Origin of the sequence: Mesorhizobium sp. B2-3-6 (assembly GCF_006442305.1) — a bacterium.
Taxonomy (GTDB): Bacteria; Pseudomonadota; Alphaproteobacteria; order Rhizobiales; family Rhizobiaceae; genus Mesorhizobium.
In genome coordinates this window covers 901,915-958,882 of record NZ_VFVW01000001.1, presented here as the reverse complement: position 1 = coordinate 958,882, position 56,968 = coordinate 901,915, and the positions used below count along the sequence as shown (strand labels likewise).

The 56,968-nt window shown below is 64.0% G+C and carries 50 protein-coding genes (1 of these 50 cut by a window edge); 27 read left to right on the top strand and 23 right to left on the bottom strand.

The features are described 5' to 3' along the window. Window positions 1-237: 237 nt before the first annotated feature. On the bottom strand, window positions 238-666 hold the full coding sequence (locus FJ953_RS04640) for a phasin family protein (protein WP_140495715.1): 429 nt from the start codon (window positions 664-666) through the stop codon (window positions 238-240). A gap of 69 nt (window positions 667-735) precedes the next feature. Continuing rightward, window positions 736-2,031 (bottom strand): DUF445 domain-containing protein, encoded by a 1,296-nt coding sequence (locus FJ953_RS04635; protein ID WP_140623310.1) that lies wholly within the window; start codon window positions 2,029-2,031, stop codon window positions 736-738. 397 nt (window positions 2,032-2,428) lie between these two features. On the opposite strand from FJ953_RS04635, the gene rirA reads away from it, so the two are divergent. After that, on the top strand, window positions 2,429-2,890 hold the full coding sequence (gene rirA, locus FJ953_RS04630) for an iron-responsive transcriptional regulator RirA (RefSeq protein ID WP_140495713.1): 462 nt from the start codon (window positions 2,429-2,431) through the stop codon (window positions 2,888-2,890). Window positions 2,891-2,950: 60 nt separating this feature from the next. Here rirA and FJ953_RS04625 read toward each other — a convergent pair whose 3' ends face one another. The 5 genes from FJ953_RS04625 to hemP are packed head-to-tail and all read right to left on the bottom strand — an operon-like array spanning window position 2,951 to window position 7,060. Beyond that, window positions 2,951-3,739: a heme ABC transporter ATP-binding protein gene (locus tag FJ953_RS04625; protein ID WP_140623308.1), complete on the bottom strand. Its 789-nt coding sequence runs from the start codon at window positions 3,737-3,739 to the stop codon at window positions 2,951-2,953. Between the two features lie 9 nt (window positions 3,740-3,748). Next, on the bottom strand, window positions 3,749-4,849 hold the full coding sequence (locus FJ953_RS04620) for an iron ABC transporter permease (protein ID WP_140495711.1): 1,101 nt from the start codon (window positions 4,847-4,849) through the stop codon (window positions 3,749-3,751). A 5-nt stretch (window positions 4,850-4,854) separates the two neighbouring features. Then, window positions 4,855-5,763 (bottom strand): hemin ABC transporter substrate-binding protein, encoded by a 909-nt coding sequence (locus FJ953_RS04615; RefSeq protein WP_140623306.1) that lies wholly within the window; start codon window positions 5,761-5,763, stop codon window positions 4,855-4,857. Between the two features lie 10 nt (window positions 5,764-5,773). Continuing rightward, a complete protein-coding gene (locus FJ953_RS04610) occupies window positions 5,774-6,835 on the bottom strand; it encodes a hemin-degrading factor (RefSeq protein WP_140623304.1) in 1,062 nt (353 codons plus the stop codon). Between the two features lie 18 nt (window positions 6,836-6,853). Then, window positions 6,854-7,060, bottom strand: coding sequence for a hemin uptake protein HemP (hemP, locus tag FJ953_RS04605; RefSeq protein ID WP_140517208.1), 207 nt, complete (start codon window positions 7,058-7,060; stop codon window positions 6,854-6,856). 201 nt (window positions 7,061-7,261) lie between these two features. On the opposite strand from hemP, the gene FJ953_RS04600 reads away from it, so the two are divergent. The 3 genes from FJ953_RS04600 (at window position 7,262) to FJ953_RS04590 (ending at window position 10,283) form a co-directional block, all read left to right on the top strand. Next, complete coding sequence (locus FJ953_RS04600; RefSeq protein WP_140623302.1) at window positions 7,262-9,451, top strand: TonB-dependent hemoglobin/transferrin/lactoferrin family receptor; 2,190 nt, start codon at window positions 7,262-7,264, stop codon at window positions 9,449-9,451. A 2-nt stretch (window positions 9,452-9,453) separates the two neighbouring features. Beyond that, window positions 9,454-9,897 carry a hypothetical protein gene (locus FJ953_RS04595; protein ID WP_140623300.1) on the top strand — a complete coding sequence of 148 codons (444 nt, stop codon included), beginning with the start codon at window positions 9,454-9,456 and terminating at the stop codon, window positions 9,895-9,897. Window positions 9,898-9,968: 71 nt separating this feature from the next. Further along, window positions 9,969-10,283 carry an antibiotic biosynthesis monooxygenase gene (locus FJ953_RS04590; protein WP_023763446.1) on the top strand — a complete coding sequence of 105 codons (315 nt, stop codon included), beginning with the start codon at window positions 9,969-9,971 and terminating at the stop codon, window positions 10,281-10,283. 28 nt (window positions 10,284-10,311) lie between these two features. Here the strand turns inward: FJ953_RS04590 and putA are convergent, their stop codons facing one another. Next, window positions 10,312-13,923: a bifunctional proline dehydrogenase/L-glutamate gamma-semialdehyde dehydrogenase PutA gene (putA, locus tag FJ953_RS04585; protein WP_140623298.1), complete on the bottom strand. Its 3,612-nt coding sequence runs from the start codon at window positions 13,921-13,923 to the stop codon at window positions 10,312-10,314. A gap of 164 nt (window positions 13,924-14,087) precedes the next feature. Between putA and FJ953_RS04580 the strand changes: the two genes are divergently transcribed. Further along, window positions 14,088-14,540: an Lrp/AsnC ligand binding domain-containing protein gene (locus FJ953_RS04580; RefSeq protein WP_140517216.1), complete on the top strand. Its 453-nt coding sequence runs from the start codon at window positions 14,088-14,090 to the stop codon at window positions 14,538-14,540. A 1-nt stretch (window position 14,541) separates the two neighbouring features. Here FJ953_RS04580 and FJ953_RS04575 read toward each other — a convergent pair whose 3' ends face one another. Together FJ953_RS04575 and FJ953_RS04570 are read right to left on the bottom strand one after the other, a co-directional pair. Further along, on the bottom strand, window positions 14,542-15,741 hold the full coding sequence (locus FJ953_RS04575; RefSeq protein WP_140517218.1) for a cytochrome c peroxidase: 1,200 nt from the start codon (window positions 15,739-15,741) through the stop codon (window positions 14,542-14,544). Window positions 15,742-15,748: 7 nt separating this feature from the next. Continuing rightward, window positions 15,749-16,198: a FixH family protein gene (locus tag FJ953_RS04570; RefSeq protein WP_140495703.1), complete on the bottom strand. Its 450-nt coding sequence runs from the start codon at window positions 16,196-16,198 to the stop codon at window positions 15,749-15,751. 152 nt (window positions 16,199-16,350) lie between these two features. Here FJ953_RS04570 and FJ953_RS04565 point away from each other — a divergent pair, with 152 nt between their 5' ends. Further along, window positions 16,351-17,271: a sugar kinase gene (locus tag FJ953_RS04565; protein WP_140495702.1), complete on the top strand. Its 921-nt coding sequence runs from the start codon at window positions 16,351-16,353 to the stop codon at window positions 17,269-17,271. A 3-nt stretch (window positions 17,272-17,274) separates the two neighbouring features. On the opposite strand, the gene FJ953_RS04560 is transcribed toward FJ953_RS04565, so the two are convergent. From FJ953_RS04560 to FJ953_RS04550, 3 genes are all read right to left on the bottom strand, one after another. Next, window positions 17,275-18,297, bottom strand: coding sequence for an aldose epimerase family protein (locus FJ953_RS04560; RefSeq protein WP_140623296.1), 1,023 nt, complete (start codon window positions 18,295-18,297; stop codon window positions 17,275-17,277). Window positions 18,298-18,382: 85 nt separating this feature from the next. Next, the gene (locus FJ953_RS04555) at window positions 18,383-19,840 is read right to left on the bottom strand and encodes an NAD-dependent succinate-semialdehyde dehydrogenase (RefSeq protein ID WP_140517224.1); all 1,458 of its coding nucleotides are present in this window, start codon (window positions 19,838-19,840) and stop codon (window positions 18,383-18,385) included. A gap of 228 nt (window positions 19,841-20,068) precedes the next feature. Then, entirely contained in the window at window positions 20,069-21,019 is a 951-nt protein-coding gene (locus tag FJ953_RS04550; protein WP_140521072.1) for an AEC family transporter, read from the bottom strand. A 263-nt stretch (window positions 21,020-21,282) separates the two neighbouring features. Between FJ953_RS04550 and FJ953_RS04545 the strand changes: the two genes are divergently transcribed. The 6 genes from FJ953_RS04545 (at window position 21,283) to FJ953_RS04520 (ending at window position 26,981) form a co-directional block, all read left to right on the top strand. Next, complete coding sequence (locus FJ953_RS04545) at window positions 21,283-21,831, top strand: histidine phosphatase family protein (protein WP_140517227.1); 549 nt, start codon at window positions 21,283-21,285, stop codon at window positions 21,829-21,831. 303 nt (window positions 21,832-22,134) lie between these two features. Continuing rightward, the gene (locus tag FJ953_RS04540; RefSeq protein WP_010909964.1) at window positions 22,135-22,416 is read left to right on the top strand and encodes an acyl carrier protein; all 282 of its coding nucleotides are present in this window, start codon (window positions 22,135-22,137) and stop codon (window positions 22,414-22,416) included. A gap of 17 nt (window positions 22,417-22,433) precedes the next feature. After that, window positions 22,434-23,621 (top strand): beta-ketoacyl-ACP synthase, encoded by a 1,188-nt coding sequence (locus tag FJ953_RS04535; protein WP_140623294.1) that lies wholly within the window; start codon window positions 22,434-22,436, stop codon window positions 23,619-23,621. Between the two features lie 41 nt (window positions 23,622-23,662). Then, window positions 23,663-24,934 carry a beta-ketoacyl-ACP synthase gene (locus tag FJ953_RS04530; protein WP_140495696.1) on the top strand — a complete coding sequence of 424 codons (1,272 nt, stop codon included), beginning with the start codon at window positions 23,663-23,665 and terminating at the stop codon, window positions 24,932-24,934. A gap of 37 nt (window positions 24,935-24,971) precedes the next feature. Further along, complete coding sequence (locus tag FJ953_RS04525; RefSeq protein WP_140517233.1) at window positions 24,972-26,000, top strand: zinc-binding dehydrogenase; 1,029 nt, start codon at window positions 24,972-24,974, stop codon at window positions 25,998-26,000. Between the two features lie 12 nt (window positions 26,001-26,012). After that, a complete protein-coding gene (locus FJ953_RS04520; RefSeq protein ID WP_246674702.1) occupies window positions 26,013-26,981 on the top strand; it encodes a lipid A biosynthesis lauroyl acyltransferase in 969 nt (322 codons plus the stop codon). A 44-nt stretch (window positions 26,982-27,025) separates the two neighbouring features. On the opposite strand, the gene FJ953_RS04515 is transcribed toward FJ953_RS04520, so the two are convergent. Continuing rightward, window positions 27,026-27,454 carry a L,D-transpeptidase gene (locus FJ953_RS04515; RefSeq protein WP_140555076.1) on the bottom strand — a complete coding sequence of 143 codons (429 nt, stop codon included), beginning with the start codon at window positions 27,452-27,454 and terminating at the stop codon, window positions 27,026-27,028. Between the two features lie 217 nt (window positions 27,455-27,671). Here FJ953_RS04515 and FJ953_RS04510 point away from each other — a divergent pair, with 217 nt between their 5' ends. The 5 genes from FJ953_RS04510 (at window position 27,672) to FJ953_RS04485 (ending at window position 34,317) form a co-directional block, all read left to right on the top strand. Next, on the top strand, window positions 27,672-28,946 hold the full coding sequence (locus FJ953_RS04510; protein ID WP_140521077.1) for an acetylornithine deacetylase/succinyl-diaminopimelate desuccinylase family protein: 1,275 nt from the start codon (window positions 27,672-27,674) through the stop codon (window positions 28,944-28,946). A 158-nt stretch (window positions 28,947-29,104) separates the two neighbouring features. Beyond that, window positions 29,105-30,583, top strand: coding sequence for an ABC transporter substrate-binding protein (locus FJ953_RS04505; RefSeq protein ID WP_140559638.1), 1,479 nt, complete (start codon window positions 29,105-29,107; stop codon window positions 30,581-30,583). Window positions 30,584-30,884: 301 nt separating this feature from the next. Continuing rightward, window positions 30,885-31,832: an ABC transporter permease gene (locus tag FJ953_RS04495; RefSeq protein ID WP_140555073.1), complete on the top strand. Its 948-nt coding sequence runs from the start codon at window positions 30,885-30,887 to the stop codon at window positions 31,830-31,832. Beyond that, entirely contained in the window at window positions 31,829-32,698 is an 870-nt protein-coding gene (locus FJ953_RS04490) for an ABC transporter permease (protein ID WP_140517241.1), read from the top strand. The genes FJ953_RS04495 and FJ953_RS04490 overlap by 4 nt, the downstream gene beginning before the upstream one ends. Next, on the top strand, window positions 32,695-34,317 hold the full coding sequence (locus FJ953_RS04485) for a dipeptide ABC transporter ATP-binding protein (RefSeq protein ID WP_140623290.1): 1,623 nt from the start codon (window positions 32,695-32,697) through the stop codon (window positions 34,315-34,317). The genes FJ953_RS04490 and FJ953_RS04485 overlap by 4 nt, the downstream gene beginning before the upstream one ends. A 95-nt stretch (window positions 34,318-34,412) precedes the next feature. Here FJ953_RS04485 and FJ953_RS04480 read toward each other — a convergent pair whose 3' ends face one another. Beyond that, window positions 34,413-34,844 carry a TerB family tellurite resistance protein gene (locus FJ953_RS04480; RefSeq protein WP_140495687.1) on the bottom strand — a complete coding sequence of 144 codons (432 nt, stop codon included), beginning with the start codon at window positions 34,842-34,844 and terminating at the stop codon, window positions 34,413-34,415. A gap of 185 nt (window positions 34,845-35,029) precedes the next feature. Between FJ953_RS04480 and FJ953_RS04475 the strand changes: the two genes are divergently transcribed. The 4 genes from FJ953_RS04475 to FJ953_RS04460 all read left to right on the top strand — a co-directional run bounded on the left by FJ953_RS04475 (window position 35,030) and on the right by FJ953_RS04460 (window position 37,472). Further along, window positions 35,030-35,815: a TSUP family transporter gene (locus FJ953_RS04475; RefSeq protein WP_140517245.1), complete on the top strand. Its 786-nt coding sequence runs from the start codon at window positions 35,030-35,032 to the stop codon at window positions 35,813-35,815. Between the two features lie 56 nt (window positions 35,816-35,871). After that, a complete protein-coding gene (locus FJ953_RS04470) occupies window positions 35,872-36,042 on the top strand; it encodes a hypothetical protein (RefSeq protein WP_140517247.1) in 171 nt (56 codons plus the stop codon). Window positions 36,043-36,124: 82 nt separating this feature from the next. Next, window positions 36,125-36,964, top strand: coding sequence for an AraC family transcriptional regulator (locus tag FJ953_RS04465; protein ID WP_140623289.1), 840 nt, complete (start codon window positions 36,125-36,127; stop codon window positions 36,962-36,964). Window positions 36,965-37,049: 85 nt separating this feature from the next. Then, window positions 37,050-37,472: a VOC family protein gene (locus FJ953_RS04460; protein WP_140495683.1), complete on the top strand. Its 423-nt coding sequence runs from the start codon at window positions 37,050-37,052 to the stop codon at window positions 37,470-37,472. On the opposite strand, the gene FJ953_RS04455 is transcribed toward FJ953_RS04460, so the two are convergent. Next, on the bottom strand, window positions 37,473-38,948 hold the full coding sequence (locus tag FJ953_RS04455; protein WP_140623287.1) for a cobyric acid synthase: 1,476 nt from the start codon (window positions 38,946-38,948) through the stop codon (window positions 37,473-37,475). A gap of 3 nt (window positions 38,949-38,951) precedes the next feature. Then, entirely contained in the window at window positions 38,952-39,566 is a 615-nt protein-coding gene (locus FJ953_RS04450; RefSeq protein WP_140521085.1) for a dimethylsulfonioproprionate lyase family protein, read from the bottom strand. A 144-nt stretch (window positions 39,567-39,710) separates the two neighbouring features. Here FJ953_RS04450 and FJ953_RS04445 point away from each other — a divergent pair, with 144 nt between their 5' ends. Continuing rightward, window positions 39,711-40,877 carry an isobutyryl-CoA dehydrogenase gene (locus FJ953_RS04445; protein WP_140564135.1) on the top strand — a complete coding sequence of 389 codons (1,167 nt, stop codon included), beginning with the start codon at window positions 39,711-39,713 and terminating at the stop codon, window positions 40,875-40,877. Window positions 40,878-40,903: 26 nt separating this feature from the next. Next, window positions 40,904-41,788, top strand: coding sequence for a 3-hydroxyisobutyrate dehydrogenase (gene mmsB, locus FJ953_RS04440; RefSeq protein ID WP_140623285.1), 885 nt, complete (start codon window positions 40,904-40,906; stop codon window positions 41,786-41,788). A gap of 271 nt (window positions 41,789-42,059) precedes the next feature. On the opposite strand, the gene FJ953_RS04435 is transcribed toward mmsB, so the two are convergent. The 6 genes from FJ953_RS04435 to FJ953_RS04405 all read right to left on the bottom strand — a co-directional run bounded on the left by FJ953_RS04435 (window position 42,060) and on the right by FJ953_RS04405 (window position 51,114). Next, window positions 42,060-42,704, bottom strand: a complete 645-nt coding sequence (locus FJ953_RS04435) for a cytochrome c oxidase assembly factor Coa1 family protein (protein ID WP_140623283.1) — start codon at window positions 42,702-42,704, stop codon at window positions 42,060-42,062. 122 nt (window positions 42,705-42,826) lie between these two features. After that, window positions 42,827-44,206 carry an aspartate aminotransferase family protein gene (locus tag FJ953_RS04430; protein WP_140623281.1) on the bottom strand — a complete coding sequence of 460 codons (1,380 nt, stop codon included), beginning with the start codon at window positions 44,204-44,206 and terminating at the stop codon, window positions 42,827-42,829. Between the two features lie 257 nt (window positions 44,207-44,463). Beyond that, window positions 44,464-46,524, bottom strand: a complete 2,061-nt coding sequence (locus FJ953_RS04420; protein WP_140623279.1) for a prolyl oligopeptidase family protein — start codon at window positions 46,522-46,524, stop codon at window positions 44,464-44,466. A gap of 104 nt (window positions 46,525-46,628) precedes the next feature. Then, window positions 46,629-47,789 (bottom strand): MFS transporter, encoded by a 1,161-nt coding sequence (locus FJ953_RS04415; RefSeq protein ID WP_140623276.1) that lies wholly within the window; start codon window positions 47,787-47,789, stop codon window positions 46,629-46,631. Window positions 47,790-47,883: 94 nt separating this feature from the next. Then, entirely contained in the window at window positions 47,884-49,059 is a 1,176-nt protein-coding gene (locus FJ953_RS04410) for an MFS transporter (RefSeq protein ID WP_140623274.1), read from the bottom strand. Window positions 49,060-49,224: 165 nt separating this feature from the next. After that, window positions 49,225-51,114: a phospholipase D-like domain-containing protein gene (locus FJ953_RS04405; protein ID WP_140623272.1), complete on the bottom strand. Its 1,890-nt coding sequence runs from the start codon at window positions 51,112-51,114 to the stop codon at window positions 49,225-49,227. A 216-nt stretch (window positions 51,115-51,330) separates the two neighbouring features. Between FJ953_RS04405 and FJ953_RS04400 the strand changes: the two genes are divergently transcribed. The 4 genes from FJ953_RS04400 to FJ953_RS04385 all read left to right on the top strand — a co-directional run. Then, on the top strand, window positions 51,331-52,908 hold the full coding sequence (locus tag FJ953_RS04400) for a trimethylamine methyltransferase family protein (protein ID WP_140521093.1): 1,578 nt from the start codon (window positions 51,331-51,333) through the stop codon (window positions 52,906-52,908). A gap of 164 nt (window positions 52,909-53,072) precedes the next feature. After that, on the top strand, window positions 53,073-53,558 hold the full coding sequence (locus FJ953_RS04395) for a DUF559 domain-containing protein (protein ID WP_140521094.1): 486 nt from the start codon (window positions 53,073-53,075) through the stop codon (window positions 53,556-53,558). Further along, on the top strand, window positions 53,555-56,137 hold the full coding sequence (locus FJ953_RS04390) for an FAD-dependent oxidoreductase (RefSeq protein ID WP_140623270.1): 2,583 nt from the start codon (window positions 53,555-53,557) through the stop codon (window positions 56,135-56,137). Before FJ953_RS04395 ends, FJ953_RS04390 begins: the two co-directional genes overlap by 4 nt. A gap of 9 nt (window positions 56,138-56,146) precedes the next feature. Next, a protein-coding gene (locus FJ953_RS04385; protein ID WP_140623268.1) for a Xaa-Pro peptidase family protein crosses the window boundary here: on the top strand, window positions 56,147-56,968 show its 5' portion. 534 nt of this gene lie beyond the right edge of the window; the window shows 822 of its 1,356 coding nt (coding positions 1-822); the start codon lies at window positions 56,147-56,149; its stop codon lies beyond the right edge, outside the window.

Here is a 56,968-nt window from a genome sequence, read left to right as displayed (position 1 = left end):
CCCGATAGCTTCCAACGCTTCCGGACCACGAACCGGCGGCCTCTGTCAATTCGCCCTGCATGATTCGGTCCCCTTGGGATCGATGCGAATCCTGGCATCACTCTACGTCAAGCCGTGTTCGCCCGGCCTTGGCATTTGAGGGTACCCATGGTGTAAAGGCATAGCGGCCGATGAAGAGCATCCGAACAAACTTCGCCTGGCGCAGGGTTGGCAGGCAACCGGTCTTTGTCACGCAAGCTACTTCTTCTCGTAGCCGGCGCGGATTTCCTCCATCGCCTCTTTGATGCGCATGCGCAGGATGTCGACCGATTCGGTGCCGGATTTCCTGACCAGCTCGGCCACTTCGCTGGCATTCTTCAACGTAGTCTCGAAGGATTTCCTGGCGAACTCAGTCTGTTTGGCCATCAGGTCCTGCGGCGTGCCGGGCGCTCTGTAGCCTTGCGTCATGTCGGCAATTTCGCGCAGCGTGTCCTGCAGCATCTCGCGTTGCCTGGAGAACAGCGACGACGCGCCGGCGGCACTTGCCCGCGCCGATTTCTCCAGTGCTTCAAGGTTCTTGCGGTGGTGCGCGAGGATCGCCTCGACATCGACATTGGGCAGTTTCAGGTCACGGCCGAACCGGCCGAACATGTCCGTGAAGGAATCGGAATCCGGTTGTTTGGCCATGCTCATCTGCTCCCCTGTTGCCGCGACTGCTGATGCCCGCCCATGAGAATAGGGCATGGCGTGCGCCCGTCAATTGACGAGAAACAGCCGCTCCGCGGTGTAAAGCGCGATGCCGGCCAGACCGCCGATGATCATGCCGTTGAAGCGGATATATTGCAGGTCCCGGCCGATATTCATCTCGATCAGCCGCGTCAGCTGCGCCAGGTCCCAGCGCTTGACCTGGTCTGCGATGAATTTCGATACGCCGCTCTTCTGGCTCTCGACGAAAGAGGACAGCGCCACCACGAATCCCTGGTTCATGTCGGCCCTGATCTTGGCGTCTCCGGCCAGATGCCGGCCGACCTCGACGAACATGTTGGCAAGATGCGCGCGGATCATCGATCGCGGCGCCTTGGCATCCTGCTCGATGAACAGCCTGAGGCTTTCCCACATGTCGCCGGCCAGCGCCTTGACTTCCGGCCTGGCGAGGAAATCGCGCTTCAGCTTCTCGGCGCGCCTTGCATATTGCTTCGACGTTCTCAGCCGCTCGACGAAGCCCTGTGCGAAACGATCGAATTCTGCGCGCATCGGGTGCTCGGGATCGGCTCTCACCTCGTCGAGCAGCGAACCGGCCGAGGCGACGATCTTCTTCAGGAGATAGGCGTCGGCCCTGAACAGGTTGAACAGCGACGGCAGTTCCTCGCGGATCTTTTCGCGCATGGTCGTCAGCGCCTGTTCATCGTTGAGGAACTGGCCGATCACCTTGATGAACTCATCGAACAGCCTCTGGTGACGGCGATCGTCGGTCAGGGCCGAGAGCAATTCGGCCGCCAACGGCGCCAGCGGCACTTTTTCGATCTGCTCCAGCATCCGGCTGGTGACGAAGCCGCGCAGCCCCGATTGCTCGACGGCGGCAAGCGTCTGCGGAACCAGGCGCACGACGAAACGCGACAGGCCCGCGGCACGTTCGGAATCGGCCAGCCAGTCGGCTACGAGCGCCGAGAAATCGACCTCGGCCAACTTTTCGCGCACCGGCTCGGGGGCAAGGAAATTGGCTTCGATGAAACGGCCGAGATTATCGGCGATACGGTTCTGGTTCTCGGGAATGATCGCGGTGTGCGGGATCGGCAGACCGAGAGGCCGCTTGAACAGCGCGACCACCGCATACCAGTCGGCCAGGCCGCCAATGGTCGCCGCCTCGGCAAAAGCGGCGACGAAGCCGAGCCAGGGATAGGTGCTCTCGAAGGACTTGGCCAGGGCGAACACGGCGACGCAAAGCGCAAGTGCCGCCGTGGCGACGAATTTGGTCCGCCGCAGCATTACAATCTTGGCATGCGCGTCGGCATCATATCCGCCGGAAGCCAGGGCCGTGGCTGATTGTGACATGTCAGAGCCGCTCCTCGTCGATCTCTGATCTATTTAGAGCATTCCAGGAAAGGTGTGTAACGCTGTTCCCTGGAAAAGCGCCTAGCGCTTTCCCCAGGGAATTGCGTGAAAACAAAGAGTTAGGGCGGTCGGCCATTCTGCCGATCACTGGACCGCTCTGGTGTTTCGCCGAGAAAATGCGCGTGACAGCCGATTCGGCCCGCGTCTTGCCGCCTTGCGCACACAAAGTTGACGGGAATATTCAGCTATTAGGCGAAGCTAGTCTGGAATTATTCCAAGGTATAGGCCATATTCCGCCGAGGCCAGTGTGGCGAATCCGAAAGCTCGGAGCAAAGCCGCACCAGCAAAGTTCAAAATCTGGCGTGATCGCAGCTCGCCGGCGCTTTGTGAGGACAAGATGCGACTTACCCGCCAGACCAATTACGCCATGCGCATCCTGATGTATTGCGCGGCCAATACCGATCGGCTGAGCCGCATCCCCGAGATCGCCGCCGCCTATTCGGTGTCGGAGCTTTTCCTGTTCAAGATCCTCCAGCCACTGGTCGAGAATGGCCTTGTCGAGACGGTGCGTGGCCGCAATGGCGGCGTCAGGCTTGGCCGTGCCGCGGAATCGATCAACCTGTTCGACGTCGTGCGCGTGACGGAGGAAAGCTTCGCCATGGCCGAGTGCTTCGAGAACGACGCCGCGGAATGCCCTCTGGTCGACAGTTGCGCGCTGAATTCCGCGTTGCGCGAGGCGCTCAACGCCTTCTTCGCGGTCCTTGCCCGCTATACGATCGCCGATCTCGTGGCGGCGCGTCCGAACGTGCGCAACCTGCTCGGCATTGACCTGCTGGAGCGCCGCGCACCGGCGGCCTGATCCGGTTTGCCGCAGGCTGGACCTGCGGCGAACGTCCAGAATCTAGGCCGCTGCCAGAATCTAGGCCGCTGATTGAGGCAGCACGAACGGCATATTGCCGGCTGGCAGGACTCCAACCCTTAAGCGGCAACCGAATACCCTTTCGATCAGATCGTCGCTCAGCACATCCTGCGGCGAACCGGTGGCGGCAAGCCGGCCGCGGTGCATGACGAAAATCCGGTCGGCATACATCGCCGTCAGGTTGAGGTCGTGCAGGATGGCAACCACGCCGCCGCCCGTTCTGGCGAAGTCGCGGGCAATGTTCATGATGATCAGCTGGTGCTTGATGTCGAGGCTGGACACCGGCTCGTCCAGGAACAGATAGCGCGGCTTGCCGTCGAGCACCGGTGCCCAGATTTGGCACAGCACGCGGGCGAGTTGAACGCGCTGCTGCTCGCCGCCGGAAAGCTCCTGATAGAAGCGGCCGGCGAAACCGTCGAGGTCGACACGCGCCAGCGCCCGTTCCGGCAGGCGTTCGTCCTCGCCCGGCAGCACACCTGAGCGGCCTCCGACAAGGCCGAGCCTGACAATCTCGCGCACAGTAAAGGGAAACGACAAGGTCGTCGCCTGCGGCAGCACCGCGCGCAGCGTCGCCGCCTCGACTGGCGTTATCGTCGAGAGCTCGCGGCCGTTGATGGCAATCCGGCCGGTATGCGCGAGTTCCCCCGACAGCGCCTTGAGGAAGGTCGTCTTGCCCGACCCATTGGGGCCGACAATGGCCGAAATCTCACCCGGCCTGACCTCGAAATCGACGCCGGCGACAATGCCTTTCCTGCCGATCGCCACCGAAACATCGCGCGCTTCGATCATGAAACACCCCTACAGGTCGATGACGCCGCGCTTGCGCAGCAGGATCCAGAGGAAGAACGGCGCTCCGGCGATCGCCGTGACGATGCCGATCGGCAGTTCGGCGGGCGCCACGATGGTGCGCGCGACCGCGTCCGCCAAAAGCAGCAGCGAGGCGCCGAGCAGCGCCGAGGCCGGCAGCAGATAGCGATTGTCGGGGCCGATCAGCAGGCGCAGCAGATGCGGCACCACGATGCCGATGAAACCGATGCCGCCGCTGACGGCGACGGAGGCGCCGACCGCCGCCGAGACGCCGACGATGGCCGTGTACTTAAGCCGCTGCACCGGAATGCCGAGATGGCCGGCGGTCGCCTCGCCCAGCGCCAGCGCATTAAGGCCGCGAGCCAGGAACGGCATCGCCGCCAGCGAAAGCACGATGACCGGGCCGACAGAGCCGATCTTCTGCCATGTCGCACCGGCCAGCGAGCCGAGTTGCCAGAAGGTCAGGTCGCGCAGTTGCCGGTCGTCGGCCATGAAGATCAGGATACCGGTCAGCGCCATGGCAAGTGCGGCCAGCGCCAGGCCGGCAAGCAGCATGGTGGCGACGGATGTGCGGCCCTGCCGCGTCGCGACCTTGTAGAGCAGCAACGTCACCGACAAACCACCGCCGAAGGCCGCCAGAGGAAGGGTCAGCGCGCCGAACGAGGCGGTCACCGGCGACAGCACGGTCGTGCCGAGCACGATGACGGCCACCGCGCCGAGGCTGGAGCCCGCCGAAACACCGATAAGGCCGGGGTCGGCAAGCGGATTGCGGAACAGCCCCTGCATGACCGCGCCGGAGACCGCGAGCGCAGCCCCGATCAGCACGCCGAGCACGACGCGCGGCAGCCTTATGTCATAGACGATGAGGCGATCTCGCGCGCTCATCGCCACGTCGCCAGGCGCTGCGCCGAACAGCCAGTCGCCGACGACCTTGACGGCGGAGGCATCCGAGGCGCCGGAGGTCAGCGACAGCAATACCGCTGCCGCAAGCACGACGCAGGCGAGCGCGATGACCAGACGGGCGCGCCCGGAACGGTCACCGTCGCTGGCCATCTTCCTCTCCGCCGGCCCGGCGATCGACTGGTCGACCATGCCGCTCAGTCCGTAATCTGCGTGCCATAGAGCGCGGCGGCGAGGTCGTGGACGGCGTCGGCCGTGCGTGGTCCGAAGCCGAGCAGATAGCCGCCGTCGATGCGGATCAGCTTGCGCGCGGTTCCGGCCGGCGTCGAGGCGATCGATGCGTTGCCGAACAGTTCATCGTCCGATACCGGCGGCCCGGCATTGCTCATCATCAGGATCGCGTCCGGCCTGGCGGTGACAACAGCCTCGTCGGACAGTTGCTTGTAGCCGGAGAAGCCTTCGATCGCGTTGACGCCGCCGGCCAGCTTGATGATGCCGTTGGCAGCGGTATCGCTGCCGGCCGCCATGATCTTGCCGCCCTGCATCGACAGCACGAACAGAACGCGCTTGCGCTCCTTGATCGAGGCCGTCTGCTTTTCCGCCGCCTGCAGCTTGGCATCGATCTCCCTGGCCAGCGCTTCGGCCTTGGCGTCGGCGCCGAGCGCCTTGCCGACGATGCGGACCTTTTCGAGGATGCCTTCACGGTCATACAGGTCAGGCACTTCGATGAAGGGTATGCTCGTCTTCTTCAGCACATCGAGCGCCTCCTTGGGGCCGCTGCCGTGCAGCGCCAGCATGCCCGAAGGGTTGACCGACAACACACCCTCCGGCGACAGCTGGCGCATGTAGCCGACATCTTGCAGGTCGAGAGCGGCTTTCGGATAGCGGCTGGTGGAATCGCGCGCCACAAGACGCTTTTCCTCGCCGAGCGCATAGACGATCTCGGTGATCGAGCCGCCGATCGACGCGATCCTGGTGGGATCGGCGAAGACGGAAACACCGTCGCTGGCGCCGGCCGGCTGCAGCGCTGTGAAAGCAAAGGAAAGGCCGACCATCGGGCCAAGCATCGATCCGCGCGCAGCCGTCAATCCGGAGAGAAGACCCATCATCGTTTCCTCAGGCTGCCGTCGGGCTTGGAATGCGCGGCAGGTTTTCGGCCAGGAAGCGCCAGTCGTCGCGCTCACCCTCTCCTTCATGGCGCTTGCCGAAGAACTGGATGATCATGTTGCCGCCGGTGTCGTAGACCTCCAGCGACGTAACATGGCCGTCCTTGGTCGGCTTGCGCACGGCCCAGACCTCATGAATGTGGTCGGTGCGCAGGTGCAGATGGAAGGTCTCGTCCAGCACATTGATCCATGGCCCCATTGGCTTGATCGACTTGACCGGACCGGAATGGATTTGGATACAGCCACGGTTTCCCACAAAGCACATGATCGGCATCTCGCCCTCGGCGGCACGATTGAACATGGCTCTCACCGCATCATTGTCGAGCAGCCATGCATAGTCCTGGCCCACCATGCGCACCGCCTGGCGGCGGCTGAGCTTCAACGTCTTCAGCATGCCGAAGAACTGATGCACGTCGGTCAGCCGGCTCCAGCGATCGCGCAGATCGTCGAGATTCGCGGTCGTTGTCACCGCCTCGCCTTCGTTCTCGGCGGCTGGCCCCGAAATGGCGACCAGTGGCTCCTGGTTCGGCGATTCCAGCGAAGCGACCAGTTTCTGATAGGCATAGAGGTTTGACCCAGGCCGCAGATGCACCTTGTGCACCGCCTCGCCCGCCGCGTCGAAGAATTGCAGGCTGCGGCGGATGTCGTCGCCGTCGCGTTTTTCCACGGCAAAGCCGTGCGCCCATATTTTCGGGAAAATGCGCAGGTCGATGTTCTCGCCCAGCACCATGGCATTGTGATTGCCGGTGACGACCTTGTCGTAGGCGCCGATCTTTTCATGCACGGCGCTTTCGTTGCGGGTGAGCGCCATCACCTCGCCGACGGCTTCGAGGCCGGTCAGAAGATCGTTGACGCGTGGCTCGACGCGAACGACACCGTCGCCGCAATGCGCGGCCACCAACTCAGCCTCCGAAATGCCAAGCTGTGCGGCCAGATCGCGCTCGCGCGTTTTCGGATTATCCGTCCGCGCCCGCCGGATTTCGTGCGGGGTGGGTTTTACGCGCTGGTCCATTGTCCTGCTGCCTTACGCTTACTTGTTGAGGATGAGCTTGCCCTGACGGGTGATCTTGAGCCGGTAGAGCGCGCCGTGATGCTCGATGCCGATCTCGTGCTCACCTTGGAACAGCGTGTTGCTCGACAGCGTCCGCACCGCCAGCTGAACGCGGTCGAAGCGGGCGGAAGCATCGTCGGACCGGCGGACGCGATAGCGGAAGTCGTTGGGATTGTGCGTGTTCATGTGGATCGGTCCCTTTCCTGTGCCGGGCGTCTGGCTAGGCGTTTGCGTAATCCGATTCATTCTTGACTTGAATAATCATGTTTACTAGTCAGTGCAATACCGGATTAAATTAGTCAAGATTTAAGACGCGAATACGATCACAAATGCCAGCCAGCCCCAGGCCAGCCCGCATCGAACCTGGAAGCTTTGGAGTTGGGGCACATGGGGTTAGCGATTTGGGAACGGCGCGGCTGGTCGGCGGCGAAGGGTGCAGCGGCTTTGCTGGCGGGCGTGGCGGCGATTGCCTTATACGTGCCACCTGCCAACGCTCAGCAATCAGCACAGGCGGCGGGAGAGCAGGCCGATCAATCGAAGCAGGCTGAGGGGGAAAAGCCGGCGCCAGCGGGCGCAACGCTGCTCGACAAGGTTCTGGTCATCAGCCGCACCGGAGAAACGGCCATCCAATCGCTGGCCTCGGCCAGCCATATCGACAAGGAACAGCTCGATCGCCGCATGGCGACGACGCCGAACGAAATGCTGTTCGGCGTGCCCGGCGTCGCGGCGCAGGCCGATGCCAGGCGCGTCAGCACCAGCGTCAATATCCGCGGCCTGCAGGATTTCGGCCGCGTCGCGATCATCGTCGACGGCGCGCGGCAGAACTTCCAGCGTTCCGACCATGGCACCCAATCGACCTTCTACGTCGACCCCGAGCTTATCAAATCCGTCGACGTCATCCGTGGTCCGGTCGCCAACACCTATGGTTCGGGCGCGATAGGCGGCGTGGTCTTCTTCGACACCAAGGACGCCCAGGACATCCTCAAGCCGGACGAGACATGGGCTGGTTCCGTCACCGGACGCTACGAGAGCAACGGCAAGGGCTGGACCACCAGCGCATCCGGCGCCTATCGCTTTAACGACAATTTGGATGCGCTGGGCAATATCGTCTACCGCAATTATGACGACTACAAGGATGGCGACGGCGACACCGTCAAGGGCACCGGCTTCGACGTGCTGAGCGGATTGCTAAAGACCACGATCCGCCCGAGCGACAATAGCGAACTGAAGCTCGGCTGGGTCGGTTCGAGCGACGGCTGGAACGAGATCAGCGGCGGCATGCCGGTCAATGACGTCGACCTGAAATCGAACACCTTCACGGCTCGCTACAATGTCACGGACGAAGACAGGAGCTGGCTCGACCTCCACGTCAACACCTCCTACAACAAGACCAATCTCGACCTGACCGGCCTTGTTCCGCAGCGCCGCTTCGATCCCGTCACCGGCCTTCCCGTGATGTTGCCGGCAGGTTCGACGTCGACCTTCGATGTCGGCACAGCCGCCATCGACATCTGGAACACGTCGCGATTCGAGACAGGCGGCCTCGCGCATGAACTGACCTATGGCGGCGACTGGGTGAATGACGACGTCGAGACTGGCGGCACGGCAGGCGGCGACAGCTTCTACACGCCTTCCGGCAAGCGCAACGTTTCTGGCGCCTACGTCCAGGACAAGCTCAGCTGGGATTGGCTCGAAGTCATTGCCGGGCTGCGCTATGACAATTACAGCCTCGAGGACGACACGCACGAAACGTCGGGCGACCGCCTGTCGCCGCGCATCACCGTCGGCGTCTCGCCTTTCGAAAGCGCCGGCCTTGCCGGCCTGCAATTCTACGGCACCTACGCGGAGGGCTACCGGTCGCCTTCGCTGACCGAAACCCTGATCAGCGGCAACCATCCGGCGGGCGTCAGCTTCCCGTTCCTGCCCAATCCCAATTTAAAGCCCGAAACCGGCAAGACCGTCGAATTCGGTGTCAATTACAAGCAGAACGACGTTCTCGAGTCCGGCGACGCGTTTCGGCTGAAGGCGGCCTATTTCAACAACGACGTCGACGATTATATTGACGGCGTTACGCTGTCGGCCTTCGATCCGACCAGTGGGTGCCCCTTCGGGCCGGGCATTCCGATCTGCTTCCAGTACCAGAACTTCGCCAAGGCAAAGATCAACGGCTTCGAGATGGAAGGCGTTTATGATGCAGCATGGGGCTACGCCGGACTTTCCGCCTCCATCATCAATGGTCACACCATATCCTACGAAGGCGATCGGGCGGACCTTGCCACGATACCGTCCGCGCAGGTCACCGTGCAGCTCGGCCTGCGCTTCCTCGAGGACAAACTCACTGTCGGCGGCGAGGTGCAGTACAATGGCAAGCCCAAGGGTAACCCGATCGCCGAGGACTATACGCTGGTCAACGCTTTCGCCAGCTACCAGGCGACCGACAATCTGAAGGTTGATTTCCGCGCCGACAATCTGTTCGATGTCAAATACGCCAATCCGTTGAACGGCAGCACCACGGTCGCGGTCTATGAACCGGGCATAACGCTGAAGCTGGCGGCAACGATGCGATTTGGAGGATGATGATGACGAACTTGACGGCATCCCTTCGTCTGCTGACCTCGGCGCTGGCGATGTCGCTTGCAGCGGTTCCGGCGTGGGCACAAGAGTCCGCGCCGGCGCCTGCTCTCTCCCTCGAACTCAATGGCGCGCAACCGTCTGAAAAGGGCTGCCGCCTGACCTTCGTGGTCACCAACAATCTCGGCGCCGACCTTTCCAGGGCGGCGTTCGAGATCGCGCTGTTCAACGACGCCGGCGTCGTCGACCGCCTGACCGTGCTCGACTTCAAGGACCTGCCGGCCGGCAAGACCAAGGTGACGCGCTTCGATCTCGCTGGCACCAACTGCGCCAAGGTCAGCCGCGTGCTGATCAACAGCGCGACCGAATGCGTCGGCACCGGCGTCGAGCCGAACACCTGCATGCGAAAACTCAAGACAGATGCCAAGACCAGCATCGCCTTCGGGGTCTGAGCACGGCGTGGGGCCGCACGCGGCATCCTGCGGCACCACCCGTCTAAGTCCAGGAAATCGAAAGGAACTCCATGTACATCGCCATGAACCGCTTCAAGGTGCAGAACGGCTCGGAAGCCGATTTCGAGGCCGTGTGGAAAAACCGTGATTCCAGCCTTGCGGAAATGAAGGGCTTCCGGGAGTTCCATCTGCTGCGCGGCCCAGTCAACGAGACCGAAGGCTATACGCTGTTTGCCTCGCACACGGTCTGGGCAAGCCACGACGATTTCGTCGCCTGGACCAAGTCGGAGAACTTTCGCGCCGCCCACAGGAATGTCGGCACGACGAAGGTCCACTATCTCGGCCATCCCCAGTTCGAGGGTTTTTCGGTCGTCGAGGGCGCCTGAACGACCTCGCCCGCCGGATAAGGCGTCCTTAAGCGGCAGCAAGCAGGCTGGCATTGCCGCCCGCCGCGGTCGTGTCGACGCAGACGGCCCGCTCATGCGCATAGGCCGCGGGGTTGAGCACTTCGCTGACCAGCGGCACGATCGGCCCTGAGCGTTCGGCGATCACCTTGCGCACGATGCGCGCCGCCTCCGGCGTCCCCGAGAAGGCGACGACGTCGACGCGTAACGAACGCGCCTCAACCGGATCGGGGCGGCCGTCGATCGCCGCCAGCGGCAGGCCCTTGCCGGTCAGCGCCGAAAGCGCCGCCGGCGCGCCTGGCGCCACCGCCAGCACCGCGTTGCCGGCGGCGAGCGCCTGGATCGTCTGCGCAAGCAGCGTGTCGCCGTCCGGTCCCAAGCACAGCACCCGGCCGCGCGGCGCCAATGACAGTGTATTGGCCTCGCCGGTCGGCCCGGGCAGGTCGACCTGGCCGAAATCGATTGCGGCGGCGGCACCGATCGCCGCGGCACCTTTGCCTCGCAGGTGCTTGCGCAGGATGGCGATGCGGTCCGGCCGCGTCGACCAGCCGCCAAGCGCGGGATCGGACAGATTGTCGGCGAGTTCGGTCGCCGTCACCTTGTGGCCGTCGCCAACAGGCGTGCCTGCCTCCGGTCCCTTGCGAAAGCGCCGGAGATAATGCGGTCCGCCGGCTTTGGGTCCGGTGCCGGACAGCCCCTCGCCGCCGAACGGCTGCGAGCCGACGACCGCGCCGATCTGGTTGCGGTTGACATAGATGTTGCCGGCATGGATCCAGTCGACGAAATGCTGGACGCGACCCTCGATGCGGGTGTGCAGACCGAACGTCAGGCCGTAGCCCTTGCGGTTGATGGCGGCGATCACCGCATCGATCTCATCGGCGTCGAAACTGGCGACATGGAGCACCGGCCCGAACACTTCGCGCTCCATCTCCTCGATACCCTTGACCCGAAACACATGCGGCGCGACGAAGCGGCCATCCCTGGGTGCTTCGAGCTTGGCGATCAGCCGTCCCTGCAAACCCATCGTCGTGCAGTAATCGCGGATCGAACCCTGCGCCTCGTCGTCGATGACGGGACCGACATCCGTCGAGATAGCCCAGGGATCGCCGACCTTGAGCGCCTCCATGGCGCCCTTCAGCATCTCCAGCATCTTCTTCTCGACATCCTTCTGCACATAGAGGACGCGCAGCGCCGAACAGCGCTGGCCCGCACTCTGGAAGGCGGAGGCGAGAATATCGCGCACCGCCTGCTCGGGCAGCGCGGTGGAATCGACGATCATGGCGTTCAGGCCGCCCGTCTCGGCGATCAGCATGGCGTCGGGCGCGGCTGTCTCGGCCAGTTGCTTCTCGATCAGCTTGGCGACGTCGGTGGAGCCGGTGAAGCAGACGCCGGCAATGCGCGGATCTGAAGTCAGCGGTCCGCCGACCGAGGGGCCATCGCCCGGCAGAAGCTGGATGACGTCTTCCGGCACGCCGGCCTCGCGCAGCATTTCGACGGCTCGGAAAGCGATCAGCGGCGTCTGTTCGGCGGGCTTTGCAATTACCGAATTGCCGGTGACGAGCGCTGCGGCAATCTGGCCCGTGAAGATGGCGAGGGGGAAATTCCACGGCGAGATGCAGACAATGACGCCGCGCGCCTCGGTGCCCGCTTCGGCATTGCTCGCCTCGGCCGCGTAATAGCGCAGGAAATCCACCGCTTCGCGCACTTCGGCGACGCCGTCGGCCAGCGATTTGCCGGCCTCGCGGGTGGCCAGCGCGAAGAATTCGACGGCATTGGCCTCGTAGAGATCGGCGGCGCGATTGAGGATGGCCGCGCGCTCGGCAACCGGACGCTTTGCCCAGGCTGGCTGCGCTTCGACGGCGATGCGCACGGCGGTTGCCGCCTGCTTGGCGGTGGCTTCGCTGACCATGCCCACCACTTCCGAAGGCCTGGCCGGATTGACGACCGGGCGTTGCTCGCCATAGCCGGCCGCGCGCGTGATCGGCTTGGCGTGCCAGCGGTTAGGGCCCGCGAAGGCTGTCCTCTCCTTGTCGATCGCTGCCAACGTCACCGGATCGGTGATGTCGAACCCTTTCGAGTTGCGGCGGCTTGCACCGAAGATGACGGCAGGCCGGGGGATCGCGGGATTGGCGGCGGGGCCTTGGCTCTCGACCGCTTCTAGCGGGTCGCGCGCGATGTCTTCGGGCTCGACATCCTCGTCGGTAAGTTGGTGGACGAAAGATGAATTGGCGCCGTTCTCCAGCAGCCGGCGCACCAGATAGGCGAGCAGGTCGGAATGCGCGCCGACAGGCGCGTAGATGCGGCAGCGCGTGCCTTCGGCCTTACGCACCGTCTCGTGCAACGCTTCGCCCATCCCGTGCAGGCGCTGGAACTCGAAGCTCTCACGGTTCTTCGTCATCGACAGGATGGCGGCGACAGTGTGGGCATTGTGGGTGGCAAATTGCGGATAGATGCGATCGGTCATCGACAAAAGCTTTCTCGCGCAAGCGAGATAAGAAACGTCGGTGTTGACCTTGCGGGTGAAGACGGGGTAGCCGGCGAGCCCCAGCGTCTGCGCCCGCTTGATCTCGGTATCCCAATAGGCACCCTTGACCAGCCGCACCATGATGGTGCGATCGCATTTCGTGGCAAGCGCATAGAGCCAGTCGATGACGAAGGCAGCGCGCGGACCATAGGCCTGGACGACGACGCCAAAGCCGTTCCAGCCTGCAAGCTCCGGCTCGGCAAGCACGCGCTCGATGACGTCGAGCGAGAGGTCGAGGCGATCGGCCTCCTCGGCATCGATATTGAGGCCCATGCGCGAATGGCGCGCCGCGAGCGCCAGCGAAAGGAGCCGCTCGGCCATGACAGGCAGCATCTCTTCCTTCTGCGCTTCCTCGTAGCGCGGATGCAGCGCCGAGAGCTTCACCGAGATGCCGTGGTTGTGGCGGATATCAGGCCCGTTTGAACCGGCATCGAGTGACGAGATGGCGTCTGCATAGGCCTTGTGGTAGCGCAGCGCATCGGCCTCGGTGCGGGCCGCCTCGCCCAGCATGTCGAAGGAATAGAGATAACCCTTCTGCGTCATCGGCCGGCCGCGCTTCACGGCTTCGGCGATGGTGCGGCCGAGCACGAACTGCTCGCCCATCTCGCGCATCGCCGCCGCCACCGCCTTGCGGATGACGGGCTCGCCGAGCCTGCGCACCATGGCGCGCAGCGTGCCTTCGATGCCGCCCTCGCCTTCGTCGAGCACGCGGCCGGTCAGCATCAGCGCCCAGGTCGAGGCGTTGACGAAGATGGAGCTTGAGCCGCCCGAATGCGCCGACCAGTCGTGCGGCGCGATCTTGTCGGCGATGAGGTCGTCCATGGTCTCGGTATCGGGCACGCGCAGCAGCGCCTCGGCCAGGCACATCAGGGCCACGCCTTCCTTGGTGGAGAGGCCATAGGCGGACAGGAAAACCTCCATCAGCCGCGGATCGGACGAGCCGCGCACCGCCCGCACCAGATCGGCGGCATGAGCCGAGATCGCCCGGCGGTCCTCCGCCGAGAGGCCGCTCGCCTCGGCCAGCGCCTTCACGGCCTGATCCTCGTCGGGCAGATAGTTGGCGCGGATTTGCTGGCGGATGGCGTCGAGCGCTGGCATGGCGGGTCCTACTGGCAAGCACAAGGGAGCGGGCCGGCGGTCACCGGACCGAATGGCGCAAGCTAGCACAAGTCCCGATTTTCAGGCGGTCTGAAGAAATCGACATTGCAGTTCGATCGATCTATCATGTCACCGCAAACTACCCGAAGAAGGCTGCATTTTCGATGAGGGAAGACCAATTGGACCGCATCGACAGGAACATCCTGTCGGCGCTGGCAAGCGACGGCAGGCTTTCCATGTCGGAGCTCGCCGCCAAGGTCGGCCTGTCCAAGACGCCGGTGCAGGCGCGGGTGAAGCGGCTGGAGAAGGACGGCTATATCAGGGGCTACCAGGCGATTATCGATCGCGAGCGCATGGGCGAAGGCCATGTCGCCTTCGTCCAGGTGAAACTGTCCGACACCCGGTCCGCCGCGCTGGACGCTTTCAACCGCTCTGTCCAAGCCGTTCCGGAGATCGAACAGTGCCACATGATGGCGTCGAGCTTCGATTATCTGCTGAAGGTCCGCACCCGCGACATCGCCGCCTATCGCCGCGTGCTGGGCGAGCGCATCTCCGCCCTGCCCCATGTCGCCCAGACCTCGACCTTCGTGGCGATGGAGACTGTGAAGGATCGATAGTTCATTCCGCCAAGGTCTTCAAAAACGCCACCAGCGCCGCGCGCTCGCGGTCCGACAGCGCCAGCGGATGAATTTCGGATGTCCCCTCCACACTGGGGGCAGCCTTGGCATAATGCGCCACCACCTCGTCGAGCGACGCAAACTGACCGGCGTGCATGTAGGGCGGCCGCGTCGCCGCGCCGCGAAGCGAAGGCGTCTTGTAGGCGCGCACCAATTCCGGCGCATCCTTGACCATGAACCGCAATTCGCCGCAGGCGCCGACATCGCCATCGCGATAGGCGCCGAAGCAGTTGAACGGGTCGGCTTGAACTTGGCGTACCGCGTCGACGCGGCCGCGATCCGGCGGCAGCCCGTTGACCGGCGGCACGCCGGTGTTGTGGAACCCATTGTCGGTGAAGCGCGGCCCATTGTGGCAGGTCACGCAATTGGCCTTGCCGATGAACAGTTTCAGGCCGAGGATTTCCTCCCGGGAGAAGGCGGCGTCGCCTTTCGGCTCGGCGCCGGTCGCCAGGTCCAGCGCGAACCGGTCGAAGCGGGCCTGCGGCGGCTCGATCGAGCGTTCGAAGGCAGCGATTGCTTTGCCGATGTTGGCGAACACCCCGTTTATCGCGTCACGCTGCTGGTCGCTCATGGCGCGCCATGCAGCCTTCTCGGCATCGCTGCCGAGCGGACTGGCATTGGCTGGTATGTCGGACAGATCGGGCAGCGGGCCGAAGATGCGCTCATAGCGGTCGCCGAAGCGCGCCTTGATGTAATGCGCATAGGCGGCACGGTTTCCCGCCTGCTCCAGCGGGTTCTCCAGCGGCGTCAGCGCCTGCGCCCACAGGCTGTCGCGCCGTCCGTCCCAGAAAAACCAGGGATCGCGTGCGATGCCGGCGAGCGGCATGGTACGCCGGTTCGTGCGGCCGACGCCAACCGCCTGCGGCAGGCCGTCCTGAAACTGCCGGTCGATCTTGTGGCAGGTCGAGCAGGACACCGTGCCGTCGCGGCTCATGCTGGCGTCAAAGAACAGCGTCGAGCCAAGGGCAGCGGCGGCCGGGACATCGGCGAACCGGTTGGTGGTGTCGGGTTTCAGCGCCGGCAGCCTCGACAGCGCCAGCGAGGCGATGGTCTTCTTCTCGGCATCGGAAAAGTCCGGCTTGCCGCAGCCGGCAAGAACGGCCATCGCCATCAAGACGAAAAAGCGCGCAAGACGCCTCATCTGCGGCTCACAGCACGACGTTGAAGACGACCGTATCCGACCCAGCCGTCGCGGAGATGGCAAAATGCAACTGCCACCAGCCGCTCATGGTGAATTTCACGCCCTCGATGCGATAGCGCCCGTCGCCGAGATAGTCCGTCGCTTGCGGGCTGGTCGGCAGGCCGTGGCGGTGCTGCGGCATGCCTCCCGATACCGCGATCGCGGCCCCTTCCACCGGCGTCCCGGCTATCGTCTTCAACGTCAACAGCCAGGCTTCCAGTTCGCCTTGACGGACGACGCCGCGTTCCGGCGCGAAGCTCGCCATGAACAATCCGTTCTCGGTCTTTTTGGTTCGGGAGATATCCGGGCCGGCAACCTGCGCGGTTCGCGGTGCGGTCAGATAGACCACTGCCAGGATGCCAGCCAGCAAGGCTGCCAGACCAAGACCCGCCAAAAGATAACGCCATATCGAAGCCAAGCCGGTTCCTCTTCAGGGGATAACGTTTTGCCGCACCGATCGCATCCCGCCAAACCTGTTGGAATCGCAGGTGACGGAAAAAACCGCCCTTGCCAAGCATGGCGCTCTACTCTCCAAAAAGCTACAGCAGCATCGTAACAGGGGAATGGATCATGATCGGCAAAGGTGTCGCCTCGATCGGCGAATGCATGATCGAGCTTTCGGGCCAAACGGGTTCGAACTGGCGCATGGGATTTGCCGGCGATACGTTCAACACGCTGTGGGCCCTGCATGCGCTGAGTGGAAGGCCAGCGACCTACGTCTCGGCTTTCGGAGACGATCCTTTCTCGCAAGACCAGATCGGCTTCTTCGCGGACAATGGCATCGGCATTGGCGAAAGCCCTGTTATCCCGGGGGCGCGGCCCGGCCTCTATGCCATCACGCTGACCGGCGCGGAACGCTCCTTCACCTATTGGCGCGGCGATGCAGCTGCCAGGCAGCTTGCCTCCAATCCGGCTGCGTTGGCAAAAAGCCTTGAAAAGCAGGCGCTTGTCTACTTTTCCGGAATCACTTTGGGAATTCTGGACTCCGCTGCGCGCGCCACGTTGCTATCGGCCGTGGCCGAGGCGCGATCCGCGGGGTCGCTGATCGCCTTCGATCCCAACTACCGGCCACGGCTGTGGCGCGATCGCGAGGAGGCGCAAGCCGCGATCCTGGAGGCGCTCGCCGTCACCGACATCGCATTGCCGACTTTCCCGGACGAGCAGATGCTGTTCGGCGATGAAGCGCCACAGGCAACGGCTGGGCGGCTCGGGCAACTGGTCGGCGAAGTCGTGGTCAAGAACGGGGAACAGCCGGCGCTGATCGTCGAGAACGGGACGCTGCGGGACGTTCAGGCGATCCATGTGGCCACGCCCGTCGACACCACGGGCGCGGGCGATTCCTTCAACGGCGGCTATCTCGCCGCGCGTCTCGCCGGACACACCCCTGCGGAGGCTACAAAGCGCGCGCACCGTGTCGCGGCCAGCGTGGTGCAGGTTCGCGGCGCATTGGCGCCATTCGAGACGTTGCGTGCGGCATTCGAAACGGATTGAGGGTCAGGGCAGCCGGAACCGATATTCCGTCACGTGATGGTAGATCGCACCCGGCCACAGCGTCGCCTGCGGGAAATACGGCCGGTTCGGCGCGTCCGGCCATATTTGCGGCTCCAGGCAGAAACCGCAGAAAGCTTTGTGGTTTCGCCCTTCCAGCCCCGTGCGCGGCGTCACATACTGGCCGGTATAGAGCTGGACGCCGGGCTCCGTGGTCCACAGTTCCATCTCGACGCCGGAGTTCGCTCCTTGCACCCACGCCGCCAGCTTGAGCGGCCCACGCGCCGAGGCGAGGCAGAAATTCTGGTCGTAGGCAAGCTGCTCGCCTTCGGTCTCCATGCGCAGCGGCCGCGCCTGGCGGAAATCGAAGGGCGTGCCGTCGACAGGCTTCACCGTGCCCGTCGGAATCATTTCGCCATCCACCGGCAGATAGGCGCCGGCATTGAGCATCATCCGGTGATCGAGGATGTCGCCCGTCCCGCCATCATCGAGGTTGAAGTAGGAATGCTGCGTGAGATTGCACAGCGTCGGCTCCTCGCATGTGGCTGATATCTCGACGCTGAGCGTGCCGGGGATCTTCAGCCGGTAGGTGCAGGTGACGTCGAGTGCCCCGGGAAAGCCCATCGTGCCGTCGGGATCGTGCAGCGTCAGCGTGACGAAGTCCCGCCCGTGCAGCGAAACCGTCCACGGCCGATGGAAAAAGCCTTGCGAGCCTCCATGCAGCGTGTGCTTGTCGAGAAAATTGCGCTCGGTCTGGTAGCGCTTGCCGGCGATGGTGAAGCGGCCGTCGCGGATGCGGTTGGCATAGCGGCCGACGACCGCGCCGAAGAAAGCCGTGTCGGTTTCATAGGATGATAGATTATCATAGCCGAGCACGAGAGGCGCATCGTGGCCGGCCAGGCGCAGGTCCTGGATGATCGCGCCGAGCCCAAGGATATTGGCGCTAAGTCCGCCGCCTCTGATGGTGAAGCGGCGAATCGGGTCGCCCGCCTGGGTGGTGCCGAAAACCTCGCCGTCCTTCATTGCCATGCCCGCAAACGTCAGTTGATCCAGACGGCCCGTTTCGTAGCCGGGGCAGGCAGATCATAGGCCTGCCTGTCCCGGCGACAGTCTATCAGAGGCCGAGGCCGCCGATGCAGACATATTTGGTGTCGAGGTAATCCTCGATACCCTGATGTCCGCCTTCCTTGCCGAGCCCGGACTCCTTGACGCCGCCGAACGGTGCTTCCGGCGTGGTGATCAGGCCTTCATTGACGCCGACCATGCCATATTTCAGCCCTTCCATGACGCGGAAGGCGCGGCCGAGATCGCCGGTGTAGAAATAGCAGGCGAGGCCGAATTCGGTGTCATTGGCAAGCGCAATCGCTTCTTCCTCGGTCTCGAACCTGAAGACGGGCGCCACCGGCCCGAATATCTCTTCCTTCATGAAGCGCATCTTGGGCGTCGCATCGGCGATGACGGTCGGCTGGAAGAACGAGCCGCCGAGCGCATGGCGCTTGCCGCCAGCGACGACCTTGCCGCCCTTCGAAGTCGCATCGGCGATCAGTTCCTCGACCTTCTCGACCGCCTTCTCGTCGATCAGCGGCCCCTGCTGCACGCCCTCCTCCAGGCCGGAGCCGACCTTCAGCTTGTCGCTGGCGGCAGCCAGCTTCTCGACGAACCGGTCATAGACGCCGGCCTGGACAAGGAAGCGGTTCGTACAGACGCAGGTCTGGCCCGAATTGCGGTACTTGGCCGTGATCGCACCGGCGACGGCGCGGTCGATGTCGGCGTCGTCGAAGACGATGAACGGCGCATTGCCGCCGAGCTCCATCGACACCTTCTTCACGGTGACGGACGACTTCTGGATCAGGATCTTGCCGACCTCGGTCGAGCCGGTAAAAGTGATCTTCTTGACCAGCGGATTGGCGCAGATCTCATCGCCAATTTCGCCGGCCGCACCGGTCAGGATGTTGATTACGCCCTTGGGGAAGCCGACTTCCTCGGCCAGCGCGCCCCAGGCGAGACCGGAGTAAGGCGTCTGCGAGGCGGGCTTGACCACGGCGGTGCAACCCGCGGCGAGTGCCGGGCCGAGCTTGCGGGCCAGCATCGAGGACGGGAAATTCCACGGCGTGATGGCGGCGATGACGCCGACCGGTTCCTTGGTCACCAGGATGCGGCGGTCCGCCCACGGCGACGGCACGACATCACCATAGGTGCGGCGGCCCTCCTCGGCGAACCACAGGATGTAGGAGGCGGCCGAGCCGATCTCGCCCTTCGATTCGAACAGCGACTTGCCCTGTTCAATGGTCAGGAGCTCCGCCAGAACGTCCTGATTGTCCATCATGGCATCGTGCAGCTTGCGCAGCAGCTTCGAGCGCTCGAGCGCGGTCGTCTTGCGCCAGGTCTTGAAAGCTTCGTCGGCGGCTTCGATGGCGCGGCGGGTCTCGACCTTGCCCGCTTTCGGCACGGTGCCGATCTTGAGGCCGGTTGCCGGATTGGTGACGTCGACCGTCTGGCCGCTGTCGGCCTGCACCCATTCGCCGTTGATAAGATTGGCCTGGCGCATGAAATGGCTGGTTTTCTGAAGCATGGTCTAGCCTCCGTTCGGCGCTCACGGGCCGCTATCTGGATGTCTTCGATTAGCGCACCGTGCGCTGGGGCCATTGCTCTTAACCTAGGGAAAGCCCCGCAAGCAATCGCAAGATGGCATATAGGGGTTATGCCAGTGCAAGGCGAGAGCCGAGGTTTGATTTCACCGCTGAGACATCGCGTCAAACCGGATTCACGCCGAGCGGCTCAGACCCCGGTCTTATTCATGTCAGCCGAACACGTGCACGCTCACCGCCAGCCAGAAAGCAGTGGTAACGACCGCGCTCGCGGTCGCGATGGTCATCTGGTTCGACGCCAGCGCCTGGCCTGTGTTGAACTGCACGGCAATGAGATAGGAATTGATGCCGGATGGGAGCGCCGCCACCACGACCGCTACCTTGGCGGTCAAGGGCGGCAGGCCGAGCAACCAGACGAAGATCAGAACCAGCGCCGGCATCAGGAACAGCTTCAGTGTTGATAGCGCCAGCGCCGGGCGGACATTGCCTGATATGCCGAAGCGGCGCAGGCTGAGCCCCATGGCGAACAGCGCCACCGGCCCGGCGGTGCCGGCCAGCGCGTCCACCAGCCGCATGACCAGTTCGGGCAGCGGGATGCCGCTGAAGCGCCATGCGAGACCCAAAAGAATGCCGATGATTAGCGGATTGATGAACAGCCGCCTCAGGAAATTGCGGACGACGCGCACGGGGTGCACATGCTCGCCGCCGCCGCGGCCGAACATCTCGAACAGCACGATCGAAGCCATCATCATGACAGGCAGATGCACGGAAACCAGGAGCGACAGCACCTCGAATCCATCCCGCCCGAATATGCCGAGAATGAACGGCGCGCCGAGCAGGACAACATTGGAATAGGCCGACGACACCCCGCCGACGACACCCGCGCGTGCGTCGCGTCCGAATATCCGCGTGGTAACGACATGGCCGGCGGCCCAGGTGATTGCCACCGCCGCGAAATAGGCCCCCCATAGCGACCACGGTGCCACCCCGTGGAAATCGGCATTCACCATCGTCTGGAACAACAGCAGCGGCATCGCAACGCTGACCGCGAAATCGGATATCCCCTCGCCGCTCGCCGGCTTCATATAACCGGTGAACCCGGCGAGGTAGCCGAGCGCCACGAGGCTGAAGACGAAAAGGACGGTTTCGGTAAGCGGAGACATTTTTCCAGGGATAGGCGAGCCAAGGTCGCGGTGCAATCGCGCCCGAATTTCTTCGACCCCGAATTTGTTCTGCCAAGCGGGGCATCGCCGAAGGCGGCTGGACTTTTCCCATCCCGCTCACGACCGGAAGACCGATCTGGTGAAGCAGCGGATGACGAAGGAGAAGTGAGACCGCGGAGACCGCAGGCCTTTCGCTTGTCTTTGTACCTGCTTTCCGATCCCTATATGCGGGTGGCCGGTACCCGGCTTCTGGAAGGATTACGATGATCCGATTTGCCTTGGCGTTGTTCCTGTTTGGCGTTCCGGCTGCAGCGCATGCGACGGATGCCGGCTGGGCGCTGCTGCGCGATGGCGGCCATGTCGTGCTTTTGCGCCATGCCATGGTCACCGGCACCACCGATCCCGCCAATTTTGATATCGACAGCTGCGCCACCCAGGTCAATCTGTCCGCACGCGGCAAGCAGCAGTCGAGCAAGATCGGCGCCTTGCTTGCCGCCCGCGCCGCGCCGATCGAGCGCGTGCTGTCCAGCCGCTATTGCCGCTGCCTCGACACCGCGCGCATCGCCTTCGAGACCGAGCCGGAGCCTTTCGCGCCGCTCGACCTGCTGAAGGGCGACGCGGCGCAAAAGGCGGCCCAGATCGCCGCGATCATGAAGGAAATCCGCGCCTATTCCGGCTCTGACAACCTGGTCATGGTCACTCATCTGGAAAATATCGCTGCGTTGACCGGCGTCTCGCCGCGCGAGGGCGAAGCCGTTGTCGTCGAGCCGCAGGGCGACGGTCTGCGTGTGCTCGGCCGGGTTACGTTCTAAATCGGGGCCGACCGGCGCATCCGCGAGCAGCCACGCGTCGATGAGGACTTGCGACAGAGGTAATGTTGCCAAAATACCACCCAAAAAAGATGCCGCGCTAGGGCCGCGACAATGAGGCCAACATCATCCGCGGTCGCCAGCCATGGAGGGGCCGCCGGGTTGACCGGCGGCCCGTCTTGCGTTTCTTGGGCACGCTACCCATCTGCGCCCGGCGTATCAGGCCTTTTCCTGCCGGGAAAAACCGATTAGACAGCGCCCAAACAAGATGCGGACAGATTCCGCCCGCAACCGAAGGAAAAGCCCTTGTCCACCACGTTCGACAAAGTCGCCAAGATCATTGCCGACACCAGCGAGATCGATATCGACACCATCACGCCCGAGAGCCACACGATCGACGATCTCGGCATCGACAGCCTCGATTTCCTCGACATCGTCTTCGCCATCGACAAGGAATTCGGCATCAAGGTGCCGCTGGAAAAGTGGACCCAGGAAGTCAATGACGGCAAGGCCTCGACGGACGATTACTTTGTCATGAAGAACCTGTGCGCCAAGATCGACGCACTGGTCGCCGCCAAGACCGCCTGATCCGTACCCGATCATCCATGAGCCCCCGCGACGTCGTCATCACCGGCATTGGCCTTGTCTCCTCGTTGGGAGAAGGCCCCGATGAACACTGGCGCAAGCTCACTCAGCCGGGTCAGAAGCCGGTGCTCGAAGCCGAGCGTTTCGCGCCCTACACCGTCCATCCGCTGCCGGAGATCGACTGGAACCTGCAGATCGCCAAGCGCGGCGACCAGCGCCAGATGGAAACCTGGCAAAGGCTCGGCACCTATGCCGCGGGTCTTGCGCTGGACGATGCCGGCATCAAGGGCAATGACGAGCTCTGCACGACCATGGACATGGTCGTGGCCGCCGGCGGCGGCGAGCGCGACGAAGCGGTCGATGCCGCCATCCTGGCCGCCTCAGAAAGCCGCAACGACCGTGACGTGCTGCTCAACGAGAAGCTCACCACCGAACTGCGCCCCACCCTGTTCCTGGCACAGCTTTCCAATCTGCTCGCCGGCAACATCTCCATCGTCCACAAGGTGACGGGATCGTCCAGGACCTTCATGGGCGAGGAAGGCGCCGGCGTAGCCGCCGTCGAGACGGCTGCCGCGCGCATTCGTTCCGGCCAGTCGACGCATATACTGGTGGGCGGCGCTTTCCAGACCGAACATTCCGATATGTTGCTCGGCTATGAGCTTGCCGGCTACCTGCATCGCGGCGCCTGGAAGCCCGTCTGGCAGCGGCAAGGCGCCGAAGGTGGCGGCGTGGTGTCGGGATCCGGCGGCGCTTTCCTGGTGCTGGAGCAGCGCGAACACGCGGCAAGCCGGGGGCGCAAGATCTATGCCGAGCTCGGCCCGGTCGTCTCCGGCCGTGCCAGGCGGCGGCAGGGCGAGCTCGATTCCGAGATCGCCGCGCTGCTCAAGAAGACCGCCGTGCCGAATGGCGGCTTGCTGACCATGTCTGGCGCCTCAGGCGCTCACGCGGCTACCTCCGCCGAGAAGTCGGCATTCGACGCCAATCCCGCGATCGCGGCGCGTGGCTTCGCGACGCTGACCGGCCACATGAAGGAAGCGCAGTTTCCCTTCGCCGTGGCGCTGGCGGCGCTCGCCGTCGACCGTAAGGCCGCCTACCCCGTTTTCGATGCCGCTGCCGAGAAACCGTTCGAAGGCATTCCAAGAAGCGTCCTTGCAACGGCGATCGGCTACCACCAATTCGAGGGCATGGCGCTGGTCAACGCCGCATAGAGCGGCCAGCCACATACAACGACAAAGGTTAGGGCTTCCGGATGGCCAATCTCAGAGATCACATGGGCAGGCCGATCGTTGCCGTCACAGGCATCGGCGTGGTTACTTCCCTTGGAGCCGGCAAATCAGACAACTGGACGGCGCTGACCTCGGGCAGATCGGGCATCCACCCGATCACCCGCTTCCCTGTCGACCACCTCAACACCCGCATTTCCGGCATGGTCGATTTCCTTGCGTCGAGCTCGAAGGGCGCCAGCCCCCTCACATACGAACTGGCGGAGACGGCCGCGCAGGAAGCCGTTGCCGAAGCCGGCCTCAATTCCAGCGACTTCGGCGGACCGCTGTTTCTGGCCTCGCCGCCGGTCGAACTCGACTGGCATGAGCGGTTCGCGCTCTATAATTCCGACAAGCACGACGCCGGTGCCGAAAGGCTGCTTCGGGTGGCGCGCGGCCTGAAGGAGCTCGATACTTTCGAGACCACGCAGTTCGGGTCGATCGCCGACCGGCTCGCCGACCGTTTCGGCACGCGCGGCCTGCCGATCACGCTGTCGACCGCTTGCGCCTCCGGCGCCACGGCCATCCAGCTTGGGGTCGAGGCAATCCGCAGAGGCGAATGCGACCGGGCGCTGTCGATCGGCGCGGACGGCTCGGCGACCGCCGAGGCGCTGATCCGTTTTTCGCTGCTGTCGGCGCTTTCGACCCACAACGACATCCCGGAAAAGGCTTCCAAGCCCTTCTCCAAGGACCGCGACGGCTTCGTGCTGGCCGAAGGTTCCGGCGCTCTGGTGCTGGAATCGCTGGAGGCAGCGCTCGCCCGTGGAGCGAGCGTTCTGGGCATTCTGCGCGGCTGCGGCGAAAAGGCGGACGATTTCCACCGCACCCGCTCCAAGCCGGATGGTTCGCCGGCGATCGCGGCGGTGCGCGCCGCCCTCGCCGATGCCGGCCTGGGCGAGGACGAGATCGACTATGTCAACGCGCACGGCACCTCGACGCCGGAAAATGACAAGATGGAGCACCTGTCGCTGTCGACGGTGTTCGGCGAGCGGATCGGCTCGATGCCGATCTCGTCCAACAAGTCGATGATCGGCCATACGCTGTCCGCCGCCGGCGCGGTGGAAGCGGCATTTTCCCTGATGACCATGCGCGAAGGCGTCATTCCGCCGACCATCAACTACGACAATCCCGATCCGGCGATCGTGCTCGATGTCGTGCCCAACAAGAAGCGCAATGCGCAGGTTGGCACCGTGCTTTCGAACTCCTTCGGCTTTGGCGGCCAGAACACTTGCCTTGTCATGGCGCGGGAACCGGTCTAAGCGAGCCACTTCCGCTAGAACAGAACCGACAGGCTCCATGCGCGCACTGCAACTTATCGAGGACCGCCGTCTTGAAACGGTGGACCTGCCGCCCCCGCCGCCGCCCGCGCTCGGCGAGGTGACGCTGCGCATCAAGGCAGTGGCGCTGAACCACATTGACGTCTGGGGCTGGCGCGGCATGGCTTTCGCCAAGCGCAAGCTGCCGCTGGTCGTCGGCGCGGAAGCCTCCGGCGAGGTCGAGACCGTCGGTCCCGGCGTTTCCGGCCTGCTGCCGGGACAGTTGGTCTCGATCTACGGCGCGCGCACCTGCGGCCTTTGCCGTGCCTGCCGCGAAGGCCGCGACAATCTTTGCGAACACGTCTCGGGCGTTCATGGCTTCCACCTCGACGGCTTCGCGCAGGAGAAGATCAACCTGCCGGCGCGCCTGCTGGTCCCCGTCCCTCCAGGCGTGAGCGAGATCGGCGCGGCTGTCGCCCCCGTCACTTTCGGCACCGTCGAACACATGCTGTTCGACAATGCCAGGCTCGAGCCCGGCGAGACGATCCTTGTCCACGCCGGCGGATCCGGCATCGGCTCGGCCGCCATCCAACTGGCGAAGCGGATGGGCTGCACGGTCATCACCACGGTCGGCTCGAACGACAAGATAGACAAGGCCAAGGCGCTCGGCGCCGATCATGTCATCAACTACCGTGACGACCGGTTCGAGGGCGTCGTGCGCAAGCTGACCAAGAAGAAGGGCGTCGACGTCGTCTTCGAACATGTCGGCGCCGACACCTTTGCCGGCTCGATGCTGTGCCTGAAGCGCGGTGGCCGGCTCGTCACCTGCGGCTCGACGTCCGGCGTGTCGGCGCAGGTCAATCTGATGCAGCTCTTCCAGCAGCAGTTGAAGCTGCTCGGCTCCTTCGGCTGCCGCATGGAGAACATGGCTGACGCCATGCAGAAGATGGCGGCGGGACAGGTCGCACCCGTCATCGATACCGAAGTCGGCTTCGACGACATCGACGCCGCGCTGAAGCGCATGGAAGGCCGCGACGTCTTTGGCAAGATCATCCTACGCGTCGTCTAGGCCCTGACTTCTGTGTTGAAGAAGCTTCGCCGCGACCTGATGTTCCGCTACGGCCGGCAATTGCGCCGGTTCGAGCACTGGCTGGTCGCGCGCATTGCGATGATCATCATCTCGGTGCTGCGCCTGCTGCCCCCCGACAGCGCGCTGAATTTCGCCGACCGCGTCGCCCGCCGCATCGGTCCATGGGTCGGACGCCATAATGTGGCCGTCGAGAATCTGCGCAAGGCCTATCCGCACAAGAGCGAAGCCGAGATCCAGGCCATCGCCTCCGACATGTGGGGCAACATGGCGCGTCTCGCCGCCGAATACATCTTTCTCGACGCCTTGTTCGACTACGATCCAGCCGCCACCAGTCCCGGCCGTGTCGAGGTCAGGGGAGTAGACCATTTCGTCGAGATCGCGGCCGAAAAGAAGCCGCACATCGTCTTCACCGGACATCTCGGCAATTTTGAATTGCTGCCGGTGGCGGCGGCTACTTTCGGCATGAATATCACCGCGCTGTTTCGCCCGCCCAACAATCCGTACCTGGCTGACTACATCCTCTCGACGCGCCGCGCGACCATGGGATCGTTGCTGCCCTCGATGGCGGGCGCTTCGTTCGCGCTCGCCTCGGTATTGGAAAACGGCGGCAATATCGGGGTCCTTGTCGACCAGAAGTTCACGGGCGGCCTGGAAACGACATTCTTCGGCCGCCCCTGCCAGAGCAATCGCGTGCTCGGCACACTTGCCCGTCATTATGATTGCGACGTCTACCCGGCGCGCTGCGTCAGGCTGCCGGGCAATCGCTTCAGGCTCGAGATAGAAGAGAAGCTGACATTGCCCCGCACCGCCGATGGCAGTGTCGACGTGCGCGCCACCACCCAGCTTCTCAACGACGTGGTCGAGCGCTGGGTGCGCGAGGATCCCGGCCAGTGGATGTGGTTCCACAAGAGATGGGACATCTGCCGCAAGCGACGCAAGGCAAAGACCCGAAGCGCGTAGTCTGGAGCCGTCCGATGCGCCTCCGGCACAAGCCGGCTTAGCAGTCAGTTCCTCACGACGATGCGCGTGTTGCCGAAGCCGACTTCTCGCACCATCGAGTAGAAAGCCGCCGCATTGGCCGTATGCAGCCGCACGCAGCCATGCGACGCCGGTCGGCCGAGCTGCCTCACCGCGCCCGTTCCGTGGATGGCATAGCCGCCGTGGAAGAACACGGAATAAGGCATCGGCGACATGTCGTATTTGCGCGAATACCACATCCGGGCCGTTCGCTGCGGCCGGTAGGTGCCGCGTGGCGTGAAGTAGCCGGACCGAGCCGTGGACACGCTCCACCGGTAAACGTCCTGGCCGTACCTGACCGTCATCGTCTGCGACGACACGTCTATATTTGCAATGAGGCTGGCTGCCCAGCTCTGCACCGAAACACCCAACAGCATCGTGACAAGTGCTGCTGCCATGAGAACTGTCTTTTTCATGCGATCAAACCCCTTTGATTGCCCCTTGCCTGCCTTCACGTCGTTTTTCATCTCTTTAATGACAGGTGAACGGCATAACATATACCCTTGACCAATTCGCCAATCCAAAGCAGCGAATTTGAACGAATTCCCGCAAGAGTTGCCGTAACGACACGCCGCAACGGCCCAATTGCCAGCGGACTTGCAAAACGACGCCGATCGTTGCTCAACTCGGGCCATGAACGAGCGACTCTTCCAAGCGATCGATGACCGGCGCGACGATCTCGTCGCGCTGACCGCCGAGTTGATCCGTTTTCCCACCATCAACCCCCCCGGCGAAGCGTACCGGCCATGCGCCGAATTTCTTGGCGCGCGGCTGAAGAAGAGCGGCTTCGAAACCGAGTTCATCCGCGCCGAAGGCACGCCCGGCGACACCGACCGCTACCCGCGCGTCAACGTCGTCGCACGCTTCGAGGGCCGCTCGCCCGGCGCCTGCGTCCACTTCAACTCGCATATCGATGTCGTCGAGGCCGGCGACGGCTGGACCGTCGATCCCTTCGCCGGCGTCGTCAGGGACGGCAAGGTCTATGGCCGCGGCGCCTGCGACATGAAGGGCGGCCTGGCTTCCTCGATCATCGCGGCCGAAGCCTTCATGGAGGTATTTCCCGATTTTCCCGGTGCCATCGAGATATCAGGCACGGTCGACGAGGAATCCGGCGGCTTCGGCGGTGTCGCGCATCTGGCGAGGCTCGGCTATTTCTCGAAACCCAGGGTCGACCACGTCATCATTCCCGAACCGCTGAACAAGGACCGCATCTGCCTTGGCCATCGCGGCGTCTGGTGGGCCGAGATCGAGACCAAGGGCGAGATCGCGCATGGCTCGATGCCGTTCCTCGGCGACAATGCGGTGCGCCATATGGGCGCCGTGCTGCAGGCATTCGAGGACGAATTGTTCCCCGCGCTTGACCGCAAGATGACGCGCATGCCGGTCGTGCCCGAAGGGGCGAAGCGTTCCACCATGAACATCAACTCCATCCATGGCGGCCAGACCGAGGATTTCCGGCCCGGCCTGCCCTCGCCCAACGTGCCCGATTCCTGCCGGCTGACCATCGACCGCCGCTTCCTGCTCGAAGAGGATATCGCCACGGTCAAGGGCGAGGTGACCGGCATTCTCGAGCGGCTGAAGCGTGATCGGCAAAAGTTCGACTACGAGATCCGTGACCTGATGGAGGTGCTGCCGCTGATGACCGAACGCGACGCTCCCGTCGTCAAGGCAATCGCGCAAGGCATCCACGCGATCTTCGATCGCGAGCCCGACTACGTCATTTCACCCGGCACCTACGACCAGAAGCACATTGCCCGCATCGGCCATGTCTATGATTGCATCGCCTATGGCCCGGGCATTCTCGATCTCGCCCACCGGCCGGACGAATGGGTCGGGATCTCGGATATGGTGGAATCGGCCAAGGTGATGGCGTTCGGGCTCAACATGCTGCTGCGCGGCGCCCGATAGCGCCGCACGGGCAAGAGCCAACGATCAATGCGGCCGTCCGGAGAAAAACATTCCCGGCTACGCCGCCGCGCGGCACGAAACGCAATTTACTCCCGTGCGAAATCACGCTTCTATTCGCCCGGTTTGAGCGCATGTTTGACCACACGGGGAGTAGCACCATGAAATTGTGGAAAACCATCCTGGCCGCCGCCGTCCTGGCGCTGGCCGTCGGCACTCCCGCGCTGGCGGCGCGAACCGATCTGGTCATTGGCATCCCGCTCGAACCGCCACATCTCGATCCGACCGCCGGCGCGGCCGCGGCAATCGACGAGGTTCTCTACGCCAACGTGTTCGAAGGCTTGACCCGCATCGGGCCAAATGGCGAGGTCCTGCCGGATTTGGCTGAAAGCTGGACCATCTCCGACGACGGCAAGACCTACACCTTCAAGCTGCACACCGGCGTGAAATTCCACGATGGCGCCGGCTTCAGCGCCGACGACGTAAAATTCTCGCTCGACCGCGCCCGCGCCGACAATTCGGTCAATGCGCAAAAAGCCCTGTTCGCAGCCATCGATACGGTCGACGTGGTCGACCCGGCAACGGTCAAGGTGACGTTGAAGAACCCGCAGGGATCCTTCCTCTACAATATGGGCTGGGGCGATGCTGTCATCGTCTCGCCGAAATCCGCTGACGCCAACAAGGAAAAGCCGGTCGGGACCGGCCCGTTCAAATTCCAGAGCTGGGCCAAGGGATCCTCGATCACGCTGGTGAAATCCGACAGCTATTGGGGCACGCCGGCTTACCTCGACAAGGTCGAGTTCCGCATCGTGCCCGATGCCGCTGCTAGCGTACCGGCATTGCTTTCCGGCGATATCCAGGCGTTCCCATTCTTCGATCCCGACAGTCTCGCGCAGGTCAAGGACGATCCGCGTTTCAAGGTGGTGATCGGTTCGACCGAAGGCGAAACCATCCTGTCGATCAACAACAAGAAGCCGCCCTTCGACAAATTGCTGGTCAGGCAGGCGATCTCCTACGCGCTCGATCGCAAGGCGATCATCGACGGTGCCTCGGCCGGCCTCGGCCTGCCGATCGGCTCGCATATGTCGCCGGCCAACAAGGACTACGTCGACCTCACCGGCCGCTATCCGCACGATGTCGCCAAGGCCAAGGAACTCTTGAAGGAAGCAGGCCTGGAGAATGGCTTCAAGGCGACGCTGAAGCTTCCGCCGCCCACCTATGCCAGGCTCGGCGGCGAGATCATCGCCTCGCAGCTCCGTGACGTCGGCATCAACCTCGAGATCATCCCGGTCGAATGGGCGCAGTGGCTGGACCAGGTGTTCACCAAGAAGGACTACGACCTGACCATCGTCTCCCATACCGAGCCCAACGACATCGGTATCTATGCGCGTAAGGATTATTACTTCAATTACGACAATCCGGCCTTCGACAAGGTGATCGCCGATCTGGACGTCACCTCCGATGAAGCCAAGCGCAAGGAATTGCTGGGGCAGGCACAGAAGATCTTGGCCGACGACGCCGTGGTCGGCTTCCTCTACGAACTGCCCAAGGTCGGCGTCTGGGACGCCAAGCTGCAGGGCCTGTGGGAAAACGCGCCGATCCAGGCCAATGATCTCATCAAGGTGAAGTGGAACGAGTGAAGCCGTTGGCCAAGAGGCGACGTTTGCGCTCCGCACCCCCCTCTGCCCTGCCAAGCTGCCTGACCCGAGCCGCAGGACGATCGCTTCAGGTTTGCGCCGCCCCTCATCGCCCTGCCGGGCCCTTCTCCCCGTATAGTGACGGGGAGAAGGGGGCTGGCCGCAACCTCGGCACCCTTTCTGCAACGCTGAAGATTGGCGAAATCCTTTGCGAAGGCGTCCTTCTCCCCGTCTCTATACGGGGAGAAGATGCCGGCAGGCAGATGAGGGGCAGCGCCGATTTCGACTGTTGGCCGATCAAGCGATGACCGCCTACCTCCTCAGGCGTCTCGCGATCGCCGCCGCCACGTTGGCGCTGGCCTCCATGGTCGTCTTCGCGGTGCTGGAGATCCTGCCCGGCGACCCGGCGCGGCTGATGCTGGGCATGAATGCCAGCGCCGACCAGGTTGAGCTGCTGCGCAACCAGATGGGCCTCGACGCGCCCCTGCCCTGGCGCTACCTGCACTGGGCCGGCGGCCTGCTCTGCCTGGATTTCGGCCGCTCCTACACCTATTCGGTGCCGGTCATCGACCTCGTGCGCGAGCGTCTCGTCGTCTCATTGCCGCTGGCGCTGATTGCGCTCGCCCTATCCACCCTCATCGCCATCCCGGTCGGCCTGTTTTCAGCGAACCATCGCGGGCGGATGGGTGACACAGCGGCGATGGGCGCCGCGCAGCTCGGCGTCGCCATTCCCAATTTCTGGTTCGCGCTGATGCTGATCTATCTCTTCGCGGTCTGGCTGCGGCTGGTTCCGGCCGGCGGCTTTCCCGGTTGGGGGGCCGGTGCCTGGCCGGCGCTGAAATCACTGCTGCTGCCGGCTGTGGCGCTCGCATTGCCGCAGGCCGCGATCCTGGCACGCGTCACCCGTTCGGCACTGATCGAGGTGCTGAACGAGGACTATATCCGCACCGCCCGCGCCAAGGGCCTGCCCTATCGCGCGGTCCTGTGGCGGCACGCACTGCGCAACGCCATGATCCCGGTGCTGACCATTCTGGGCCTGCAATTCGCCTTCCTGCTCGCCGGCACCATCATCATCGAGAACGTCTTCTACCTGCCCGGCCTCGGCCGGCTGGTGTTCCAGGCGATCACCCAGCGCGACCTGATCGTCGTGGAAAGCGTCGTCATGCTGCTGGTCGCCGCGGTCATCGCCGTCAACCTCGTCGTCGACCTCTCTTATGCCGTCGTCGATCCGCGCCTCCGAAGCCGGCAATGATGTTGCATCCGGACATCCCCGAAGAGACGCTGGGCGGCATCCTCGTCAAGGCGTTCGGCAACCGCTCGTTTCTTGCCGGCTTCGCCGTCACGTTGTTCGTGGCGGCGGTGGCGATCCTCTCCTATCTCTGGACGCCCTATGACGTGACCCGGCTGGTGATATCCGACAAGACGCTGGCGCCGTCCTGGGCGCACTGGTTCGGCACCGACCATTTCGGCCGCGACATCCTGTCGATGATCATGGTCGGCGCCCGCAATTCGATCGCGGTGGCGCTGGTCGCGGTCGGCATCGGCATGGGCGTCGGCGTGCCGCTCGGTGCTTTCGCCGCGGCGCGCGGCGGCCTCGTCGACGAGGCCTTGATGCGCATCAACGATCTCGTCTTCGCCTTCCCTGCGCTTTTGTCGGCCATCATGATCACCGCCATCTTCGGCCCCGGCGCCATCAATGCCATTATCGCCATCGGCATCTTCAACATCCCGGTTTTTGCCCGCGTCGCCCGAGCCGGCGCCTTGGCGATCTGGCCGCGCGAATTCATCCTCGCCGCCCGCGCCGCGGGCAAGGGCAAGGCGCTGATCACCATCGAACATGTGCTGCCCAACATCGCCACCTTGCTCCTGGTGCAAGGCACTATCCAGTTCGCGCTCGGCATATTGGCCGAGGCCGGGCTTTCCTATCTGGGCCTTGGCGCCCAACCGCCGATGCCGAGCTGGGGCCGCATGCTGTTCGACGCCCAGACCCGCATGGTGGTGGCGCCCTGGATGGCGATCTTTCCCGGCATGGCGATCGTGATCACCGTGCTTGGGCTGAACCTTTTGGGCGACGGCATCGCCGACATCCTCGATCCGAAATCGCGGCGGCAACGATGAGCCTTCTGGAAATCGACAATCTGTCGCTGGCGATCGGCGACACGCCGATCCTCCGGAGCATCGAGTTCTCCATCGCGCCCGGCGAGGTAATGGGGCTGGTCGGCGAATCCGGCTCCGGCAAATCGATGACGGCTCTGAGCGTCATGCGGCTCTTGCCATATGCCGCGCGTGCCAGCGGGCGCGTCACCTTCGACGGTATCGACATCCTTGCGGCAAGCGAGGATCAGATGTGCGCCCTGCGCGGTGACGATATCGGCATGGTGTTCCAGGAACCGATGACCGCGCTGAACCCGCTCAAGACCATCGGCGAGCAGGTCGCCGAAGGCATACGCTGGCATGCCAAGGCAACACGTGCCGAGGCGGAAGAGCGGGCGCGAAAAATGCTCGACCGGGTTGGCTTGCCATCGGCAAAATTCCCGCTGTCGCGCTATCCGCACGAGCTGTCCGGTGGCCAGCGCCAGCGCGTCGTCATTGCCATGGCCTGCGCGCTGAAGCCGAAGCTGCTGATCGCCGACGAGCCGACCACGGCGCTCGACGTGGTGCTGCAGGCGCAAATCCTCACCCTCTTGCGCGACCTTGTCGCGGAGAGCGGCATGGGCCTGCTCCTGATCTCGCATGACCTCGCCGTGGTCACCGAGATGGCGGATCGCATCACCATTCTTCGTCGGGGCGAAGTCATGGAAGCCGGCGATACGGCCCGCACGCTCTCTGAACAGCTCCACCCCTATACCCGCCAGTTGGCGCTGGCCTCGATGCACGTGCCGGCCCGCGCCCGGCCGCATGGCGCCTCGGCAGCCCGGCCCTTGCTCGAGGTTGAGGGCGTGACGCGCGATTATCCCGGCCGGCGCACCTCGCTGTTCCGGCGCGCGCCTGACATCCGCGCCGTCAACGGCGTGTCGCTGTCCATGGCGCCGGGCCAGTCGGTGGCGCTGGTCGGCCGCTCCGGCTGCGGCAAGTCTACCTTGGCGCGCATGATCCTGGCGCTGGACCGGCCGAGTTCGGGAACCATCCGCTTTCGCGGCGAGCCCCTCACCGGCAAGAGCGAGGCGGACCTGAAGCCGGCGCGGCGCGACATGCAGGTGGTATTCCAGGACCCCTATGGCTCGTTCGATCCGCGCCAGACGGTCGAGAAACTGGTCGCCGAGCCGCTGCACGTGCTGGACAGGAAACCGGGGCGCGCCGAGCGCCGCGAGATGGTGGCGCAGGCGCTGCACGAGGTCGGCCTCGACCAGCACGACATGGAAAAGTATCCGCACGAATTTTCCGGCGGCCAGCGCCAGCGCCTGTCGATCGCCCGCGCCATCATCACCCGCCCAAAACTGGTCGTCGCCGACGAGCCGGTTTCGGCGCTCGATGTTTCGATCCGCGCTCAGATCCTCGACCTGTTCGCCGAGCTCAACCAGAAACTCGGCATCGCCTATCTCTTCATCACCCACGACCTCACCGTCGCCCGCGCCATAACGGACGAAGTGCTGGTCATGCATGACGGCCAGATCGTCGAGCGTGGCCGGACGGGCGAGGTGCTGGATCACCCGCAATCCGAGGCGGCCAAGACGCTTGTCGCCGCAGCGCCGGACCTGCACAGGGCAATTGCACGCCGTATGCAGGAGCAGGGGTGAGCGATCGGTTCGCGAAGCGAATCCGCCGTGTGAGTGAAAGGCCGCAAATGCCGGAGGCTGCCGTAGACAGCCGGCCCGGCTGGGATCCCATCAACCTACTGCTCAGATTTCACCACGTCGACCGGGCTGATGTCGAGCAGGTCGAGCGTGCGGCGCAGCAGGCGCACCTCGGTCTCGGCCAATTGCGCGTCCGCCTTGGCGATCTCGGCCATATGCTGCGCCAGTTGCTTGCGCCGCTCGACATCGAGGTCGCGGAACAGCGCGATGGCCTGTGAGCCATTGGTTTCGTAGCCGAATTCGTTGAGATATTCGATGACGGCGTCGATGCTGGTTTCCGGAATGCCGAAGGCATCCTTGCAGATGCGCCGGAAGGCAACCATCTCGCTCTCGCTGACCGTTCCGTCAGCCAGGATCATGCGGAACAGCATCAGAAGTTCCGCCGACAACACGGGGTCGTCCGCCACCTTGCGCACCCCGGGGTCGCCATCGAAGATCGAGCGTATCTGGTCGAGCAGTTCGAATGCCATCGGGAGCCCCTTTGCCGATTCCTCTAATCCATGTAGCCCAAAAAAGCGCAGCGGTTTTGGGATAATGACAGCACAACGCGAAATCCAGGCGCGACGCGCTTGGATAGAAGTAGCGTGAAATCGGTCTTGCGCAAACGGGGTGTTCGTGATCGAAGCCGGAGCATCTCTGGCTTGATTTCTCCCTGATGATCGACTTCACCTTAGAATCCGTCGCCATGCTCGCCTTCGCCGGTTTTGCCGCGGGCTTTGTCGACTCGATTGCCGGCGGCGGTGGGCTGATCACTATTCCCGCACTGCTGCTGGCCGGCTTCTCGCCGGTCGAGGCGCTGGGAACCAACAAGCTGCAGGGCATGTTCGGCTCGGGATCTGCGACCATCCACTATGCCGCGAAAGGCCATGTCGACCTTCGCCGGCAACTGCCTTCTGCGCTGCTGGCGCTTGCCGGCGGTGCCGTCGGCGCCTTGCTGGCAACGGTCGTGCCCGGCGATCTGCTGCGGGCGCTTCTGCCGCTGGTGCTGATCGCCATCGCGCTCTATTTCGCCCTGAAGCCCAACATGACCGACGTTGACCGCGCCGAACGTATGACGCCCTTCCTGTTCGGGATAACGCTGGTGCCGGCCATCGGCTTTTACGACGGCCTGTTCGGGCCGGGTGCCGGGTCCTTCTACATGCTGGCCTTCGTCGCGCTTGCCGGCTACGGCGTACTCAAGGCGACGGCCCACACCAAGCTGCTCAACTTCGCCTCCAACATCGGCGGCTTCGTCGTCTTCGCCGCGGTCGGTGTCATCTCCTGGAAGATCGGCCTGATGATGGGCGTCGCCCAGTTCCTCGGCGCCCGCCTCGGCGCCAGCCTGGCCATGCGCATCGGCGCCAGGCTGATCAAGCCGCTGCTTGTCATCGTCTGCGTCGCTCTGGCGGCGAAGCTCCTGGCCGACCCGGCGAACCCGCTGCGCGTCCTGATTGGTGTGTGACCCGCGCGCCTGATGGAATGCCGCTGTTCGAATCATGTCGAGGAGAGGACCCGCACATGAATCTCAGCGCACCTACCGAGATTGTTTTCATCATCTCCCTTGTCATCGCCCTCATCGGCATTCTCGCCGCCCTCGGCCTTCTTTCGTTCATCCCACTCGCATCGGTGTGGATCGTGCTCATTGCTTACCTCGTGCTTGCCGGCGGCTGCCTGATGCGCGGCGCCTGACATTCAAATCTCAGGCAATTCGGAGCGCCCGGCCGAGCCGGGCGCTTTTGATTCGGGTCCGGGCTCTGCTAGAGTCCTGTCGATGCCAATCGAGATGCCATGTCAGGAGGAACAGGACCGGTCAGTCCCCGGGCGGTTCGAGATGCGGCGGCGCCTTCCCAGCCCTGCCCTCGCGGGCATTGTGTCAGACATTTGCGGTTATCGCGAAACGGCGCCCGGCCATTACCGCAATGTCGAATATGCCTCCCTTACCGTGCCTCTGGTCATCAGCTTCGCCGAACCTTTCGCCATCGGCCTTGGCAAGCCGCCCGGCGACAATGATCGCTTCGCCAGTTTCGCCGCCGGCCTCTATGCCGGACCCGTGATGATCGAATCCTTCGGCGGCGCCTGCTGCGTCCAGGTCAATTTCACCCCGCTTGGCGCACGCCGATTCTTTGGCCAGCCGATGAGCGGGTTGACCGACCGCATGGTCAGCCTGGACGATGTGCTCGGCATCGAAGGCGTCGCCTTGCGCGAGCGGCTTGGCAACGCGGCGGACTGGAGCAAACGTTTTGCCCTTGTCGAGATGTTCGTCGCCGCCCGGCTGGCCGATGCGCCGGAAACGCAGGCCGGGGTTGCCTGGGCCTATGACAGGATTCTCGCCTCCGGCGGCCGCGTGCGCGTCTCGTCACTGGCCGACAGGCTGGGCTGGAGCCGCAAGCATCTGGCGGGGAAATTCGCGGACGCGACCGGCATCGGCCCGAAAACGCTGTCGCGCATCGTCCGCTTCAACCGCGCGCTTGGCCTGTCGAGGCAGCAAGCTGGCGATTGGGCCGACATCGCGGCCGATTGCGGCTATGCCGACCAGGCGCATCTGGTGCGTGAGTTCCGCGTCCTTGCCGGCGAGACACCGACAGCGCTCTCGGTTCCGGCACAGGCCTGAAGCCTCGGGTAACATTTCTTCAAGACGCCGGAACGGCTGTCGCTCAGACTGGGTTCATCGACCAGCCTGAATGAAGGAGGTTACCATGCCTGCATCACCTGAAGCCCCTCGCCTCTACCCCGCCTTGCGTTACAGGAACGCCGCAAAAATGATTGACTGGCTCTGCGAAGCCTTCGGCTTCAGCATCCGTGCCCGCTACGGCGAAGGCGATGTCGTGCACCATGCCGAACTGGTCTTCGGCTCCTCGATGATCATGCTCGGCAGCGCGCGCGACGACGACTACGGCAAAATGGTTGGCGAACCCGGCACAGGCGGCGGCAAGTCAATCTACATCGCCGTCGACGACGCAGACGCCGCCTACGCCAAGGCGAAGAGGGCAGGCGCCACAATCCTCCAGGAATTGACTGACCGCGACTATGGCAGTCGCGAGTTCATCTGCCGCGACCCGGAGGGCAATGTCTGGTCCTTCGGCACCTATTGGCCGAAGGCAGGCGAAATGGCCAACTAGCTACCGCGCCAGCGAAAAGATCGCGTCGCAGTCGAGTTGGCTCTCCAACTGGGCCGCGACCTCGTCGAGAGCCCTCTCGACCTCGGCGCGATAGTCGATGCCGCCGCCCTTGACGCCGAGGCTTTCGAGGAACCTCCCTCGAAAGGCGTCGGCGCCAAACAGCCCGTGCATATAGGTTCCGACCACCTTGCCATCCGCCGAGACCGCACCGTCCTCGGCGCCATTGATGATTGCGGCCGGCCGCAGCATGTCCGGGCCGGTGGTGCGGCCGAGATGGATCTCGTAGCCTTCGAGCGGCAGGTCGAACGACACCGAGCGGGCGCTGACGTTGCGCACCGTCTTTTCCGGTTCCATCACCGTTTCGATGTCGAGCAGGCCAAGCCCTTCCGCTTCGGTGACGCTGCCTTCGATGCCGTCGGGATCGCGCACGATGCGGCCAAGCATCTGGAAGCCGCCGCAAATGCCGACGACATGGCCGCCGCGCCTGCGATGGGCGAGAAGATCACGGTCCCAGCCATTTTCGCGAAATTTCAGCAGATCCCCGATCGTCGACTTCGAGCCGGGAATGACCACCAGTCCCGCATCCTGCGGCAACGGCTTTCCGGGCGGCACGAACACCACTTCCACCTGCGGCTCGGCCTTGAGCGGGTCGAGATCGTCGAAATTGGCGATGCGGTCAAGCATCGGCACCGCCACCTTCAGCGCACGCGACTCCCCGGAGGCAAGCCGTTCTAGCACCACTGAATCCTCCGAGGGCAGCCGCGCCGCCGCCTTCAGCCACGGCACGACGCCGAAGCAGCGCCAGCCGGTGAACGCTTCGATCGCGTTGATGCCGTCGTCGAACAGCGACACGTCGCCACGGAACTTGTTGATGAGATAGCCGACGATCATGCGCCGGTCTTCCTCCGGCAGGATCAGATGCGTGCCCGCGACCGAGGCGATGACGCCGCCGCGATCGATGTCGCCGACCAGCACGACAGGCACATCGGCCCGCGTCGCAAAGCCCATATTGGCGATGTCGCGGTTTCTGAGATTGATTTCCGCCGGCGAACCCGCGCCCTCGACGATGACGAGATCGGCGCCCTCGCCGACCTTGCCCCAGGAGTCCAGAACGGCGTCCATCAGCCGGCCCTTCAACGCCTGGTAGTCGCGCGCCCGCGCCTCGCCGAACACCTTGCCTTGCACGATGACCTGCGCACCGACATTGGTCTGCGGCTTGAGCAGCACCGGGTTCATGTGAACCGATGGCGGCACGCCGCAGGCGATCGCCTGCAGCCATTGCGCGCGGCCGATCTCGCCACCGCCAGCCCTGTTGTCGCCGGGAATATCGGCAACGGCGGCATTGTTCGACATGTTCTGCGGCTTGAACGGACGCACCTTCAGCCCACGCTTTTTCGCGGCGCGGCACAGCCCGGCGACCAGCACGGTCTTGCCGACATCCGAACCCGTGCCTTGCAGCATAATGGCTTTAGCCATGGCTCAGCCCCTGCCCTGCGTCGCGGTCCCGGTGATCGTGGATTTCTGCGCCAGCGGCCCGCCGCGCCATATATAGAGCGCCAGCAACGGCTCCTTGCCGGTGCGCATGGCGTGATTGACCTTAGAAGCGTGGTGGATGACCTCGCCGGCCTCTCGCTTGTGAAAGCTGTCCTCGCCCATGCGCCACTCGGTGCCGCCGGTCAGCGGGATATAGATCTCCTCGGCGACATGATGGTGGTCGGGATAGACGATATCAGGCCCAAGGATCAGCACGCCGGCGGCGACCTCGTCGTTGGCGAAGTGGCCGCGGGTACCGAATACTTCGAGCCAGCCATAATTGTCGATGAACGCCTTGCCGAAATCCGACTCGCCGTAGGTCTGGCCCCAGCGCAATTCGCCGCGCTCCTGCGCCAGAAATTGCACCAGCTGCTTGGTCCGCGCCGGCGTCAATTCGGCGGCGCGATCGAGATGGCGCAGGCAGCCGAGTGAGTGCGGTTCAAGCTCGCGGGCGGGCATATCCCACCCTATGCGCGCCACCGCATCCTGCACCAGGAAGTCACCCACGGAAGCGAGATAGGCGTGGAACCGCTCTAGCAGCTCATCGAATTTTGTCGTCACATCTTGCTCCGGACATGCATTGACGCACAGCCGCTCCGCGGCGGCTCGGGTTGCGCGGCGGCATCATTGGTCTAGATTGGTGCGCGCGCAAAGCCAAAAACGACAGGCCAGCGAGCCAGCTGGCCAGTATATAGGGAGCACGCCATGGACGCCGCGGTCGATGCGAGCACCAGCCAGTTCGAACTCAACGAGGACCAGCGCGCCATCCAGGAAATGGCTCAGGCCTTCGCCGCCGATCGCGTCGCGCCGAATGCGCTAGACTGGGACCGCAATAAGCATTTCCCCGCCGACGTGATCCGCGAGACTGGCCCGCTGGGCCTCGGCGGCATCTATGTCAGGGACGATGTCGGCGGCTCCGCGCTCGGCCGGCTCGACGCCGTGCTGATCTTCGAAGCGCTGTCCCACGCCGACCCGGCCTTTTCCTCCTTCATCTCGATCCACAATATGGTGGCCTCGATGATCGATCGTTTCGGCGACGACGGCCAGCGCCAGCGCTTCCTGCCGAAGCTCACCTCCATGGAATGGCTGGCGAGCTATTGCCTGACCGAGCCGGGTTCCGGCTCGGACGCCGCTGCCCTGAAGACGCGGGCGGTGAAGAGCGGCGGCGACTACGTGCTGAACGGCGCCAAGCAGTTCATCTCCGGCGCCGGCGACAGCGATATCTATGCCGTCATGGTGCGCACCGGCGCCGAGGGACCGAAAGGCATTTCCACCATCGTCGTGCCGAAAGATGCGCCGGGACTCTCCTTCGGCGCCAATGAGCACAAGATGGGCTGGCATATGCAGTCGACCCGCCAGGTCATTTTCGAGGATTGCAAGGTGCCGGCCGAAAACCTTTTGTCAGGCGAAGGCGCCGGCTTCGGCATCGCCATGGCCGGGCTCGATGGCGGCCGGCTGAACATTGCCGCCTGTTCGGTTGGCGGGGCCCAGTCGGCGCTCGACAAGGCGCTGTCCTACACGGCCGAGCGCAAGGCATTCGGCTCCAGGATCAACCAGTTCCAGGCGCTGCAGTTCCGGCTGGCCGATATGGAAACCGAGTTGCAGGCGGCGCGCATCTTTCTTTATGCCGCCGCTTCCAAGCTCGACCGCAAGGCACCGGATGCCTCGAAATGGTCGGCAATGGCCAAGCGCTTCGTCACCGACACCGGTTTCAACGTCGCCAACGATGCGCTGCAGCTGCTCGGCGGCTACGGTTACCTGCACGATTACGGCATCGAGAAACTGGTGCGCGACCTGCGTGTGCATCAGATCCTCGAAGGCACCAACGAGATCATGCGCGTCATCATCGCCCGCGCGTTGATCGGTCGCTGAAGCGTGCAAACTCCGGGAGAGACACAATGACCACAATCGCCTTCATCGGCCTTGGGAATATGGGCAATCCAATGGCGGCAAACCTGGTCAAGGCAGGCCACACGGTGAATGGCTTCGACCTCATGCCCGAAAACCTGACCGTTGCACGCGAGCATGGTGTGGTCATCATGGCCGATGCCGCCGCAGCAGTGAGGGACGCGGACGTCGTCATCACCATGCTACCCGCCGGCAAGCATGTCCTGTCGGTCTACGAAGAGATCGCGTCCAAGGCAAATAGGGGCGCGCTTTTCATCGATTCCTCGACCATCGACGTCGAATCGGCGCGCAAGGCGCATGCCATCGCCGCAAAGCACGGCCTGCTGTCGGTTGATGCGCCGGTCTCGGGCGGCACCGGCGGTGCCGCCGCCGGCACGCTGACTTTCATGGCCGGCGGCTCGGACGACGCCTTCGCCGCCGCCGAGCCGATCCTGAAGCCCATGGCCGGGCGCATCGTCCATTGCGGCGGCGACGGCGCCGGCCAGGCGGCCAAGATCTGCAACAACATGATTCTCGGCATTTCGATGATCGGCGTCGCCGAGGCCTTCGTGCTGGCCGAAAAGCTCGGCCTGGCGCACCAGGCCCTGTTCGACGTTGCCTCGACCTCTTCAGGCCAGTGCTGGTCGCTGACCACCTATTGCCCGGTGCCCGGCCCGGTGCCGACCTCGCCCGCCAACCGCGACTACAAGCCCGGCTTCGCCGCCGCGCTCATGCTGAAGGATTTGAAGCTGTCGCAGGAAGCCGCACAAGCCGCGGGCGCGGTGACACCGCTTGGCGCCGAAGCGACACAGCTCTACGGCCTGTTCAACGCGCAAGGGAATGCCGGCGCCGATTTTTCCGGGATCATAAATTTTCTGCGCGGCGCCAATCAATAAGCGATTGATAAAGCTCGTTTTTCTTTCGTACGCCTCGCCGGAGAACCGCAAAATTTAGGTTTGCTTAAGCTCTCGATAACTCCGCGGTAACAATGTCCCTATAAAACGGACTGCGAGGCGGATATCGCGTCCGCCCGGCGCTCCGGATCAGGTCTCGCGTACCGGAGCCCGTAAGTTTCGCCAAGTGTTTGCGTAGCGAAACGCCAAGCGTATCTGGCAAAGCCGCGTTCCCGGTGGGGCGCGGTTTTTGCGTTCCAGGATCCGACATCCCTCATATTCCGATTGCCGCGTTCGGGATCGGCACGTGATCTTCATTGGTCAGCACGATCGGCGCATCGGCGCCATCGACCCGGACCACGAGCAGGCGCGTGCTCCACGTGCCTGCATTGCGAACAAGATGCGAAAACACCGTGCCCTTTCCCTTGGTGCCGTGGATGGGAATGCTGAACTGCGCGTCACCCGTCCCGTTTGCGTTGACGTTGAGATGGCCGCCGACCCAGAAATTGGCGGTCACGTCCTCGCCGATGGCGGCTTTCACCCGGGTATCGGCGCGAATGACCTCCATGGTCATGTGATAGGCGTCACTGGTCTTGATCATGAAAGGGATGCCGCCGACCATCGTCGCGCAGCCCCCCATGCTGAGCACCCAGACGGCAAGACCGGCGATCGCCCAGTTGCGCTGCGTTCTGCGGAACTGCTCGGCATCGCGCCACACCCGGTTCCGCCATGCCCAGCGGCTGCCGCGCGCGCCGAGCACGAAGATCATGACGATGTTGACGATCGGGATCAGCGCCAGCAGGGCGATGAAGGTGGAGTTGCCGATGCCCCAGATCCAGTTGAGGAAGAAGGCGCCCCAATTCCAGCGATCGAGCTCAGCCGGGATTTCGGCGGGCTGGTTGAGCGGTTGTCCGGCCATCGCGTTCCCCGTCGGCAAAACTGCCTTGGCGGGTTGTAACCGATAGCGCCGGCGACCGGAACCCTCAGTCTGTCTGGGGCCAGCGGCCGGGCGTCTCGATCACGAACGCCCGGCCATTTCTTTTACCGCTTGCGCAGATCCGCTTGCGCCAGGTTGAGCGCCTTGCCGATGCGCTCGCAGGCCATATCGATCGTGTCGCGGGTCCAGATCAGCGGCGGTGACAGGATCATCGTGTCGCCGGTGGCGCGCAGCATCATGCCGTTGGCGATCGCATGGTCGCGCACGGTCACCGCGGCACTTCCAGCCGGCAGGAACCGCTCCTTGGTCGCCTTGTCCTTGACGATCTCGATCGCACCCATCAGCCCGATCGAACGCACCTCGCCGACCAGCTCGTGCCCGGCGATGCGCTCTTGCAGCGCCTTGGCGAAATAGGGCCCGGTGTCGCTCCTGACGCGGTCGACCAGACCCTCCCGCTCCATGATCTCCAGGTTCTTCAGCGCCACGGCGCAAGCCACGGGGTGGCCGGAATAGGTATAACCGTGATTGAACTCGCCGCCCTTCTCGATCAGCGTCGAGGCAATGCGATCGCCGACCAGCAGCGCCGACAGCGGCTGGTAGCCCGACGTCAGCGCCTTGGCGGTGGTGATGGTGTCGGCCTCGATGCCAAGCGTCTGCGCGGCAAACCATTCGCCCGTGCGGCCATAGCCGGTGATGACCTCGTCCAGCATCAGCAGCACATCATATTTGCGGCAGATGCGCTGTATCTCGGGCCAATAGCTTGCCGGCGGTATCTTCACGCCGCCAGCTCCCATCACCGGCTCGCCAATGAAGGCGGCGACCTTGTCGGCGCCGGCTTCGAGGATGGCGTCCTCGACCGCCTTTGCCGCGCGCAGGCCGAAATCATGATCGCTCTCGCCCGGCAGCGACAGCTCATAGGCGTACGGCATCATCACATGGACGATGTTGGGCACCTCTCCGTTGAGCTGCTTGTGCATGGCGTCCATGCCGCCGAGCGACGTGCCGGCGATGGTCGAGCCGTGATAGGCCATCTTGCGCGAGATGACGCGGTTCTTCTGCGGCTTGCCTTCGAGCACCCAATAGTGGCGCACGAGCCTGAGCGCAGTGTCGTTGGCTTCCGAGCCGGACGAGCCATAGAACACCTGGTTGACATTCTTCGGCGCGATCTCCGCCAGCTTCTTCGACAGAAGCACAGGCGTCGGCGTCGAGCATTTGAAGAAGGAATTGTAGTAAGGCAGCTCCTTCATCTGCGCATAGGCAGCCTCGGCGAGCTCGTCGCGGCCATAGCCGATATTGACGCACCACAGCCCCGCCATGCCGTCGAGCAGTTCCGTCCCTTCGGAATCGTAGATGAAGGGACCGTTGGCGTGGGTGATGATGCGCGATCCGGCCTCGCGCAATTCCCTATGGTCGGTGAACGGATGCAGATGATGCGCGGCGTCGATCTGCTGAAGCTGCTTCAGCGAATAATTTTGATAGGTCATGGATCTGATCTTCCTCTGGAACCAATCCGGCTGCGCCGGGGCGGATTCTTCAGAGGATAGCGGGTGGCGAATAGCCTATGCGGGCGCAAAGCCGCAAAAGCTCGGCGCGCAACGTGCGCAGCGACGGCGTCACCGCGCCCCCAAATGCCCGAACCCCGAAAAGGCCGGCCAATGTCACCACGGGAGCCATGAAGGCACCTTAGAGCAAAGAAGGTTCGAGGTGAACCACCCTTCGCTCGGGTCCGAAGGCTTCCGGTTCAGCCCTTCCCGCCCAGCGTCCTCTGCAGGAAAACGTACTTCATCGCGGCCTGTGCCGCCTGCGGCCGGCGGTCGCCGCGGCCGCCATGGCCGCCCTCGGTCTCTTCGAAGAAGAGCGTCCCGGCGTGGCCGGCCTCCTGCAGGCGGGCGGCCATCTTGCGCGCATGGCCGGGATGCACCCGGTCGTCGGCGGTCGAGGTGGTGAGCAGCACCGGCGGATAGGCACCGGCCTCGACATGCTGGTAAGGCGAGTAGGCGGCCAGCCAGGTCGCATCTTCCGGCTTCGACGGATCGCCATATTCGGCCATCCACGACGCGCCGGGCGGCAATTCGGTGTAGCGCAGCATGTCGAGCAGCGGCACCTCGATGATCACGGCGCCGAACAGCTCCGGATGCTGCGTCAACGAGACGCCCGTCAGCAGGCCGCCATTCGAGCCGCCCTGGATGCCGAGCGAGGCAGCTGTCGCAATGCCGCGCCTGACGACATCCTGCGCGACCGCCGCGAAATCGTCGAAAGCGTTCTGCCGGTTGCCCTTGAGCGCTGCCTGGTGCCAGGCCGGGCCGAACTCGCCCCCGCCGCGGATGCAGGCCTGCACATAGGCATTGCCCTTCTCCAGCCACAGCCTGCCGCGCACGCCGGCATAGCCAGGCAGCAAAGGCACTTCGAAGCCGCCATAGCCGTAGAGCAGCGTCGGCACCGGGCCCTTTTGGTCACGCCGCCTGACGACGAAATAGGGAACCATCGTGCCGTCCTTGGAACGCGCCTCGAACTGTTCCGAGACGAGCTGCGAAGCATCGAATCGCGACGGCTGCGACTTCACTGTGGCGAGCGTCTCGCCATTGTCGTCGGACCAGATGATCGAGCTCGGCGTCAGGAAATCGGTGAAAGAGAAGGAGACGCTGGCGCCGAAATGTTCGGCATGGCTGATGCCTACCGTGCCGTTTTCCGGCAATGCGACCGGTTTCAGCGACCAGGCGCTGTCCCTGCGTTCGCAGGCCACAACCTTGCCGCGCACATTGTCCATCAGGCTGATGAACAGGTGGTCCTGCGTCCTGGCGAGAGCGGCGATGGACACGCGATGCGCCGGCGCGAGCAAGGTCTCGATGGCGCCGAAACTGCCGGTCTCGATCCAATGAGCGAAATCGAACGAATAGAGCCCGTCCGGCCGGCAGGCCGTTCCATCCTGCGCCGTCCAAGGCGTACGCACGCCAAACACCATCTGGTCCTTGAAGAGCGCCGTGTCGGTAACGTCGTCAGGCAACGGAATGCGTCTGTTTTCACCTGACGGGAGACGCAGGAAACTGTGCGATGCAAAGAAGTTGAGCGTCCGCGTTAGAAACAAATGCCGCTTCTCGCCATCGAACTCCAGGCCGGCGCCGACGGCGAGGTCTTCCTTCTGCGCTTCGAAGATCGGCGTCGCGTCTTCAAGGTCCGTGCCGCGCGTCCACAATTTGACGACGCGCGGGTAGCCGGATTCGGTCTTGTCGGCCTCTTCGAAGGCTGCCGAGACGATCACCGTATCCTTGTCGAGCCAGCCGAAACCGGACTTGGAAGCGGGCGCGCGAAAACCGTCCTCGACGAACGATTTGGCGGCGATGTCGAATTCGCGCATCTCGCTGGCGTCGCCGCCATCAGGCGACATCGAAACCAGGCAGCGGTTGAAATCGGGGTAGAGCCGGCTGGCGCCGCCGAACACCCACTTCACTCCCTCCCTCGCCGCGAGCTGGTCGAAGTCGATGATGGTTTCCCAGTCCGGTCTGTCGGTCTTGTAGGAAGCCACCATCGTGCGGCGCCACAGGCCCAACACATTGGTCTTGTCCTGCCAGAAATTATACACATAGCCGTTGAGCGCGGAGCCGACGGCTATGTTGTCCTCGGCGGTCATCAGATCGAGCGCGGTTTCGAACGACGCCTGGTAGGACGGATCGCCCTGCAATTGCGCCACCGTGACTTCGTTCTGGCGATGTACCCAGTCGAGCGCCTCCTTGCTCGTCCTTTCCTCCAGCCAAAGAAAGGGATCATCGGTCGCCAAGCCAGGCTTTGTCGTCGAAATGGTCATGCGGGTCTCCGGGAAGTCGGGGGGCGGCCCTGCCTACATCGCGTCAAAGGGCGCCGGATTCAAGGTGTTGAAGCCGCGTCATCGCGGCAGATCGCTTCAGGCCGTCACACGATCCGCCGCCGGATGACGGTCGCAGCCGCCAGCGCCAGGCAGATCGCGCCGAGCGTCACCGGCAGGCCGCTCGCGCCGATCCCGTCCATCACGCCGCCCGCAAGCGGCGGGACGAGGATGCCGCCGACGCCCCACATCAGGGAGAAAGCGGCATTGCCGGCAACTAGCGCCGAGCCGCTGAAGCGCTCGCCGAGTTCGATGATCGCCATCGTATAAATGCCGTAGGACACCGCGCCCCAGACGAAGATCATCGGCCAGACCAGCGGCGTTTCGATCAACAGCGGCAGCAGCAGACAGCCGAGCAGCGTCAGCACCAGGCAGATGAACCGCACCAGGCGCGCCGTCAGCCGCTCGGCCAGCAGGCCGAGCGGCACCTGCATGGCGATGTTGCCGGCGATCATCGTCGACAGCAGGGCCGACATGCGGTTCTCGGCGATGCCATAATGCGTGCCGTAGACGGGCAACAGCGCCAACACCGCCTGCTCGAAGCCGGCAGCCACGACCACTGCCGACAAAAGCAGCCAGGCGAGCGGCATGAAGCCCATCACCGAAAGCCGATGCCCGGCCTCGTCGACCTTGGGCAGGCGCCCGACCACAAGAGCGAGGCACCCGCCGCAGAAGATGAAAGCGGAAATGCCGACCAGGAATGGCGGCCAGCCCTCCGTACCGACGGCCAGCAGGCAAAGCGGCCCGGCGGCGAAGCCGGCCGAGATGATCGTGGAATAGACGCCCATGATGCGGCCGCGCCGGGCCGGCGGCGCCAGCGCGATCACCCAGATTTCGCTTAAGACATAGAGCGGATTGGTCACCGCGCCGATCAGGAACCGCAGCGGAAACCAGAGATAGACGTTCTGTGTCCAGCCGATCAGCGCCAGCACGACCGCCGAAAGCGCCGCGCAGGTCAGCGCCGTGCGCCCTGCCCCGAACCGCCGCGCCAGTGACGGGATGAGCGGCGACGAGACGATGAAGCCAATCGGCGTCATCGCCGCCGACAGGCCGATCATGACAGGCGAAACGCCCTGCCGCTGCAGGATGAAGCTCAAGAGCGGATAGGACAGTCCCTGCGCGATGGCGAACACCGACACGGTCGCGATCACACCGGTGATCGCTGCCCACTGCATCGTATCGTCGCGCTTCGGTTCCACCCGGTCCATGATCCACATCGCCTCTCGGCTGCAGGCTTAGCGTTTCGACCCGACAGCCGTAAGCCCCAAAGCCCGAACCCACGCTTGTTCCGGCCAAACCCTGTCAGGAGCCTCTGCGGCTGGCCGATCTGTAGAGCACGAAGGCGACCAGCAGCGCGTCCAGGCCGACGATCACCGCCGGCAATCCCAAAGGCCCGATCGCCTGCATCAGCAGACCGGCGCTGGGCGGACCGACAATGCCGCCAACGCCCCACAACAAGGCGAAAGCGGCGTTGCCGGTGACCAGCAGCGAGCCCTTGAAGCGGCTGCCGAGTTCCACCAACGCCATCGTGTAGACGCCATAGCCGACCGCTCCCATCACCAGCAGCACCGCCCAGATCAGCGGCGTCGCGATCAGCAGCGGCAGCAGAAGCGCGCAAACGGTGGTCGCCACCGCACAGGCCAGGATCATGGGGCGGCCGCCGAAGCGTTCGGCGAGCAGGCCGAGCGGGATCTGCAGCAGGATATTGCCCAGGGATAACGCCATCACCAGAGCGGCGAGCACGGCTTCCGGCAAGCCATAGCCGGCGCCGAAGACCGGAACCAGCGCATAGGTGCTTTGCTGGACCGCTGCCGAGACCAGCACCGCCAGCAGCAGCGCCGGCGCCAGCGGGGCAAAACCGATAAAGCTGCCGGCTGGCTGGCCGTCATCCTCGAAACCGGTGAGCTTTGAGGAGACAAGGCGCAGAATAACGGCGCAGAGCACGAAACCACCAATGCCGACGCTGAAGGGAGCCCAGCCCGACGTGCCGAGCAGGGTCAGTGTGAAAGGCCCGGCCGCGTAGCCGGCCCCCATCAGCGTGTTGAACACGCCCATCACCCGGCCGCGTCGCGCCGGCGGCGCCAGCGACAGCGCCCAAACCTCCCCGAGGATGTAGAGCGGGTTGATGACCACGCCGATGATGAAACGGAGGACGAACCACGCCACCCAATCCTGCAGATAGCCGATGCCCAGGAAGCACAGCGCACCGATCAGCGAGCAGCCGACGGCGAGCGTGCGGGCGCCGACCAGCCGCACGGCGGCGGGCACGAACGAGGCAGACAGGATCAAGCCAACCGGCATCATCGCCGCCGACAGGCCGATCAGGCCCGGCGACATGCCTTGCTTCTGCATCAGCAGCGTGAACAGCGGCGAGCTCAGCCCTTGCGCGGCGCCGAACATCGCCAGCGCTGCGGTGACGCCGGCGAGCGCTGCCCACTGCGTTGCCGCTTCGCCTTGGCTCGAGCCGGTCGCGACCATGCTGCCGTTCCATGAGTGAATCGCCGACCTGCGGATCGGCAAGCCATCAGCTACCGGTTCGATCCCGGGAAAGGAAGGGCCGGACGGCAAAATCCGCTTGCGCCAACGGCCGGCGCCGTGCACCGGAAGGCTCGCGTCAAAAGCCGTCAGCACCCGCCGGCAGCACTATGGAAAATACCGTGCGATCGCGCCTTTCCTGCCTTGCGCGTAAGGCTTCAGCCACTTGTCGTCGATGGAGAGCCCATCGTCATCCGAAGGGCCTTTGCCGATGGTCCTGCGCCAGGCGCGGAACTTGTAGTGGTCGAACACGTCGAGCATATGCACGGCATAGGCCGCGGCGAAGGTCTTGTCGCCTTCGACGATCACCATGTTCTCGTCGTTTTCGTAGGAAGCCTTGTAGCCGAGATTGTGGCTGCCGGTGACGACCGTTGCGTTGTCCTCCATCGGATCGATGATGACGATCTTGTCGTGCACGATGGCATGGCCGACGGTCAGCACCTCCGCCTGGAAATCGCGGGCGATCGTGGCGCCGGTCAGGTTCGCCGCCCGCACGATGGAAACGTTCGGCGCCTCCCAGACCTTCTCCGGATAGACGAAGGGCGACTTGCCGTCCCTGTTTGATTTATGGGTGACCGGATCCTTGGTCGGCGCGACATAATTGGGCATGGCGGTCTCATCGCTGATTGCCCCTTGCACGATCAGCTTCGGATCGGCCCTTGCCGCCGCCACCGCCTGGTCGACGATCGAATTGTCGCCGAGCCGCGAAGGATTGAACACCAGGAACAGCACGGCGCGCTTGGCTGCCTTGATGCGGGCGAAGAGGTCCTCGAGATCGACCGGCCGCACCGAGATGTTCTTCTTGTTGCGCTCGGGATCATTGGGCGAGAACCACACCGTCATGCCGTCCAGCGCCGCCGTGGCGCCGTTGAGCGGGTTTGGCCTGTGGTTTTCCCTGCGAAACGGCACGCCTTGCGTCTGCGCGACATGGCCGGCGGCGCTTTCCGTGGCCGGCGGCGGGAACAGGTCGGCCTTCATGCGCTGCCAGTAGGCGTCGAATATCTCGGCCATCGCCGGGTCGTCGCGGATGAAGGCGTTGTTGGATTGCCCGCAAATGCCCGTCGAGGTCCAGTTGGTGCTGCCCGTCATCACCGATTGCGGCTTGCCCTGGGCATCGCGATAGACGGCGAACTTGTTGTGGCCGATATGGTTGTTGTTGAACAGGCGATCCGTCACCGCGACGCCTGCGTCGTGCAGCCGCTTCCTGTAAGGCGCGTTGCCAGCGTCCCAGGCCTTCGTCTGGTCATCCCTGCCCGAGTTGGAAAGAATGACCTCCACGACATCCTTGGCGGCAATGATTGCGTCGCACAGTTCGTCGTCGCCAAGCTCGTAGAGCGCAAGCCTGACCGTGCCGCCCTCGGCCTTGGCCCGCTTCGGCAGGCTGGTCAGCACATCAGGCACGTCGCCATGCAGGTAGGCGCGTATCTTGCTGGTCGGATCCTGCAGCACAGCCCTGATCTTGTCGCGCTGCCCGACCTTGATGCCGGCCTCGGCCAGCGCGCGCGACATCCATTGCGTCGACAGCACGCCATTCGTGAAGGCGACGCGCGCCTTGCCGAACATCTGGCCGAGGAAGATCGGCGGACTGACCGCGCCCCGGCCGAGATAGCCCAGCGGCCGCGCTGGACCGGTATAGGTCTTTTCCGGGCGCACCGGCACGGGATCGAGCCCGGCCTTCATGTCGCCGACCGGACGCACCCGGTAGGCGATCATTTGGCCGTCTGGCCTGACATCCAGGCTGTCGCGGCGCCGCCGGACAGTGAGATCGCGCCAGAATGTCTTCTGCACCGGCCAGACGCCGGTATCCTGGGGTATCCAATCCTTGTTGCGCTGTCCCTTGAAGGGCACCCAGGAAGCCAGGCAACGCTCCTCGCCGGTGTCGGGATAGAGGCGAACGATCTCGAAGCCCAGGCAGCCCGGGATCATCCCGTCGAGGTCCCAGGAGAGGAACGCGACTTCGTTGTTGGTGGCGGCACGCACTTTGACGACGTCAGGCATGGCTCTCCCTCCGGAGATATTCGACGCACAAGTTTATCAGAAGCAAAAGACGATACTGCAACGAATGGCGCCCCCTTATCCGCGGGCCCGCCTCGGGACCACGCAGCTGCCGTTCCGGCATGTCGCTTCCCTCGCTCTAGTGGTCGCCGCCTCCGCAATGGCCGGACAGCCGCCGGTCCATTATGCCGCCCACTTTCGCATCGTACGAGGCCCCTCATGACCGCCGCCCTTCAACCCGCCGAACCGGCATTGGCAACCGATCGTGCCCGCCGCGGCGGCCGCGCCGGAAAACGCGCAGGCGGCTCGGCCGCGTTCGAGCAGCCGCCGTTCCGCCAGCTGAAAATCCCGCTCCAGCCGACCAAGCTGGTTTCCGACGACGAGCTGGAATCGATCCACCTGGCCTCGCTGCGGGTGCTGAAGGAGATCGGTGTCGACGTGCTGCATGACGAAGCCCGCCGCATCATGAAGGAACATGGCGCCGACGTGCGCGAAGGCAGCGAGCGCGTGCGCTTCGACAGCGACATGATCCTCGATCTGGTGTCGCACTGCCCACCTGAATTCACTATCCATGCCCGCAACCCCGCGCACAATGTGCGCTTCGGCGGCGACAATCTGATCATCTCGATGATGGCCTCGGCGCCCAATTGCTCGGACATCGATCGTGGCCGCCGGCCCGGCAACCAGCAGGATTATCGCAATTTCCTGCGCCTGGCGCAGATGCACAACATACTGAACTGCACGGGCGGCTATCCGGTCGAGCCGATCGACATCCACCCCTCCGTCCGCCACCTCGAATGCATCCGCGACCTCGCCACGCTGACCGACAAGGTGTTCCACATCTATTCGCTCGGCAAGGAACGAAATGTCGACGGCATCGAGATCACCCGCATCGCGCGCGGCATCAGCCACGAGCAGTTGCTCGAAGAACCGTCCGTTTTCACCATCATCAACACCAATTCGCCGCTGAAACTCGACGTGCCGATGATGGAAGGCATCATCCAGATGTCGAGCAAGGGCCAGGTCGTCATCGTCACGCCGTTCACCCTGTCGGGCGCCATGGCGCCGGTGACCATTGCCGGCGCGCTGGTGCAGCAGAACGCCGAGGCGTTGTCCGGCATCGCGTTTGCCCAGATGGTCAGGAAGGGCGCGCCGGTCGGTTATGGCGGCTTCACCTCCAATGTCGACATGAAGTCGGGTGCGCCCGCCTTCGGCACGCCCGAATACATGAAGGCGCAGCTCGTCGGCGGCCAGCTGGCCCGCCGCTACAACATCCCCTACCGCACCTCCAACACTTGCGCCGCCAACACGGTCGACGCACAGGCCGCCTATGAAAGCGTGTTCTCGCTGTGGGGCGCCATCCAGGGCGGCGGCAATTTGATGATGCACGCCGCCGGCTGGCTCGAAGGCGGCCTGCGCTGCTCCTACGAGAAGACCATCCTCGACATCGACCTGTTGCAGATGGTGGCGGAATTCTTGACCCCGCTCGACCTGTCCGAACAGGCGCTTGGCTTCGACGCCATCCAGTCGGTCGGCCCCGGTGGCCACTTCTTCGGCACACAGCACACGCAGGATCGCTACAAGACCGCCTTCTACTCGCCGATCCTGTCCGACTGGCGCAATTTCGAGACCTGGGCCGAAGCCGGCTCGCCGACGGCGCTCGAAAAGGCCAACAAGGTATGGAAGGAGCGGCTGGCCTCCTATGACGAGCCCTACATGGACCCGGCGATCCGCGAAGAGCTCAACGCCTTCGTCCAGAAACGTCGCGCCGAAGGCGGCGCGCCGACCGATTTTTGATCGTCTGCGTTGTTGATGAACTGATCACGCGTATGGATTCGATGAACGGTCGACCCCCACTCCGTCGAGCTGCGCTCGACACCTCTCCCCCGATCGACGGGGAAGAGGAAGGGCGCGGACTTGGCCAGGCTGGCTCCCTTCCTCTCCCTCCGGAGGGGGGAGAGGTGGCGCTGCGAAGCAGCGACGGAGTGGGGGAAGCCGCTCGTAAAACCCGCAGTCGCCGAAAGTCAGTTACAACCCAGAGAACCAGGAAACTCAGGCAAGGCAACAATCAGGCCGAAGCACTGCTTTGGCTCGAGCTGAAAACCCGCAAACTTGGTAGCTACAAGTTCACGCGACAGTTCTCTATCGGACCATATTACGCCGACTTCTGTTGCCGCGAAAAATGGCTGATCGTCGAGCTCGACGGCTCACAGCACGCCGACAGTTCCTACGACCGCCGCCGTGACGATTTCATGCGCGCCCAAGGCTACTCGATCCTGCGCCTCTGGAGCTATGAAGTCCTGAAACACCGTACTCCCGTGTGCGAAACCATCCTCGCCGCGCTCGACGACAGGCTGGTCGAAAACATCGCTGCATCCGACCTCCGCTTTGTTTTCATACCGCACTCACCCGATTCAATCTCTTCAAAAACGGACCTAGCTTCATGAAATCCCATGTAAAAGCGGTTGTCATCGGCGGCGGCGTCGTCGGCTGCTCGGTGCTCTATCACCTGGCAAAGGCCGGCTGGACAGACATCATGCTGATCGAGCGCTCGGAGCTCACCTCCGGCTCGTCCTGGCACGCGGCGGGCGGCTTCCATACGCTCAACGGCGATCCCAACGTCGCCAAGCTGCAGGCCTACACCGTGCAGCTCTATAAGGAGATCGAGGAGCTTTCCGGCCAGTCCTGTTCGCTGCACCTGACCGGCGGCGTGATGATGGCCGACTCGCCCGAGCGCATGGACTTCCTGCGGCTTGCCCATGCCAAGGGCCGCTATCTCGGCATGGATACCGAGCTGATCACGCCATCCGAGGCCAAGGCGATGTTCCCGCTGATGGACGAGACGAATTTCGTCGGCGCCATGTGGGATCCGGTCGAAGGCCATCTGGATCCGTCCGGCACGACGATTGCGTACTCGAAAGCGGCGAAGAAACTCGGCGCCGAGATCGTGCTGCGCAACCGCGTCGTCGAACTGACGCAGCAGGTCGACGGCACCTGGAACGTCATCACCGAACAAGGCACGGTTCACGCCGAGCATGTCGTCAACTGCGGCGGCCTGTGGGCGCGCGAGATCGGCCGCATGGTAGGCCTCGAACTGCCGGTGCTCGCCATGGAGCACATGTATCTCTTGACCGAGCCCATGCCGGAGGTCGAGGAATTCAACAAATCGACCGGCCGCGAGATGATCGGCGTCATGGATTTCAAGGGCGAGATCTACACCCGCCAGGAGCGCAACGGCATCCTGCTCGGCACTTACGAAAAGGCGTGCAAGCCATGGTCGCCGGTCAACACGCCCTGGGATTTCGGCCACGAGCTGTTGCAGCCCGACCTAGACCGCATCGCGCCGTCGCTGGAGGTCGGCTTCAAGCATTTCCCCGGCATCGAGAAAGCCGGCATCAAGCAGATCATCAACGGTCCCTTCACTTTCGCATTGGATGGCAATCCGCTGGTCGGCCCGGTGCAGGGCCTGACCAACTTCTGGTGCGCCTGCGCCGTCATGGCCGGCTTCAGCCAGGGCGGCGGTGTCGGCCTGGCGCTGTCCAACTGGATGGTGCATGGCGATCCCGGCTTCGACGTATGGGGCATGGACGTCGCCCGCTTCGGCGAATGGGCGAGCCTGCGCTACACCAACGCCAAGGTGCGCGAGAACTATTCGCGCCGGTTCTCGATCCGCTTCCCCAACGAGGAACTGCCGGCAGCGCGCCCGGCGCAGACGACGCCGCTTTATGACACCATGCTCGCCAACAACGCCGTCATGGGCGACTCCTGGGGCCTTGAAACGCCGCTGTGGTTCGCGCCGAAGGGCAAGGAGCCGAAGGATATCGTGTCCTTCCACCGCTCCAACGATTTTGGGCCGATCGGCGAGGAAGTGCGCGCCACGCGCGAGCGCGTCGGCGTCACCGAAATCGCCAACTTCGCCAAATACGAGGTCTCCGGACCGGGGGCGGAGGATTTCCTCAACCGGCTGATGACCAACCGCATGCCGAAGGCGGGCCGCATCGTGCTGACCCCGATGATCAACGAATTCGGCAAGCTGATCGGCGACTTCACCATCGCCAAGGCCGCGGAAGAACGCTTCATGATCTGGGGCTCGTCGGCCGCGCAGAAATATCACATGCGCTGGTTCGAAAAGCACCTGCCGAAGGATGGTCCAAGCGCGTCAGAGGTACGCATCCACCGCTTCGACCAGACGCTTGTCGGCCTGTCGATTGCCGGACCCAAGTCGCGGGACCTCCTGCAGAAGCTGGTCGATGTCGATATCTCGACCAAGGCCTTCCGCTTCATGGACTTCCGCGAAATGGCGGTCGGCGGCGCGCCCTGCATGGTCAACCGCATCACCTATACCGGCGACCTCGGCTACGAGATCTGGATGGCGCCAGCCTATCAGCGCCTGGTTTACAAGGCGATCAAAGACGCAGGCGAAGAATTCGGCCTGGTCGATTTCGGCATGCGCGCCCTGCTCTCCATGCGCCTGGAAAAGAACTTCCCGACCTGGTTCCGCGAATTGCGCCCGATCTACGGACCGTTCGAAGGCTCGATGGACCGCTTCATCAAGCTGGAGAAGAACGACTTTATCGGCCGCGACGCGGCCGCCAGGGAACGGGCCGAAGGACCGAAGCTGCGCCGCGTGTCCTTTATCGTCGAGGCGGCCGACGCCGACGTGATGGGTGACGAGCCGATCTGGGCCAAGGTCGGCAAGGACTACGGTACGGTGGAAAAGCCGCATGGCTTTGGCGCGCCGCGCTTCGATGCGGCCGGCAAGGAAGTGCGGGGCTCCAAGGCGGCGCAAGGCGCGTCCGCCGTGCGCGGCATCGTCGACGGCGACTGGCGCGTGGTCGGTTGGGTCACCTCCGGCGGCTATGCCCACTACGTCCAGAAGTCGATGGCGCAGGGCTACGTGCCGGCGGCGCTGGCCCAGGATGAAAGCGCCGGCCTGTTCGAGATCGAGATTCTCGGCCATCGCCGTCCGGCCCGCATCAATGTCGAGGCGCCGTTCGACCCGAGCGGCGAGAAGATGCGGAGCTGAGGTTTCGCCATGGACAGCGCGGCGCCAAAGGGGAGCTTCGGCCGCCACCGCAAGATCATGCCGTTTGTGCCGGGCTCGATCGAGGCGCTGCGCGAGGCCTCCCGCCGGAAGGCGGCTGATCTCAACCAGCATGTGCTGGGCTACGGCGCGACAGCCGAAGCGGAATGGGCGGCGGCAGGCATTGCCGCCCCCGACCTGGCCGAAATGCGCAAATATCGGCTGGAGCGCATCCGCACGGAGCTGAGGCGCCGGGGCTACGCCGGCGCGCTGCTCTACGATCCCGTCAACATCCGCTATGCGGCCGATTCCACGAACATGCAGCTTTGGGTGGCGCACAACCCGACACGGCATTGTTTCGTCGCCACCGAAGGGCCGGTGGTGCTGTTCGACTATTTCTCCTGCGAACATCTGTCGGACCATTCCGGCGTCGTCGACGAGGTTCGCCCCGCCGTCTCGTGGATGTATCTCTACAGCGGCGAGCTCACCGAGCAGAAAGTCCGCCGCTGGGCGGCCGGAATCGCCGATCTGGTGCGGGAACATGGCGGCGGCAACAGCCGCATCGCGGTCGACCACATCAACCCGGAAGGCGTCGAGGAACTTGCGCGCCTCGGCATTTCCATCGGCAATGGCGAAGCGGTGATGGAGAACGCCCGGCTGGTCAAATCCCCGGACGAGATCCTTGCCATGCGCCGCGCCATCCTCGCCTGCGAGGCGGCAATGGGCGAGATGGAAAAGGCGCTGAAGCCCGGCATCACTGAGAATGAATTATGGGCCGAACTGCACCGCGGCAACATTGCCCGCGGCGGCGAATGGATCGAGACGCGGCTGTTG

Coding starts and splice junctions, on each gene's coding strand:
- FJ953_RS04615 (WP_140623306.1), bottom strand. CDS start 5,763: ATGGGTCTTCTCTCCGGATTGACGGCTGCGCGCGGATCGATGCTTGGC.
- FJ953_RS04565 (WP_140495702.1), top strand. CDS start 16,351: ATGATCGGCAAAGGTGTCGCCTCGATCGGCGAATGCATGATCGAGCTT.
- FJ953_RS04465 (WP_140623289.1), top strand. CDS start 36,125: ATGCCAATCGAGATGCCATGTCAGGAGGAACAGGACCGGTCAGTCCCC.
- FJ953_RS04445 (WP_140564135.1), top strand. CDS start 39,711: ATGGACGCCGCGGTCGATGCGAGCACCAGCCAGTTCGAACTCAACGAG.
- FJ953_RS04415 (WP_140623276.1), bottom strand. CDS start 47,789: ATGGACCGGGTGGAACCGAAGCGCGACGATACGATGCAGTGGGCAGCG.
- FJ953_RS04600 (WP_140623302.1), top strand. CDS start 7,262: ATGGGGTTAGCGATTTGGGAACGGCGCGGCTGGTCGGCGGCGAAGGGT.
- FJ953_RS04555 (WP_140517224.1), bottom strand. CDS start 19,840: ATGCTTCAGAAAACCAGCCATTTCATGCGCCAGGCCAATCTTATCAAC.
- FJ953_RS04405 (WP_140623272.1), bottom strand. CDS start 51,114: ATGCCTGACGTCGTCAAAGTGCGTGCCGCCACCAACAACGAAGTCGCG.
- FJ953_RS04640 (WP_140495715.1), bottom strand. CDS start 666: ATGGCCAAACAACCGGATTCCGATTCCTTCACGGACATGTTCGGCCGG.
- FJ953_RS04550 (WP_140521072.1), bottom strand. CDS start 21,019: ATGTCTCCGCTTACCGAAACCGTCCTTTTCGTCTTCAGCCTCGTGGCG.
- FJ953_RS04535 (WP_140623294.1), top strand. CDS start 22,434: ATGAGCCCCCGCGACGTCGTCATCACCGGCATTGGCCTTGTCTCCTCG.
- FJ953_RS04610 (WP_140623304.1), bottom strand. CDS start 6,835: ATGGACCAGCGCGTAAAACCCACCCCGCACGAAATCCGGCGGGCGCGG.
- FJ953_RS04595 (WP_140623300.1), top strand. CDS start 9,454: ATGACGAACTTGACGGCATCCCTTCGTCTGCTGACCTCGGCGCTGGCG.
- FJ953_RS04530 (WP_140495696.1), top strand. CDS start 23,663: ATGGCCAATCTCAGAGATCACATGGGCAGGCCGATCGTTGCCGTCACA.
- FJ953_RS04560 (WP_140623296.1), bottom strand. CDS start 18,297: ATGGCAATGAAGGACGGCGAGGTTTTCGGCACCACCCAGGCGGGCGAC.
- FJ953_RS04575 (WP_140517218.1), bottom strand. CDS start 15,741: ATGAGGCGTCTTGCGCGCTTTTTCGTCTTGATGGCGATGGCCGTTCTT.
- FJ953_RS04590 (WP_023763446.1), top strand. CDS start 9,969: ATGTACATCGCCATGAACCGCTTCAAGGTGCAGAACGGCTCGGAAGCC.
- FJ953_RS04515 (WP_140555076.1), bottom strand. CDS start 27,454: ATGAAAAAGACAGTTCTCATGGCAGCAGCACTTGTCACGATGCTGTTG.
- FJ953_RS04430 (WP_140623281.1), bottom strand. CDS start 44,206: ATGACCTATCAAAATTATTCGCTGAAGCAGCTTCAGCAGATCGACGCC.
- FJ953_RS04490 (WP_140517241.1), top strand. CDS start 31,829: ATGATGTTGCATCCGGACATCCCCGAAGAGACGCTGGGCGGCATCCTC.
- FJ953_RS04455 (WP_140623287.1), bottom strand. CDS start 38,948: ATGGCTAAAGCCATTATGCTGCAAGGCACGGGTTCGGATGTCGGCAAG.
- FJ953_RS04410 (WP_140623274.1), bottom strand. CDS start 49,059: ATGGTCGCGACCGGCTCGAGCCAAGGCGAAGCGGCAACGCAGTGGGCA.
- FJ953_RS04475 (WP_140517245.1), top strand. CDS start 35,030: ATGATCGACTTCACCTTAGAATCCGTCGCCATGCTCGCCTTCGCCGGT.
- FJ953_RS04470 (WP_140517247.1), top strand. CDS start 35,872: ATGAATCTCAGCGCACCTACCGAGATTGTTTTCATCATCTCCCTTGTC.
- rirA (WP_140495713.1), top strand. CDS start 2,429: ATGCGACTTACCCGCCAGACCAATTACGCCATGCGCATCCTGATGTAT.
- FJ953_RS04495 (WP_140555073.1), top strand. CDS start 30,885: ATGACCGCCTACCTCCTCAGGCGTCTCGCGATCGCCGCCGCCACGTTG.
- hemP (WP_140517208.1), bottom strand. CDS start 7,060: ATGAACACGCACAATCCCAACGACTTCCGCTATCGCGTCCGCCGGTCC.
- FJ953_RS04480 (WP_140495687.1), bottom strand. CDS start 34,844: ATGGCATTCGAACTGCTCGACCAGATACGCTCGATCTTCGATGGCGAC.
- FJ953_RS04460 (WP_140495683.1), top strand. CDS start 37,050: ATGCCTGCATCACCTGAAGCCCCTCGCCTCTACCCCGCCTTGCGTTAC.
- FJ953_RS04390 (WP_140623270.1), top strand. CDS start 53,555: ATGAAATCCCATGTAAAAGCGGTTGTCATCGGCGGCGGCGTCGTCGGC.
- FJ953_RS04505 (WP_140559638.1), top strand. CDS start 29,105: ATGAAATTGTGGAAAACCATCCTGGCCGCCGCCGTCCTGGCGCTGGCC.
- FJ953_RS04635 (WP_140623310.1), bottom strand. CDS start 2,031: ATGTCACAATCAGCCACGGCCCTGGCTTCCGGCGGATATGATGCCGAC.
- putA (WP_140623298.1), bottom strand. CDS start 13,923: ATGCCAGCGCTCGACGCCATCCGCCAGCAAATCCGCGCCAACTATCTG.
- FJ953_RS04435 (WP_140623283.1), bottom strand. CDS start 42,704: ATGGCCGGACAACCGCTCAACCAGCCCGCCGAAATCCCGGCTGAGCTC.
- FJ953_RS04510 (WP_140521077.1), top strand. CDS start 27,672: ATGAACGAGCGACTCTTCCAAGCGATCGATGACCGGCGCGACGATCTC.
- FJ953_RS04580 (WP_140517216.1), top strand. CDS start 14,088: ATGAGGGAAGACCAATTGGACCGCATCGACAGGAACATCCTGTCGGCG.
- FJ953_RS04545 (WP_140517227.1), top strand. CDS start 21,283: ATGATCCGATTTGCCTTGGCGTTGTTCCTGTTTGGCGTTCCGGCTGCA.
- FJ953_RS04525 (WP_140517233.1), top strand. CDS start 24,972: ATGCGCGCACTGCAACTTATCGAGGACCGCCGTCTTGAAACGGTGGAC.
- mmsB (WP_140623285.1), top strand. CDS start 40,904: ATGACCACAATCGCCTTCATCGGCCTTGGGAATATGGGCAATCCAATG.
- FJ953_RS04400 (WP_140521093.1), top strand. CDS start 51,331: ATGACCGCCGCCCTTCAACCCGCCGAACCGGCATTGGCAACCGATCGT.
- FJ953_RS04420 (WP_140623279.1), bottom strand. CDS start 46,524: ATGACCATTTCGACGACAAAGCCTGGCTTGGCGACCGATGATCCCTTT.
- FJ953_RS04625 (WP_140623308.1), bottom strand. CDS start 3,739: ATGATCGAAGCGCGCGATGTTTCGGTGGCGATCGGCAGGAAAGGCATT.
- FJ953_RS04485 (WP_140623290.1), top strand. CDS start 32,695: ATGAGCCTTCTGGAAATCGACAATCTGTCGCTGGCGATCGGCGACACG.
- FJ953_RS04620 (WP_140495711.1), bottom strand. CDS start 4,849: ATGGTCGACCAGTCGATCGCCGGGCCGGCGGAGAGGAAGATGGCCAGC.